Raw genomic sequence first — 54,998 nt, 5'->3', positions numbered from 1 at the left:
GCAGCCCCGCTCGCTCCCCCCCCCCCCCCGAAACCCCCCCCCCCCCCCCGCGGGGGGGGGCGGGGGGGCGGCGGCGCCCCCCGCCCGCCACGCCGCCGGTCCTGCTGGGCAACCCCGGCGCCACGTGGCACGATCTTGCAGGTGACCAGCAGAGACGCCGCCGAACAGCACCTACGCGACCTCGCCCGGCTGCGCCGCGTCCGCGACCGCATCGACCGCGAGTACGCCAAGCCGCTCGACGTCGAGGCGCTCGCCCGGGGCGCCAACATGTCGGCCGGACACCTCAGCCGCCAGTTCCGGCAGGCCTACGGCGAGTCGCCGTACGCCTATCTCATGACCCGGCGCATCGAGCGCGCCATGGCGCTGCTGCGCCGTGGCGACCTCAGCGTCACCGAAGTCTGCTTCGCGGTCGGCTGCTCCTCGCTGGGCACCTTCAGCACCCGCTTCACCGAACTGGTCGGCGTGCCGCCGAGCACCTACCGCGCCCGGACAGCCCAGGCGACGGCGGAGATGCCATCGTGCATCGCGAAACAGGTGACCCGACCGATCAGGAATCGAGAAGCACGCCGCACGCAGCCGCAACTAGCCTGACCGGCATGGACATCACCATTCACTACGCCTTCCTCCCGCACACCGACGCGGACGCCGCCCTGAGCTTCTACCGCGACACCCTCGGCTTCGAGGTCCGCAACGACGTCGGATACGACGGCATGCGCTGGCTCACCGTCGGCCCCGCCAACCAGCCCGGCACCTCCATCGTCCTGCACCCGCCGGCCGCCGAACCCGGCATCACCGACGACGAGCGCCGCACCATCCTCGAACTGATCGCCAAGGGCAGCTACGGCGCCATCACCCTGGCCACCGACGACCTCGACGGCCTCTTCGACCGGCTGCAGGCCAGCGGCGCCGACGTCGTCCAGGAGCCGACCGAGCAGCCGTACGGCGTGCGCGACTGCGCCTTCCGCGACCCCACGGGCAACCTCATCCGCATCAACGAGCTGCGCTGAGCCCTCCGGCGCACGCAGCCACCGACCAGGCAACACCTCGCGCCGGCCCCCGCGCCACAGACGATGGAGACACCGATGAGCACCGCCACGAGGACGGACACCCAGGCACCCGCGCACGTCGCCGACAGCCACGACCTGATCCGCGTGCAGGGCGCGCGCGTGAACAACCTCAAGGACGTCAGCGTCGAGATCCCCAAGCGCCGCCTGACGGTCTTCACCGGCGTCTCCGGCTCGGGCAAGAGCTCGCTGGTGTTCGGCACCATCGCCGCCGAGTCACAGCGGATGATCAACGAGACCTACAGCGCCTTCCTGCAGGGCTTCATGCCGTCGCTCACCCGACCGGAGGTCGACCTGCTGGAAGGGCTGACCACCGCGATCATCGTCGACCAGGAACGGATGGGCGCCAACCCCCGATCCACCGTCGGCACCGCCACCGACGCCAACGCCATGCTGCGCATCCTGTTCAGCCGCCTCGGCCAACCCCACATCGGCTCGCCCAACGCGTACTCCTTCAACATCCCCACCGTCCGGGCCAGCGGCGCGATCACCGTCGAGCGCGGCAACAAGACCAAGGCCGAGAAGGCGACGTTCCACCGCCTCGGCGGCATGTGCCCCCGCTGCGAGGGCATGGGCACCGTCAACGACATCGACCTGACCGCCCTCTACGACGCCAGCAAGTCACTCAACGAGGGCGCCCTCACCATCCCCGGCTACAGCATGGACGGCTGGTACGGGCGCATCTTCCGCGGCTGCGGCTACTTCGACCCCGACAAGCCGATCAGCAAGTTCACCAAGAAGGAACTGCACGACCTGCTCCACCGCGAACCCACCAAGATCAAAATCGACGGCATCAACCTGACCTACGTCGGAATCATCCCGCAGATCCAGAAGTCCTTCCTCGCCAAGGACGTCGACGCCCTCCAACCCCACATCCGCGCCTTCGTCGAGCGCGCCGTGACCTTCCAGACCTGCCCGGACTGCGACGGCACCCGACTCAGCCCGGAAGCCCGCTCGTCGAAGATCAACGGCAAGAGCATCGCCGACGTCTGCGCCATGCAGATCAGCGACCTCGCCGAATGGGTACGCGACCTCGACGAGCCCTCGGTGGCCCCCCTGCTCAAGGGCCTGCAACACCTTCTCGACTCGTTCACCCAGATCGGCCTGGGCTACCTCTCGCTCGACCGGCCCTCGGGCACCCTGTCCGGGGGAGAGGCACAACGCACCAAGATGATCCGCCACCTCGGCTCATCCCTCACCGACCTCACCTACGTCTTCGACGAGCCCACCATCGGCCTGCACCCCCACGACATCGAGCGGATGAACACCCTGCTGCTGCAACTACGCAACAAGGGCAACACCGTCCTCGTCGTCGAACACAAACCCGAGACCATCACCATCGCCGACCACGTCGTCGACCTCGGCCCCGGCGCCGGCACCCACGGCGGCACGGTCTGCTTCGAAGGCACCGTGGAAGAACTGCGGGGCAGCGACACCGTCACCGGCCGCCACCTCGACGACCGGGCCGCCGTCAAGAAGACCGTACGCACGCCCACCGCCGCACTCGAGATCCGCGGCGCGACCGAACACAACCTGCGCGACGTCGACGTCGACATCCCGCTCGGCGTACTCTGCGTCATCACCGGCGTCGCCGGCTCCGGCAAGAGCTCACTGATCCACGGCTCCGTCGCCGGCCGCGAAGGCGTCGTCGTCATCGACCAGGGCGCCATCCGCGGCTCACGACGGAGCAACCCCGCGACGTACACCGGCCTGCTCGACCCGATCCGCAAGGCGTTCGCGAAGGCCAACGGCGTCAAGCCCGCACTGTTCAGCGCCAACTCCGAAGGCGCCTGCCCCACCTGCAACGGCGCCGGCGTCATCTACACCGACCTCGGCGTCATGGCGACCGTCGAGACCATCTGCGAGGAATGCGGCGGCAAACGGTTCCAGGCGGCCGTCCTGGAGTACACGCTCGGCGGCCGCAACATCGCCGAGGTGCTCGCCATGTCCGTCGCCGAGGCCGAGGAGTTCTTCGGCACCGGCGACGCGCGCATCCCCGCCGCCCACACCATCCTGAACCGCCTCGCCGACGTCGGACTGGGCTACCTCACCCTCGGCCAGCCACTCACCACGCTCTCCGGCGGCGAACGGCAACGCCTCAAGCTCGCCACCCACATGGCCGAGAAGGGCGGCGTCTACGTCCTCGACGAACCGACCACCGGCCTGCACCTCGCCGACGTCGAACAACTGCTCGCCCTGCTCGACCGGCTCGTCGACTCCGGCAAGTCGGTCATCGTCATCGAGCACCACCAGGCGGTCATGGCGCACGCCGACTGGATCATCGACCTCGGCCCCGGCGCCGGCCACGACGGCGGCCGGATCGTCTTCGAGGGCACACCCGCCGACCTCGTCGCCGCCCGCTCCACCCTCACCGGCGAACACCTCGCGGCCTACATCGGCACCTGACCGGAGGCGGCCCGGTCGGTACCGTGCCGGATGGCTGGCGCCCGCCACGGTACCGACTCGGCCGCACGTTCCGGCGCGCCGCAGGAAGACAGGCCAGGGGAGTGCGCCGTCGTGACCAATTACGCGATGCGACGCAGCCATCGTCCGGAGTTGCCATCGACACAGATCGACTGGATTGATGTGTGCATGTGGCGACTACGCATTGTTCAACTGGAACGGCCACGGATCCGTCGTCAACAACCAGACTCCGGGCACGTGGGCCGACCTGCTGGACCAGAACCGCAACCCGATCCACGGCTTCGCCTACCACAGGGAGGCCCCGTACGTGGACTTCGATCCGTACTGGTACGCCCAGCCATGCTAGGGGAGAGCTGAGGCGCTCCGGCTGCTCCGTGTATGCCTGATTCAGGCGTGCACCAGCTTCGACCGCGACGCCCCGGACCGCCGCCCGCAGAGCTCACCGGCTCGGGCGGCGGTCTTGCGGTGGAGTCGACCGGAACGAGCCGAGTCCACTCAGGCATAACGAGCACTACGGGTTGGACCGCCATCACGACGCCGACCAGCGCGCGAGCCCGCCACCGCGGAGGCGCGCGTCGCCGATCGCCAGAGCCCCAGACTGCCGCCACGCGAGTCCGCCCCTCGGGGCCGCATCAAGGTGATTCCCTAGGTTCGATAATGTACATTATGTCAAGTAGACCGGATCGGGCACTCCCTCGGCCCGCTCGGACGGCAGGTCGGCAAGGCGTCGCAGGTGCGCCTCCACCAGCGCGACCCGCGCGCGTACCGGCGCGGGCGGCACCGCGATCAGACGATGGCCGTGCGCCCGGTAGACCTCCTCGTGCACGCGGGCGAACGCCAGCGACTCCGCGTAGCCGATTCGGCGGGCGCCGCTGGGCGTTACGAAGCCCAGCGGCTCGACCAGGAACACCTGCCGCTGGTAGGCGCCGTCGCGGAGCACCCGCCGCACCTCTTCGGTGAGCACGCGCCCCGGCGGACGCCCCAGATACCGCGCGAGGGCCAGCGTGCACAGGGGCGACCGGTCGTGGACCTGCACCGACCCGTGTGCCCCGGAGGCCTCGCGGCGCTCCCGCTGGAGCCCCGCCACCGCGTCGACGAAGCCCGCCTCCCGCCACGGTTCGGCCACTCCCCGCTCCTGATCCGCCGCGATGACGGCGGTGGCCGCCTCGGCAACGACGTCCCATCCGCGTCGGCGCAGCGCGTCGGCGAGTGTCGTCTTGCCCGCCCCCGGCGCACCCGTCAGTACGTACCGCCGCATGCTCTCCCCCTTCTTCCGCGGTTGTCGGCCAACCCGAAAATCATGCATAATATCCCTTATGCATGACAAACAGGACGAATCGGTACAGCGGCTGATCGAGGAGTTCCTGACGGCCCGCGCGACCCGCAAGCCCTCCCCCCACACGCTGGAGGCGTACCGGCGGGACCTGCGCGCCGTCGCCGCGCTGGCGGCCGAGGAGAGCACCCCTCCCCTCCCCCTCGACGCGCTGCCCGTCGCCTCCCTCACCGCCCGCGTCATGCGCGCGGCATTCGCCCGGTTCGCCGCTCCCCGCGCGGCCGCGTCGGTACACCGGGCGTGGTCCACCTGGAACAGTTTCTTCTCCTTCCTGGTCGCCGACGGGGTGGTCGCCGGCAACCCGATGCCGGCGGTCGGTCGCCCCCGGGCGCCTCTCCCCCAGCCCAAGCCGCTACGCGGCGCGGACACCCCCGAGCAGTTGCTCGCCTCGGTGGCCCGGCAGGAGGGCCGCCAGCGCGACCCGTGGCCGGAGCGCGACCTGGCGGTGCTGGCGTTGGCGCTCTGCGCGGGGTTGCGGCTGTCGGAGCTGCTGGCGCTGCGGGTGGGGTCGTTGACGGGTCGCGCGGGCGAGCGGCGGGTCGACGTGGCGGGCAAGGGCGGGCGGCCGCGGGTGGTGCCGATCGAGCCGGAACTCGACGGGGTGCTGGTGGGCTACCTGGACAGCCGGGTGCGCCGGTTCGGGTCGCGCACGGTGCGGCCGGACGCGCCGCTGCTGGTGGACCGGCAGGGTGAGCCGCTGCGTCGGGGTGGGCTGCAGTACCTGGTGGAGTCCTGCTACCGGCGGGCGGGCATCACCGACCGGGTGCCGCGTGGGGCGCGGTTGCACGCGCTGCGGCACACCTTCGCGACCCGGTTGGCGGAGGACGGGGCGAGTGCGGCGGAGATCATGCGGTTGCTGGGTCACGCGTCGTTGGCGTCGTCGCAGACGTACATCGAGGTGACGGCCGGGCAGCAGCGCGCGGCGGTGCGGTCCAACCGTACCAATCGGGCGTTGGCGGGGTTGGTGGCGGCGGAGGGCGACGCGCGGTCATGAGGCGGTACGCCGCGGGCGTCGCGGGGCGCGGCCGGCGGGCTCGTCGGACCGCGCGCCCATGGCCCGTGCGGGTGTCGGGCGTGGCCGCCGAGGGGCGGTCGGCCCGGCGTCGGGGTCCCCGACGCCGGGCCGGGGACGGTCAGGCGTGGCCGGTGGCGCGGCGGGCGGCGTCGAGGGCGTTGCGGAAGAGCATGGCGACGGTGGTGGGGCCGACCCCGCCCACGCGGGGGGTGATGGCGCCGGCGACGTCGGCGCAGGTTTCGGCGACGTCGGGTAGGAGGCGTCGGCCTTCGTAGCGGACGCCGCCGCCGATGACGACGGCGCCGGGGCGGACGTGTTCGGGTTGGATGATGCCGGGAACGCCGGCGGCGGCGATGAGGATGTCGGCGCGTCGGGTGTGGGTGGCCCAGTCGGGGACGCCGGTGTGCACGACGGTGACGGCGGCGTTGGCGGTGGGTCGTTTCTGGGTGAGCAGCAGGGCGAGGGGGCGGCCGAGGGTGGCGCCGCGGCCGAGGATGACGACGTCGCGGCCGGCGACGGGGATGTCGTGGAAGGCGAGCAGGGCTTCGATGCCGGCGGGTGTGCAGGGCAGGGGTCCGGGCAGGCCGAGGGCGAGGCGTCCCATGTTGAGCGGGTGCATGCCGTCGACGTCGAGGTCGGGGTCCATGGTCTGCAGGGCCCGGTCGTAGTCGAGGTGTGCGGGGATGGGGTGCTGGATGAGCAGGCCGTGCACGTCGGGTGCGGTGTTGAAGTCGGCGATGGCGTGGTGCAGGTCTGCCTGGGTGGCGGTGGCGGGCAGGTGTACGTGGGGTGAGGTGAAGCCGAGTTCGCTGGCCTGGCGTTGCTTGATGCGGATGTAGCCGGCGCTGGCGTCGTCGTCGCCGACGAGGATGGTGGCGAGGCCGGGGGTGGTGCCGGCGGCGCGTAGCGCGGTGACGCCGGCGGCGACGTCGGTGAGGATGTTCTCGGCGACGGGGGTGCCGGGCAGGAGTCGGGCGGTGGGCATGGTGCTCCTCTGCCGGCGGGGCCCAGGCGGTCGACCTCCGCGCGTGGAGCTCCCCGATGGTTTGGTGCCCATCCTCTGGCCGCCAGTCGCGTCTGGGTTCAGCTTGCCACAGGGGGTCGGGTGTGGTGTGTCCCGGTGCGGTCGGGATAGCGGGTCGGTGTACTGACTGTGGGTGTCCCGTTGGTCACTGGTTCGGGCTACCCTGTCGGCCTGTCCGAGTCGGGCGGTCGCCCGGGGTGTCGTGAGTGGAGGCCATGGTGCCGGTGCAGGTCGGCGGGGATGGTGTGGCGTCGGGTCCGCGGTTGGGGGTGGAGGAGGAGTTCCTGCTGGTCGATCCGGTGAGTCGGTGTGTGGTGCCGGGTGCGGGTGCGGTGGTGGATCGGGCGGTGGCGCGGTTGGGTGCGCGGGTGTCGGGTGAGATCACGACGCTGCACGTGGAGACGAGGACGGATCCGACGTCGTCGGTGCGGGGGTTGTTGGCGCAGTTGGTGGAGGCTCGTCGGGTGGTGGCGGAGTGTGCGGCGGTCGACGGATTGCGGATCGTGGCGACCGGTACGCCGGTGTTGCCGGGTGCGACGGCGCCGCCGGTGACGCGGGGGCCGCGGCAGGATCGGGGTACGGCGACGTTCCGGGGGTTGCACGACGAGTTGGCGATCTGTGCGTTGCACGTGCATGTGGAGTTGCCGGATCGGGAGCGGGCGTTGCTGGTGAGCAATCATCTGCGGGCGTATCTGCCGTTGTTGATCGCGTTGACGGCGAATTCGCCGTTCTGGGAGGGGCGGGATTCGGGTTATGCGAGTTGGCGGTCGATGATCTGGCCGCGGTGGCCGGTGGCGGGGCCGCCGCCGCGGTTCACGTCGCTGGCTCACTACGAGCGGGTGGTGGAGATGTTGTCGGCGGCGGGGGCGGTGGTGGATGCGGGGACGTTGTTCTGGGACATCCGGCCGTCGGTGACGCATCCGACGTTGGAGGTGCGGGTGTCGGACGTGCCGGTGTCGGCGCAGGAGTCGGCGTTGGTGGCGGCGTTGGTGCGGGCGTTGGTGGTGCGGGCGTTGGAGGCGGTGGATCGGGGTGATCACGGTCCGGAGGTTGCCGGGGAGTGGTTGCGGGCGGCGTACTGGCGGGCGGCGCGCGACGGGTTGGAGGGGTCGTTGCCGGAGGTCGGTTCGGGTCGGTTGCGTCCGGTGCGGGAGGTGTTGGGTGAGGTGGTGGGGTGGTTGGCGCCGGTGTTGCGGGCGTGTGGGGATGAGGCGCTGGTGCGGGGTTGGTCGGAGCGGTTGTTGGTGGTGGGTGGTGGTGCGGTGCGGCAGCGGGCGGCGGCGGGTCGTCGGGGTCGGTTGACGGATGTGGTGGATTTTCTGGTGGCGCAGACGGTGGTGGATGAGCGGCAGCCGGCGTAGGTGTGCGGGGTGGTCCGGTCACCGGTCGCGGTGTAGTTCGCGGGCGAAGTAGTCGCGCAGGGGTGTCACGTGGCGGTCGGGGCGGCGCCATTCGGCGAGCAGGTCTTCGAGCAGGTGGAGTTCGTCGACGAGGGTGTCGCCGTGGTAGCGGCGGATGACGGGGTGGATGAAGGCGCTTTCGGCGGCGCGGTCGGGTTGGGGGTGGCGTTCGATGGCGAAGACGTCGCCGTAGTCGTCGCGGCCCCAGCGCAGGCTGACGGTGTAGTAGTGCGGGTGGTCGTGGAAGCGGGCGCGGACGTGGTCTTCGGGCAGGTCGGTGTAGTGGCGTAGCTGCCCGTGGGGGTCGACGACGAGGGCGTCGCAGAGGAATTCGAACTGGGTCCACAGGGCGGAGCTCCAGTTGACCCGGTCGAGGACGAGGGTGGTGAGGGTGTCGGCGTCGCGGTCGACGAGGGTGTGTGGCAGGGGTACGCCGTCGTAGCGTTCGCGCAGCAGGGCGGTGAGGGTGCGCAGGTTGTAGCGGAATCCGTCGATGAAGGCGGAGGAGGCTTTCTTGAGGTCGCGGTCCTGGGCGAGGGTGCCGGCGAAGTAGAGGCCGTCGACGTTGGTGGACTGCCAGTCGCCGGTGGTGGTGGGCATGCGGCCGCTGGGGACCATGTCGGGTCGGCAGGTGGGGTCGAAGGGGGTGGTGTCCATGGTGAAGCCGGTGCAGCGGAGGACGGTTTCGTATTCCATGACGGCGGTTTCGCCGTCGGCGTGGGTGTAGGTGAGGTGTACCTGGTAGCGGTTGTCGAGGGGGCGGATCTCGTCGATGACGCAGTCGAGGACGGAGTGCAGGGTCTTGAACTGGTAGCTGTCGAGGACGGCGCCGTGGTGGCCGCGGACGTCTCCGGGGTGTTTGGTGTTCCAGGCGAGGCGCAGTGGGCGGGGGCTGGCGAGGTGGATCATGGCGGCGTGGCCGAGGATCGCGGAGGCCGTTTCGAACGCGGAGTTGCCCTTGCCGAGGATGAGGACGCGGTGGCCGGCGTAGGCGGCGGGGTCGGTGTGCATGTCCTCGTAGCCGGTGGCGTGTTCGATGCCGGGGATGTCGGGGATGTTGGGTCGGCCCCAGCCGGTGGCGACGATGAGGCAGCGGCAGTGCAGGACGCGGTCGGGGGTGTGGACGAGGAAGCCGTCGTCGAGGCGTTCGATCCGGTCGGCGGGGGTGTCGAAGCGTACGGCGAGTTGGTGGTAGCGCTGGAAGTCGGTGAGGTAGCGCACCATGTCGTCGGCGTGGGGGAAGTATTCGCTGCTGTATTTGGCGAAGGGCAGGTCGGCGGGTTCGTGCAGCAGGGAGTTCCAGTCCCAGCGCAGGCGGATCTCGGGGTCGGTGCTGGTGGTGTGGACCTTGTTGAGGGAGATGAGCCGGCGGTGCCGGGGGAAGTGGCGGAAGAACTCGGCGGGTGCGGGGGCGCGTTCGAGGGTGACGTAGTCGCAGCCGGCCTGTTGGAGGTAGTAGCTGAGTTGGAGGCCGGCTGGTCCGGCTCCGATGATGACGTACCGGTGGTGTTCGGTGGTGGCGTCGTGGTGGCTCGTCGGGCCTGGGGTGGGTGCCGTCACGCCAGAGACCTTCGCCGATGCGGCGGGGTGGTGTCAACGCTGGGTGGGGTGATGGTGACGCCACCGCTGGTGAGGGTGTCCTCTCCCCCGGCGTCGTGTCAGCCGAGGTCGACCAGGAGGGGGCGGTGGTCGGAGATGGTGGACACGGGGGTGTGTACGGCGGTGACGGGTGGCAGCTGGTCGAGGCCGTGGCGGTCGGCGAGGATGTGGTCGAGTTGGACGCGGGGTTGCCCGGCGGGGTAGGTGGGGCGGCGGCCGAGGGGGCGCCAGCCGGTGAGGAGTCGGGCGGGGCCGGCGGGCAGGTTGAGGTCGCCAAGGAGGATGCGCGGGGCGGGCAGGGTGCGTAGGGCGCGGACGGTCTGGCGGAGTTGGTGGGCGTTCCAGCCGGGGACGAAGGACAGGTGGGTGGCGGCGACGGTGAGGCGGCCGTGTGGGGTGTCGAGGACGGCGGCGAGGACGACGCGGGGTTCGTCGCGCAGGAGGATGAGTCCGCCGCGGGGGCCGGGGACGTAGACGGGTGAGCGTACGGGGGCGGGGCGCAGTCGGGTGACCTGCCAGGTGTGGACGCGGTGGCGGGTGACGAGGCCGACGCCGTAGCAGGGTTCGCCGTGCCCGTCGTCGTCGTGGGTGAGGGGGCGGAACTGTTCGCCGGGGGTGCCGACGACGGCGGCGGCGAAGCGGTGTTCGCCGGCGTCGAGGGCGCGGGCGGCGATGGCGGTGAGGTCGAGTTTGCCGCTGCGGCTCTGGTCGCGGTCGACCTCTTGCAGGGCGAGGACGTCGGCGTCGAGGGCGGTGACGGCGGCGGTGAGCCGGTCGGGGTCGACGAGTCCGTCGGCGAGGGACCGGCCGTGCAGCAGGTTGAAGGTGGCCAGGCGCACGCTTGCACCCTACGTGGCCGTGGGAGGGTTGCCCGGTGTTGAAGGTGTTGTTGTGTTCGGTGCTGTTGTTCGTGGCGTTGGCGGCGGTGGGGGTGTGGCTGCGTCGGGCGCGGGGTCGGTGACCGGCGGCGCCGGTGAGGCTGGCCACAGGGCGGGTCGTGGGGCGGGTGGTGGTGGGCAGAATGGCGGCCCGTGGATGTGGATCCCCTGTCGTTGACGACCCTGCTCGCCGCGGCCGCGATGGCCGGTTGGATCGACGCGGTGGTGGGTGGTGGTGGGCTGCTGTTGTTGCCGGCGTTGCTGGTGGCGGCGCCCGGGATGCCGGTGGCGTCGGCATTGGGCACGAACAAGTTGACGGCGATCGCGGGTACGGCGACGGCGGCGGTGACGTACGCGCGGCGTACGAAGATCGATTGGGCGGTGGCGGGGCCGGCGGCGGGGTTGGCGATGTGTTGCGCGGGGGTGGGTGCGGCGTTGGCGGGGGCGGTGCCGGCGTCGGCGTACCGGCCGGTGGTGCTGGTGGTGCTGGTGTCGGTGGCGGCGTTCGTGGTGTTGCGTCCGCGGTTGGGGGTGGTGGCGCAGCCGCATCGGCGTACGCGGGTGCGGGTGGGCGTGGCGGTCGCGGTGGCCGGGGTGGGCATCGCCCTGTACGACGGGCTGGTAGGTCCGGGTACGGGGACGTTTCTGGTGGTGGCGTTCACGGCGCTGGTGGGGGCGGACTTCGTGCACGGCTCGGCGATGGCGAAGGTCGTGAACGTGGGCACGAACCTGGGGGCGTTGGCGGTGTTCGCGGCGACGGGGCACGTGTGGTGGTTGCTGGGGGCGGCGATGGCGGTGTGCAACATCGCCGGGGCGGCGTTGGGGGCGCGGATGGCGTTGCGGCGCGGCTCGGGTTTCGTGCGGGTGGTGCTGTTGGTGGTGGTGCTGGCGTTGGTCGGCAAGTTGGGCTTCGACCAGTGGGTGGCGGCCTGACGGGTCGCCACCCACTGGTCGTGGGTGGGTCAGGCGTGCCGGACGACGTCGGTGTAGTCGAGGCGGGGCAGGCGGGGGAACCAGGCGTTCTCGCCGGGGCGGCCGATGTTGACCACGAGCAGGGTCTTCCAGGTGGTGTCGGCGAAGAACTCGCGGTCGATGGCGGCGGCGTCGAAGCCGGCCATGGGTCCGGCGGCGAGGCCGGCGGCGCGCACGGCGAGCAGGTAGTAGCCGATCTGGAGGGTGGCGTTGAAGCGGGCCATGCGCTCGCGTGCCTCCAGGTTGCCGGCGAGGCTGTCGCGCATCTGGGGTCGGATGGGGAAGACCCGCGGGATGAACTCGTGGAAGTCGGTGTCGGCGGCGAGCACGGCGACCATGGGGGCGGTGGCGGTCTTGGCCTGGTTGCCTTCGTTCATGTGGGCGACCAGGCGGGTGCGGGCCTCGCCGGGGCGTACGTAGAGGATGCGCAGGGGTTGGGTGTTGGCGGCGGTGGGCGGGAACTTGGCGAGTTCGAAGATCGCCTGGAGTTGTTCGTCGGTGACCGGCTCGTCGGTGAAGGTGTTGGCGGTGCGGGCGTCGGTGAACAGCAGCGCCTGGGCCTCGGGGTCGAGGTTGATCAGGGGCGAGTGGACGTCGGTCATCGGGGCGTCTCCATCGAATCGGCTGGTCTGCTTCGGTAACGGTAGCAGCTAGGTTTTTAGTAGTCCCTTGTTCGGGGGATGTCCCCCGTATCCTGGAATCATGACGGTCAGGCCGCAGGTGGGCGACACGCCCCGCACGTGTGACGGGGGCGTCGCCCGGGCCTTCGCGTTTCTCGGCAAGCGGTGGAACGGCATGCTTCTGAGCTCCCTCGCCGACGGGCCGGCCGGGTTCGCGGAGCTGACCCGCGCACTGCCCGGGATCAGCGAGTCGGTGCTGTCGGACCGGCTGGGCGAGCTCGTGCGGCTCGGGCTGGTCACCCGGACGGTCCGGCAGGGTCCCCCGGTGGGGGTGAGCTACGAGCTGACCGGGGCGGGCGCGGCACTGCTGCCGGTGCTCGACGCGTTGGGCCGGTGGGCGCACGAGAACCTTCCCGCCGAGCCGGAGACGGCCACGCCGCCGGGCTGCTGAGGGGCGCCGGCGCCGGGCGCAGCGTTCCGCGCCGGGGGCGGATGTGTGATCATCGGCGGATGCCGGTACGCGCCGAACACGACCGGAGCGTCCTGGCCGCGCTGCTCGGGCGGGACCCGGTGCTGCACGCGTACCAGCTGGGTGACCTGGACGACTTCTTCTGGCCGTACACCTCCTGGTTTCGCCGCGACGAGGAGGTCGCGTTGCTCTACCACGGCGCGGACCCGCCCACGCTGCTGGCGTTCGCGGCCCCGGCACGGGTGGAGCGGCTGGCGGCGCTGCTGCGTCAGCTCGCGCCGGTGCTGCCGGCCCGCCTGTGGGCGCACCTGTCCCCCGGCCTGGAGCCGGGGCTGGCCGGGGCGTTCCGGATGGACGCGGCCGGCCCGCACCACCGCATGGCGCTGACCGATCCGGCGCGGCTGGACACGGTGACCCCGGCGGGAACCGTGCTGGACGCCGCCGACCTGCCGGCGCTGCGCCGGCTGTACGACGTCGCCTACCCGGGCAACTGGTTCGACCCGCGGATGCTGGACACCGGCCAGTACGTGGGCGTGCGCGACGGCGGTGAGCTGGTGGCGGTCGCGGGGGTGCACGTGTTCTCCCCGGCGTACCGGGTGGCGGCGCTGGGCAACGTGACCACCCATCCCCGGTTGCGTGGGCGGGGGCTGGCCGGCGCGGTGGTGGCCGCGCTGTGCCGGCGGCTGCGCGAGCACGTCACGCACGTCACGCTCAACGTCAAGGCGGACAACGCGGCGGCGTTGCGGCTCTACGGGCGGCTGGGCTTCACCCGGGTGGCCGACTACGGCGAGTACGCGCTGAGCGCCCACGGTCGGTGACCGCCGGCGCCGAGCGGTGCCCATCCCGGCCGGCGGCCCGCGCGTGTGCGGTGCGATCAACTGCGGGTTGGCCGCGTCGGCGTCGACCGCCGGGACGACGTTGGCTCAGCCGCGGCGGCTGGGTGAGTCGAAGCGGCCGGCGCGGATCTCCCGCAGCGCCCTGCGGCGGGTGTCGCCGCGCAGGGTGTCGACGTAGAGCCGGCCGGCGAGGTGGTCGGTCTCGTGTTGCAGGGCGCGGGCGAGGAATCCGCTGCCCGAGACGGTCAGCGGCTCGCCGTGCTGGTCGAAGCCGTGGGCGGTGGCGTGCAGGGCGCGCGGCGTCGGGAAGTAGAGGCCAGGGATGGACAGGCAGCCCTCGTCGTCGTCCTGCAGTTCCTCCGACACCTCCAGCGTCGGGTTGACCAGGTGGCCGCGGTGCCCGTCGGCGTCGTAGACGAACACCTGGGCGTTGACGCCGATCTGGGGGGCGGCGACGCCGGCGCGGCCGGGGGCGCCGAGCAGGGTGTCCATCAGGTCGGTGACCAGGGCGCGAAGCTCGGCGTCGAAGCTGGTGACGGGCTCGCTGGGGGTGCGCAGCACGGGGTCACCGATGATCCTGATGGGGCGCATCGTCATGCCGGCAAGGTTATCGGTCGCCGGTGGTGGTGGCGGCGTCCGGGCGGGCGGCGACGAGGACCTCGATGCCGTCGAGGATGCGGGCCAGGCCGAACTCGAAGGCGCCGTGGGGGTCGGCGGCGGCCTGGTACTCCTGGCCGGCGGCGGTGCCGACGCGGGCGGCGAGGGGGTAGCGGCGCGGGTCGAGGGCCTTCTCCAGGTAGGGGGCGTGGGCCTGCCACCACTGCTGCTCGGTCATGCCGGTGCGCGCGGCGGCCTGGGCGGCCTCCACGGCGCTGCGTACGGCGCCGTGGACGTAGCCGGAGATGAGGGTGACGACGGCGTCCATCTCCAAGTCGGTCAGGCCGATGCCGTCGACGGCGCGCAGTTCGTACTCGTAGCGGGCGATGACGTTGGGGCCCAGCGGGGGGCGGGTGGTGGCGACCTGCAGCAGCCAGGGGTGGCGCAGGTAGAGCGCCCAGGTCTCGCGGGCGATGTGGGTGAGCCGGCCGCGCCAGCCGCCGGGCACGTCGTCGGGGCGGGCGGTCTCGCCGTAGACGGTGTCGAGCATGACGTCGAGCAGTTCGCCCTTGCCGGGGACGTAGGTGTAGAGGGACATGGTGCCCACGCCGAGCCGTTCGGCGACGCGGCGCATGGACAGGGCGGCGAGGCCCTCGGCGTCGGCCACGTCGATGGCGGCGCGCACGATGCGGTCCACGGACAGGTCGGGCCGGCCCTTGCGGCTGGTGCGTTCGCGGGTGCGCCAGAGCAGGGCGAGGCTGCGCGCGGGGTCGCCGGTGCCGCTGTACTCGGTCGTCATCCCGGCACTGTAGCGTGCGCCGTACCGTATGCTGTACGGTACGGCGTACGGCGCAAGTGGGACGGGGGCGCGGATGCACGACGACGGACCGGCCATCGAGGCCGAAGGGCTGCGCAAGCGCTACGGCGGCACCCAGGCCCTCGCCGGCCTCGACCTCACGGTGCCCGCCGGCACCGTGTGCGGCCTGCTCGGCCCGAACGGGGCGGGCAAGACCACGGCGGTACGGGTGCTGAGCACCCTGCTGCGGCCCGACGCCGGCACGGCCCGGGTGGCCGGCGCCGACGTGCTGCGCCACCCCGAGCGGGTCCGCGCCCGCATCGGCCTGGTCGGCCAGCACGCCGCGCTCGACGAGGTGCTCAGCGGCCGGCAGAACCTGGTGCTGTTCGGCCGGCTGCACCACCTCGGGAGCGCGCGGGCCCGCGCCCGGGCCGCCGACCTGCTCGCCCGCTTCGACCTGAGCGACGCCGCCGACCGGCCGGTCGGCACGTACTCCGGCGGGATGCGCCGGCGCCTCGACCTCGCGGCGAGCCTGATCCTCGACCCGCCGGTGCTCTTCCTCGACGAGCCCACCACCGGCCTCGACCCGCGTGCCCGCGCGCAGGTGTGGGACGCGGTGCGCCGGCTCGTCACCGACGGCACCACCGTGCTGCTGACCACGCAGTACCTGGAGGAGGCCGACCAGCTCGCCCACACCGTCCGGGTCGTCGACGCCGGCCGGGTGATCGCCGACGGCACCCCGGAGCAACTGAAGTCCGCGCTCGGCGGCGACCGCGTCGAGGTCGTGCTGACCCGCGCCGACGACCTGGAGAAGGCGGTACGCGTCGTCGGCGCCGCCGTCACCGCGACCCCGCTCGTCGACGCGGCGGGCCTGCGCCTGAGCGTCGCCGTCACCGGGCGGGTGACCGCGCTGGCCGCCGTGCTGCGGGCCCTGGACGACGCCGGGTTGACCGCCGCCGACGTCGCGGTGCGCCGCCCCACCCTCGACGAGGTGTTCCTGCGGCTCACCGGCAACGACTCCCCCACCACCCGCCCCGACCGGGACAGGGTGGGCGCATGAGCACGACGGGCGTACCCCCCGCGCCGCGCCGCCTGCGCTGGGCCGTCGCCGACGGCGTCACCCTCACCGGCCGGGCGCTGGCGCACTGGCGGCGCCAACCCGGGCAGTTCGTCGTCGGGCTGCTCTTCCCGGTGCTGATGGTGCTGATGTTCGGCTACCTGTTCGGCGGCGCGATGAGCGTGCCCGGCGGCGGCGACTACCGCGAGTTCCTGCTGCCCGGCATGTTCGCCATGACGGTGCTCTTCGGCATCGAGTCGACGTACGCGGCCGTGGCCACCGACACGGCGCGCGGCGTCACCGACCGGTTCCGGTCGCTGCCGATGACGCCCTCGGCGGTGCTCACCGGCCGCGCCGCCGCCGACCTGCTGCACTGCGCCGCCGGCCTGGCCGTCATGCTCGCCTGCGGCGTCGCCGTCGGCTGGCAGTGGCGGGCCGGGGCCCCGGCGGCGCTGGCCGCCGTCGGGCTGCTCCTGCTGCTGCGCTTCGCCCTGATCTGGGTCGGCATCCACCTGGCGCTGCTGCTGCGCAGACCCGAGTCGGTGGTGATGCTGCAGATCCTGGTCTGGCCGGTCGGGTTCACCTCCAACGCGTTCGTCTCCCCCGACACCATGCCCGGCTGGCTCGCCACGCTCGCCGGGTGGAACCCGCTGTCGGCGACCGTCGGGGCCTGCCGGCAACTGTTCGGCAACCCCGGCTGGGGCGGCGAGTCGTTCGCCGCGCAGCACGCCGTCGTGCTCGCCGTGGCGTGGCCGCTGCTGCTGATCGCCGTGTTCGGGCCCCTGGCGGTACGCCGGTACCGCGGGCTCGGCCGGTGACCGACGCTCTCCGCGCCCGCCAGGCGGGCGCGGGGCGGGGCCTGGCAGGGCGGCGGCAGGCCTGCGTTGGCGCAGCGGCCGCCGGCGCACCGCGGCGAGCACGTCGAAGACGTGCCGCAGCAGCGTCCCCAGTGCCTCCCGTTCCGGCGCGTCACTCACCCCGCTAACGTGACAGCGCTGTTGCGTTCGATGGGTGAGAGCAAGGAGTGGGCGATGGCCGAGCGATATCCCCTGGTCGAGCCGTACGCGCACGGGATGCTCGACGTGGGTGACGGCCAGCGCGTGTACTGGGAGACCTGCGGCAATCCCGACGGCAAGCCCGCCGTCGTGCTGCACGGCGGGCCCGGCTCCGGCTGCGCGCCCGGCTGGCGGACCCTGTTCGACCCGGCCCGCTACCGGGTGACGCTGTTCGACCAGCGCGGCTGCGGTCGCAGCACCCCGCACGCCGCCGACCCGGCCGTGGACCTGTCCACCAACACCACCGACCACCTGATCGCCGACATCGAACTGCTACGCGCACACCTCGGCGTGCAGCGCTGGCTGGTGCTCGGCGCCTCCTGGGGCGCCTCCCTCGCCCTGGCGTACGCGCAACGGCACCCGGAGCGGGTCAGTGAGCTGGTGCTGTTCAGCGTGACCGCCGGCACCCGCCGGGAGATCGAGTGGCTCACCCGGGACATGGGGCGGATCTTCCCGGCCGAGTGGGCCCGCTTCCGCGACGGCGTGCCGCCGGCCGAGCGCGACGGCGACCTGGCCGACGCGTACGCCCGGCTGCTGGCCGACCCGGACCCGGCGGTGCGCGAGCGGGCGGCACGACAGTGGTGCGACTGGGAGGACACCCACGTCGCCACCGCACCCGGCCACCGGCCCGACCCCCGCTACGCCGACCCGGTGTTCCGGATGCTGCAGGCCCGGCTGGTCACGCATTACTGGCGCAACGGGTGCTTCCTGCCGGAGGGGCAGCTGCTGCGCGAGGCGGGGCGGCTGGCCGGCATCCCCGGGGTGCTGCTGCACGGCAGGCTCGACATCAGCAGCCCGCCGGAGGTGGCGTGGCAGCTGGCGCAGGCCTGGCCCGACGCCCGGCTGGAGCTGCTGGAGGCCGCCGGGCACGGGTCGGGCAACGGCATGGCGCAGCGGGTGGTGGCGGCGCTGGACGACTTCGCCGAGCGCCGCTGACGAGTCGACGCCGCTACGCCACGGCCTCCTTGCCGTCGCGCACCACGAACTCGCCGGCGGCGCTGGCCCCGAATCCGCTCCGGCGCAGGGTGAGCGCGACGGCCCCCGCGCCGCCGCCGGCCACCGTCGAGTCGGTGATCCGGTAGGACGCCGGGGTCGCGCCGTCGGCGAACAGGCGCTTGCCGTCGCCGACGACGACGGGGAACTGCAGCAGCCGGTAGGTGTCGACGAGCCCCGCGTCGTGCAGGGCGCGCGCCAGCTGCCAGCTGCCGTGCACCTGCAGCTCGCCGCCCGGCTGCTCCCTGAGCCGCCGCACCTGCGCGACGATGTCGCCGCCGCGCAGCACGGTGGTCTGTCCCCAGGCCGCGTCGGCGTCGGAGAGGGTGTTGCTGACGACGTACTTCGGCCCCGTGTTGAGGGCGGTGGCCACCAGGTTGTCGGGGTCGGTGACCTGCGACCAGTAGCCGCGCATCATCTCGAAGGTGCGGCGTCCCAGCAGGAAGGCGTCGGCCTGCCGGAACCACCCGTCGACGACGTCGAGCTGGCCGTCGCCGCTGTGCGGCACGAGCCAGCCCCCGCGCGTGAAGCCGTTGCTGGTGTCCTCCTCGGGCCCGCCGGGGCCCTGCATGACGCCGTCGAGGCTGACGAAGGTGTGGACGCTGATCTGCATGCGATGCCTCCCTGGCAGGGGCCTGCGGGATGTGCAGGCTGGGGTTGCGGTGTGTTCCTCCGGCGGAGCGCCGCCCACCCGAAGCCTGCCGCCGACGACAGGAACTGTCAAGACAAAAAATATTGTCGGCGGCGGTGACAGGACTCCCGGGAGGGCAGCGGGGGCGGCCCGGGCTACGGCACCATCCAGGACAGCACGGGCGTCGCCTGCAACCCGACCAGCACACACATCAGGGCGAGCAGCAGCACGCTCGGGCCGAACATCCGCCGGAACAGGTCGCCCTCCCGGCCGGTGAGTCCGACCGCCGCGGCTGCGATCGTGAGGTTCTGCAGGCTGATCATCTTGCCGAGCGTGCCGCCGGAGGCGTTGGCCGCGGCCAACAGGACCGGATCGAGGCCGGCCCGCTGCGCCGCGGCCACCTGAAGCGCGCCGAACAGGGAGTTGGACGACGTGTCCGAGCCGGTAAGGGCGACACCGAGCCAGCCGAGGACCGGCGCCAGCACGGCGAAGAGGCCGCCCGCGCCGGCCATCCAGACGCCCAGCGTGGCGACCTGCCCGGCGGCGTTCATGGTGAACGACAGCGCCAGCAGCCCGACCACCGTCAGCACGGCCCACCGCAGCTCGAACAGGGTCCGCCCGTAGAGCCCGACGGCCTCGCGCGGTGCCACCCGCAGCAGCGCCACCGTGATCAGGCCGGCCACCAGCAGCAACGACCCGGGGGCCGCGAGCCAGGCGAAACGGAACGTCGTCAGGGGCGACGGGTCACCGGACGCGGTGACCACGTGCAGTCCGGGCCAGGAGACCGCGAGCGTGCCGGCGTCGAGCAGCCGCTTGACGACCGGCACCTGGGAGACGGCGAAGACCACCACGATCGTCAGGTACGGCGCGTACGCCCGCCACCGCGACCCCGCCGGCTCCGGCGCGTCGGGCTCCGGCGGCCCCCCGCCGACCGGCACGACAGCCGTGCGCCGCACCACCTTGCGGCGGACGACGAGCAGCAGGACGCCCATCCCCGCGAACGCGGCGGTGATGTCGGCCAGGGCGGCCGTCAGCCAGTTCGCCGTGACGAACTGGGCTACCGCGAACGCGCCGCCGCACGCCAGCGCCGGACGCCACAGTTCGCGTACGCCCCGCCGGCCGTCGGCGGCGGCGAGCACGACCAGCGGGACGACGACCGCGATCACCGGGACCTGCCGGCCGGCCATCATGCCCAGTTCGGTGGCGGGCAGCCCGGTCACGCCGGCCAGCGTGGTGATCGGCAGGCCGAGCGGTCCGAAGGCCGCCGGCACCGTGTTGCCGACCAACGCCACGGCGGCCGCGCGCAGCGGGGTGAAGCCGAGGGCCAGCAGCATGACCGTGGTGACGGCGACCGGCGTGCCCTGCCCGGCCAGGGCCTCGAGCAGCGAGCCGAAGCAGAACGCGATCACCATGGCCTGCACGCGGCGGTCGTCGCTGATCCGGGCGAAACCCTGCCGCAGCGTGTCGAAGTGCCCCGTGTGCACGGTCAGGCGGTGGATCCAGATCGCCGTGCCGAACGTCCAGGCGAGCGGGAAGAGGGCGAAGGTGGCGCCCTGGGCGGCGGCCAGCAGCGTCTGCGGCAGCGGCATCCGCCACAGCCCCCAGGCCAGCACGACCGCCACGGACAGCGCGCCGAACGCCGCCACCCAGGCCCGCGTACGCACGACTCCGAGCAGCACGAACAGGGTCAGCAACGGCAGCGCGGCGCAGGCTGCGCTGAGCGCGAGCGACCCGCCGACGGGTTGCAGGGGTTGCTGGTACATCGCGGACCGCCTCGGCTGCGGACGCCCTGGCCCGGGTGGCGGGCAGTACGGCTCATCTCACCCGACGCGGCCGGCGCGACGCCTCTTCCACCGTGCGCAGACCGGCGCGCCAGTGCGTGCGGGACCGGCCCGGTGATGGCCGGGGTCCCGTGAGCCACCGGCGAACGCGGTGGTGGCCGGATCCCGGCCCGCGCAGCTCAGCGGGCGGCGAGCGCGGCGCGCACCGGGGCGGCCTTCGCGGCGGCCTCGGCGACCTCGGCGTCGGGATCGCTGCCCCACGTGATACCCCCGCCGGCCCACACGTGCACCCGCTCGGCGTCCACGGCGGCGGTGCGGATGGTCAGGCCCAGGTCGATGCGTCCCGGGGCGACCCAGCCGAGCGCGCCCATGCTGGCGCCCCGGCCGACCGGCTCCAGCGCGGCGATGTGCTCCAGGGCGGCGAGCTTCGGGGCGCCGGTGACCGAGCCGCCGGGGCAGACCGCGCGCAGCAGGTCCGCCAGGCCGAGTCCGTCGGCGACCGCCGCGGACACCGTCGACTCCGCCTGCCACAGGTCGCACCACCGGCGTACGGCGAACAGCTCGTCGACGCGCACGCTGCCGGTGCGGGCGACGCGGGCCAGGTCGTTGCGTTCCAGGTCGACGATCATCACGTGCTCGGCGCGTTCCTTGGCCGAGGCGAGCAGCTCGGCGCGGCCGGCGGCGGTGGCCGGCCGGGTGCCCTTGATCGGCCTGGTGATCAACCGGCCGTCGGCCAGCTCCACCAGGGTCTCGGGGCTGGCGCAGCCGATCGCCCAGCCCGCCCCGGCGAGGGTGCCGCCGTAGCGGGCGCCGGGCAGCCCGGCGAGCCGGCGCAGGGCCGGCAGCGGGTCGCCGGTGTAGCGGGCGGCGGCGTGGCCGACGAGGTTGACCTGGTAGACGTCGCCGCGGCCGATCGCCGCGCGGACCGCCGTCACGGCGTCGGCGTGCTGTCGCGGCGTCCAGCTCTCGGCCCAGTGGCCGTGCCACCAGTGCGTGTCGGGTGCCGCGGTGGGTAGCGGTGCGGCCGGTGCGTGGCCGTAGACGACCACGGCGACCTCCGGCAGCGCGGGGACGGGGTTGGCCGCGCCGGCGGGCGCGCCGACGAGGGCCGCGCCGGCGGCGGCGGAGACGTAGAGGGCGGCCCCGCACACCCCGGCCGGGTCGTGGCGCCCGGCGGGGCGGGCCAGCTCGTGCAGCGGCAGGTCGTGCGCGGCGAGGAACTCCTCGGCCCGCGCCGCCGGGTCCCCGCCGTCGGCGGGCCGCCACTGCCACCGGGCCCGCTCGACGAGCGTACGGCGGCAGCGGGCCGGTGCCCCCGGTGTCTCGACCCCTAGCCCTGGGAGCGTTTCCACGCCGTCCGGCCCATCATGCCTCATCCGTTCAGTGGATTTCGAAGAAACCACGTCCATACGTGCTCGATGTTGGCCGGTTTCGCTTGGTACTGTGCGTCACTGGTCATGTGAACCATGACACAGTGCCCCCACAGTCCGGAGATCCCGATGTGCCAGCACCAACCCACCTGCCCCTCCGCCGAAGCGACCGACCGGGAAGCCGCCCGAGTCCTCGCCTGCTTCCCTGAGCAGGGCTGGAGCCTGCTCTGCAACGGTGTCATCGTCTTCGAGGACACCGGCGAACTCCTCCCCGACGGCAGCAGCATCGCCCCGCACCGCGGCCCGGCCCGACACGCCCTCGTCGCCTGACCCTGTCACGCTGCGTCACGCATTCCAGACACGTCGATCAAGGCTAGTCCCCCGGTCGGGACACCCCCCGCCCAGGTCGGCGCACCCGCCGGGGCGGCACCACGACCGCCCCGGCGTCACGCGTCGTCAGCTCTCGAACGCCTCCGGAGCCGGGCAGGAACACACCAGGTTCCGGTCGCCGTACGCGCCGTCGATGCGCCGCACCGGCGGCCAGTACTTCCCGGCCCGCTGCACCCCGGCCGGGTACGCGCCCACCGACCGCGGGTACGGGTGCGGCCACTCGTCCGCGGACACCATCGCCGCGGTGTGCGGGGCGTTGGCGAGAGGGTTGTCGCCGGCCGGCCACTCCCCCGACGCCACCCTGTCGATCTCCGCCCGGATGGCGATCATCGCGTCGCAGAACCGGTCCAGCTCGGCCAGATCCTCACTCTCGGTGGGCTCCACCATCAGCGTCCCCGCCACCGGGAACGACATCGTCGGCGCGTGGAACCCGTAGTCGATCAGCCGCTTCGCCACGTCGTCCACGCTCACCCCGGTCGCCTTCGTCAGCGGCCGCACATCCAGGATGCACTCGTGCGCCACCAGGCCCTTGTTGCCCGCGTACAGCACCGGGAAGTGCCCGCGCAGCCGCGCCGCCACGTAGTTCGCCGCCAGCACCGCCACGCCGGTGGCCCGCACCAGCCCCGCCGCGCCCATCATCCGCAGGTACGCCCACGGGATCGGTAGGATCCCCGCCGACCCGTGACGGGCCGCCGAGATCGCCGGCCGTCCGTCGACGTGCACGCCCAGCGGATCACCCGGCAGGAACGGCGCCAGGTGCGCCCGCACCGCCACCGGACCCACCCCCGGACCGCCGCCGCCGTGCGGGATGCAGAACGTCTTGTGCAGGTTCAGGTGCGACACGTCCGCCCCGAACTTCCCCGGCTTGGCGAACCCGACCAGCGCGTTGAGGTTCGCCCCGTCGACGTACACCTGACCGCCGGCGTCGTGGACCTTCGCGCACAACGACGCGATGCCCGTCTCGTACACCCCGTGCGTCGACGGATACGTCACCATGATCGCCGCGAGGGCGTCCCGATGCTTGTCGATCTTCGCGTCGAGGTCCACCAGGTCGATGTTGCCCCCGTCGTCGCAGCCCACCACGACGACCCGCATGCCGGCCATCACCGCGCTGGCGGCGTTGGTGCCGTGCGCCGACGACGGGATCAGACACACGTCCCGGTGCGCCTCGCCCCGCTGCCGGTGGTACGCCCGGATCGCCAGCAGACCCGCCAGCTCACCCTGCGAACCGGCGTTGGGCTGCACGCTGACCGCGTCGTAGCCGGTCACCTCCGCCAGCCACCCCTCCAACTGGGAGATCATCTCCCGGTAGCCGGCGGTCTGCGCGTCCGGCGCCAACGGGTGGATGTGGGCGAACTCCGGCCAACTCACCGGCTCCATCTCGGTGGTGGCGTTGAGCTTCATCGTGCACGACCCGAGCGGGATCATGCCCCGGTCCAGGGCGTAGTCGAAGTCCGACAGCCGCCGCAGGTAGCGCAGCATCGCCGTCTCCGAGTGGTGACTGCGGAACACCGCGTGGGTGAGGAAGTCCGACGTACGCGCCAGCGCCGCCGGCAACGCGCCCCCCACCGGCGCGTCCGCCACGGCCACCGCCCGCCCGGCGACGGTGGCCCCGAACGCGTCGCACACCTTCCGCAGGTGCGCGACGGTGGTCGTCTCGTCGCAGGACACCCCCACGTGGTCGGCGTCGACCAGCCGCAGGTTCACGCCCCGGGCGGCGGCGTCGGCGACGACCGCCTCGGCGCCGCCGGGCACCCGCACCAGGACGGTGTCGAAGAACGCCTCGTGCACCACCTCGACGCCGTCCACGCCCCGCAGCGCCGCCGCCAGCCGGGCCGCCATGTCGTGGGTACGGCGGGCGATCCCCCGCAGCCCGTCCGGACCGTGGTAGACGGCGTACATGCCGGCCATCACCGCCAGCAGCACCTGCGCGGTGCAGATGTTGCTGGTCGCCTTCTCCCGCCGGATGTGCTGCTCCCGGGTCTGCAACGCCAACCGGTACGCCGGGTTGCCGTCCGCGTCGCGCGACACCCCCACCAGCCGGCCGGGAAGCATCCGCTCCAGCCCCGCCCGTACCGCCAGGTAGCCGGCGTGCGGCCCACCGAAGCCCATCGGTACGCCGAAACGCTGGGTGGTGCCGGCGGCGATGTCGGCGCCGATCTCCCCCGGCGCACGCAGCAGCGTCAGGGCCAGCAGGTCCGCCGCCACGGTGACCAACGCCCCGACGGCGTGCGCCGCCTCGACCAAACCCGCCTGGTCACGCACCGCCCCGGACGCCCCCGGGTACTGCAGGTGCAGCCCGAAGAACTCCGCCGGCAACTCGTCGCGCTCGGTGTCGACGATCCGCACGTCGATGCCGAGGGGCTCGGCCCGGCTGGCGATGACCGCGATGGTCTGCGGCAGGGTGTCGGCGTCGACCACGTACACCGGGCTCCTGCTCTTCGACGCGCGGCGCGCGAGGGTCATCGCCTCGGCCGCGGCGGTGCTCTCGTCGAGCATCGACGCGTTCGCGGTGGCCAGCCCGGTCAGGTCGGTGACCATGGTCTGGAAGTTCAGCAGCGCCTCCAGCCGCCCCTGGCTGATCTCCGGCTGGTACGGCGTGTACGCGGTGTACCAGGCCGGGTCCTCCAGCACGTTGCGGCGGATCACCGCCGGGGTGTGCGTGCCGTGGTAGCCCAGACCGATCATCGACACCACGACCGTGTTGCGGGCCGCCAGGGCCCTCAGCTCGGCGAGGGCGTCGTGCTCGCTGGCCGGCTCCGGCAGGTCCAGGGTGCCGTGCCAGCGGATCACCTCGGGAATCGCCGCGTCCATCAGCTCTTCGACCGAGCCGTAACCGACGGCCTCCAACATCCGGCGCTCGTCGTCCGGATCAGGGCCGATGTGGCGGGCGGCGAACTGCTCTACGGTCATGGGCGGCACTCCCGGGGGCGAGGTCGACAGGTCGGCCTCCCCCTCTGTCGCGCCCCGCGAGGCGCTCCACAGTGCCTGCCCACGAGGTCCTTTTGCCTGAGAGGTTCCGGGGAGGATTTGCCCCTTCGGCGCCGCCCGAGGTGCTGCTGGGCGGTCTCTCCCACGTGGGTGCTGCCGGCATGGTCAACGCTACCAGCGCCGGATCACCCACCGGAGGTCGTACCCCCGCCGGGCGCGGGCGACGGTGGACCACCCACCAGCCCCCGTGACCCCGCCGGGACCGCTACCGGCCGACGCCCGTCAACCCCGTCGGCACCGTCGGCACCGCGGCGGCGGCGGCCGTCCGGTCGGCCAGCGCCGGCAGCAGCCGCCCCAGCGGCGCGTCGACGGTCAACGCCGCATACCCGTCGCCCCGCGTCGGCCCCTGGTTGACGATCACCACCGGAACGCCCAGCTTCGCCGCGCGCACCACGAACCGGCGACCCGACATCACCGTCAACGACGAGCCCAGCACCAGCAGCAGCCGCGCCCGCGCCACCAGCGCGAAACAGCGGGCCACCCGGGCCGCCGGCACCGTCTCCCCGAAGAACACCACGTCCGGCTTCAGCATGCCGCCACGGCAGAACGTGCAGTCGACCGTACGGAAGCCGGCCACCTCGTCGTCGGCGAGATCCACGTCACCGTCCGGATTGACCGCCGCGACCCGCGCGTCGAAGTCCGGGTTCGCCTCCCGCAGCCGCCGGTCCAACTCCTCCCGCGAGGTCTGGTTGCCGCAGCCCAGGCACACCACCTCGTCGAGGCGGCCGTGCAGCTCCACCACCTGCGAGCTGCCCGCGGCGGTGTGCAGCCCGTCCACGTTCTGCGTGATGATCCCCTCGATGAGCCCGCCACGTTGCAGCCGCGCCACCGCCCGGTGCCCCTCGTTCGGGGCCGCCCGCGCGATCGTGCGCCACCCCAGGTGGCTGCGCGCCCAGTAGCGCCGCCGCGCCTGCGCGTCGCGCGTGAACGCCTGGTACGTCATCGGGGTGTGCCGCCGCGCCGCGCCACTGGGCCCCCGGTAGTCCGGGATGCCCGACTCGGTGGACAGCCCCGCCCCGCTCAACACCACGACACCACCGCCGGCCACCAGGCCGGCCAGCGCGTCGACCGTCTCCGTCACCCGTCCATGCTGCCTCAGGCAACCACCCTCCCGCGAACACCCGGGCACCGACGTCGCCCCCGACACCGGCCCGGCCCCCGTCGACCGGCCACGCCGTGGTCCGACGGCGGCTAGGTTGGCGGTATGCGCGTCGTCATCGCCGGAGGACACGGCAAGATCGCCCAGCTGACCCACCGCGAACTCGCCGGACGCGGCGACACCGCCGTCGGCCTGATCCGCAACCCAGACCACGCCGCCGCGCTGCGTGCCGCCGGCGCCCAGCCCGTCGTGGCCGACCTCGAACACGTCGGCGTCGACGAACTCGCCGCGCACCTGCGGGGCGCCGACGCCGTCCTCTTCGCCGCCGGCGCCGGCCCCGGCAGCGGCGCCGAACGCAAGGACACCGTCGACCGGGCCGGCGCCGCCCTGCTCGCCGACGCCGCGCAACGCGCCGACGTGCGCCGCTACCTGCTGATCTCCTCGGTGGGCGTGGAAGGCGCACCACCCGCCGGCACCGACGAGGTGTTCGCGGCGTACCTGCGGGCCAAGAAGGCCGCCGAGGACGACCTGACCGGCCGCGACCTCGACTGGACGATCCTGCGACCCGGCCGGCTCACCGACGACGCGCCCACCGGGCGGATCACCCTCGCCCGACACGCCCCCTCGGGCGCCGTGACCCGCACCGACGTCGCCCGGGTGCTGGTCGCCCTGCTCTACCACCCGCGCAGCGCCGGCGCGATCCTGGAAGTCGTCGCCGGCGACACCCCCATCGCCGACGCCGTCGCCGCCGTCGACCGGCACTGACCCGACGTCGCTACTCTCCGACCACCGCACGCAACTGCGCGCTGAGGGCCCCAGCAGCCGCCGCGTCGGTACGCAACTGCTCCGACTGCTCCGACAGGTACGCCTGCCACCGGCTCAGGTGCTGCTGCGCCGCCGCCACCGCCGCCACCAACGCCATCTGTCGGCCCTCCAACTCCCGCACCTGCCGCGGCAACCCCTCGTTCCCCGCCAGGCCGGCAGCATCCCCGGCCAACACGTGCGCCTCCGCGATGATCTCCTCGGCCTGCCGCCGCGCGTCGGCGATGATCTCCGCGCCCTCCGCGCTGGCCTCACTGATCGTCCGGTTCGCCTCGTCCTGCGCCCGCACCGCCAACTCGATCACCATCGGGTCCGGGCCCTGCGGGGCGGTGCTGGGCAACGCGCCGTGGCGCAACATCTCCACCTGCCGCGCCAGAGCCTCGTTCTCCCGCCGCAGCCGGTCCACCTCACCACCCAGCAACGCCACCCGCTCGTCCACCGACCGGGCCAGGCCGGCGACCTCGTCGGCCGACAGCCACCGGCTGCCCCGGAACCGGCGCGCCTCCAGCGCGGCCACCGACCGGGTCAGCTCACCGTGCGGATCGGCGACCACCCGGTCACCGTGGTCGATGCTCATCGCGCACCTGTCCAACTCAAGTCGCGCGGTGCGGCGGGAGCCGCACCGGTCCAGATCACATCGGACGGCGCGGCGGCAGCCGCGCTCGCCAGAGGTGGGTAGAGGGAGTGATCGTAACTTTCGGTCAGGATCCGCTCCGGCGTCACCCCCGACGTGGCCAGGGCGCTGATCGTCTCCCGGGTCATCTCCGGGCTGCCGCACACGAGCACCTCGGTGTCCCGCCACGGACCCAACCGTGCCGCGGTGTGACCGGCCGTACCGATCGCACCCTGCCACTGCCAGCCGCTCTCGACCGTCGGCACGTACCGGAGCCACCCACCGACCTCACCGGACTGCCACGACCCCGCCGGCGGCATCGCCGCCAACTCCCGCAACGCCCGGTCGTCATACAGGTCGTCGGGCGTCTTGCCGCCCACCACCAGAGTCGTCGGACGTCCCGGTCCCCGCTGCAACGCCTCCACCACCGCCCGCAACGGCGCCAGCCCGGTGCCCCCGGCCACCAGCAGCAGCGGCAGATGCGGTGACCGGTCGTACGACGCCAACGCCTCACCCACCGGCAACCCCAACAGCAGCTGGTCGCCCTCGCGCACCTTGCGCACCAGATGGGTGGAGAACCGACCCGTGGCGCGGACGTGGAACTCGATCGTCCCGTCCGGGCGTGGCGCGTTCGCCGGCGACAGATAGCGCCACGTCCGCAACTGCGGCACCTGCACCGGCAACGACTGCCCCGGCAGGTACTCGCACAGATAGTTCGGGCGGACCGTGAACACACACACGTCGGACCGCCGCCGCTGCACCCTCAGCACCTCCGCCTCCCAGTACGGCGGCGACGACCGCACCGCCTCCGCCGCCCCGGTCAGCATCAACCGCGCCACCAACTCGTAGGCCGCGGCCCACTCCGCGCGCAGCGCCGGCGTCCACCGTGGCCCGAGGAACCGCTCCAACGTCAACAGCAACGCCTGCCCGACCTGGCTGTAGTGCCACTCCGCCATCGGCACCGGCCGACCCTGCCGGTCCTCCCCCCGGAACCGGCGGTGGTCAGCCCCCAACCGCTGCGCGAACGACGTCACCACCCGCTCGTCGTCGATGTGGGTGATGACGTGCCCCAACGCCGCCAGCAACTTGTCCTGCTGATACTCCATGTTGGTCGGGAACATCGTGCGGACCTCGGGCGCGATCACGAACAACGTCGCGTAGAAGTGCTTCGCCGCCTCCGGACCGGCCACGCAGAACTGGGCCCAACTCTGGCGTAACGCCGCGACATCCATGCCTCAGACCTCCTTCCGGCGAGCGACGTCATGACGCTGCCGCAGGGTCGACTGCAACACGCCCGACGGCCCGTACGCACGGTCCGCCTGCCACAGGTTCGGGTTCGGGATCCTCTCGTCGTAGTAGCGGTGGTGCACGGCATGCAACGCCGCCCACCCCACACTGCCGTTGAGCCACGACCAGTCACCATGCACCGGCCGACCCGCCCGCTCCTCGAACTCACAGAACCTCATGAACTGCTCCGACTCGGTGTGCGGATCCGACACCCGCACACCGGCCAGCCGGAACGAGTGCAACACCGCCTGGTTGATCACCAGCACGGCGTGCTCGCGCCACAAATTGTCCTCGCGGGAGGTGTCCAACCCCAGCCCCCGGGCCACCGGCAGCAACTGGTCGTAGCGGCTCCGGTCCCCCATGTTGCGGGTACCGATCTCGTCACTCAGATAGTGACCGTTGAAGGGAGCACAGCTGTAGTCCACCCCACCGATCCGCAAGCGCATGTTGCTGATCACCGGCAGGGCATGCCAACGCAGCCGCAAATCCTCGAACCACGGATACTCCGGATGCACCAGGGCGACCTCCCGGACGAGGTCCCGGGACACCTCCACCACCGTCGGGTCCTCATACGCTGTCTCGATCACCCATGGCAACAGGTCGAACCGGCCCGGTACCGCCGGCGGACGCCACCCCAGACGCCGCGCCGCATCGGTCATCGCCACCTGCGCCGGATCACCCCGCACCGACCCGTCGTCCGTCCGATGCCCGCAGTACCGGATCAACTGGTCGTTCCAGATCCGCGCCCGCGGCCCCACCCCCGGCCGGTCGGGCGCGAACACCGTCATCACCGACTGGATCCGCCCCCCGTTGTCCGCCACCGCCAGGTGCTGCGCCAACTCCTGCGAGATGCCCGCCACCGTTGTCACCCCGCGTCGGTCACGGACCTTCAGCCCTGCCCACCGGACCCGCCCCACGCAACGCACCGACTGCCGCCAGGCGACCTTCGCCCCGTACGCCAACTCCTCCGTGGTGTGCCGGTACGTGCCGGTCAGCGCGATCTCCTCCCGGACCTCCGCGATCCGTCCGATCAGGCCCGGCAGCCGTCGCTCCGCGTGATAGAGCTGCAAGAACTCGACGGCCTCCGCCGCCACGTCCTCCACCAGGGGATCCTGCGTCCGGGAGGCATGAGCCACCGGACAGCCCGACGCGTTGCCGTCCATGGCACGCTCACCGGCATCCAAGATCATTGCGTCGACGTGATAGTCAGTCTGCACTCTCGTTCAAATCCGATCGTCGGGCAGGCGTCGCCATCGCCTTCTGCGTCGTCCGTACAGCCTCCCCGAACCGCCACGGCATATCACCGAGGGTGATATGCACGCAGAAGATCGTGAACGCCGCACACAGGATTCACGGTGACGCAATGACTGTCAACAAGGCGACTCGTGCCCAAGGCGTCCACTGTGGGCATTTGCCTCCGAGCAGGCCAGATTGGACATCACCGCAGCGGCTCCTGGCCCCCAGGACACCAACGAAGGGCGCCGGAGAATCAACCCGCCCGACGACGCGCCCGACGCGCCGCCAACTCGTCACCCACCGGCTCCGCCGCCACCTGCGGCTCCACCGACGTCGCCGGCTCCGACGGCAGGTGCGACAGGGAACCCTGGATCTCCTTGAACGCCCCACCGATCGCGATGCCGAACACGCCCTGGCCACCCTGCAACAGGTCGACCACCTCCTCCGGCGACCGGCACTCGTACACGGTCGTGCCGTCGGAGATCAACGTGATGCCCGCCAGGTCCTCCACCCCACGGGAGCGCAGCGCCTCGATCGCCTTCCGGATGTTCTGCAACGACACCCCGGCGTCCAGCAGCCGCTTCACCACCTTCAGGACCACCAGGTCCCGGAACGAATACAACCGCTGCGTGCCCGAACCCGAAGCGTCGCGCACACTCGGCACCACCAACCCCGTACGGGCCCAGTAGTCCAACTGCCGGTAGCTGATCCCCACCGCGTGGCAGGCCGTCACGCCCCGGTACCCCACGGCACCGTCACCCTCGGTCGCCCACCCCGGCGGCGCCACACCCGGCTCGTCCAGCTCCGTACCCGGATCGGAATCTCGCGGCTCGTGCATCCGGACAACCTCCCCGCCAGTGCGGTGACACGTCGTTTCCGGGACGTGCACCCCTCGACACGGCAACCCTATAGCCGCCTTGAGGAATTGCCCCGCAGGAGCCGCCGCGACACGCCGCGACACGACAACGAAGATCACCCACAGCACCAGAGCATCACCGAGCGTGACACCCCGCAGAAGACCGGACTCAGCCGGCGAAATCCTCCGGACGCACCTGGTCCAGGAACTCGCGGAACTTCTCCACCTCGTCCTCCTGCTCGTCCGGGATCACGATCCCCGCCTCGCTGAGGACCTCCTCGGCACAACGAATCGGCGCACCGACCCGCAACGCCAACGCGATGGAATCACTCGGCCGGGCCGACACCCGCACCCCGTCCCCGAGCAACAGATCCGCGTAGAAGACGTTCTCCTTCAACTCGGTGATCTCCACCGCCCGCAACGGCGCCTTCAACGCCGCCAACACGTCCCGCAGAAGATCATGGGTCAGCGGCCGGGCCGGCTTGACCCCCTGCTGCTCGTAGGCGATAGCCGTCGCCTCGACCGCACCGATCCAGATCGGTAGATAGCGGTCCCCCTCGACCTCCCTGAGCAGGACGATCGGCTGGTTGCTGGGCAGCTCCACCCGAACTCCGACCACGCTCAGCTCGCGCACCGCCGCCTCCGTGTCGTTGTCACCTACGCCGCACCGCGCCCTTCCCTGCACGGTACACGGACCGCGACACGGCCGTCCCATGCGCTACCCGCACACGCCCGCGCCAGAAAGGGGTTACCCCGGCAAGCCTACGACACGCTTCCCGGGGAAGATCTTTCCGCACAGCCCCCGCCGGATCACCGACCCAACGTCGACCGCAACCCCACCCGCACCAACGCCGCATGCAACTGCTGCGACAGCGCCACCAACTCCCGCGCCGTCTCCGCCGCCCGCGCCCGCGCCGCCGGATCACTCTGCCGCGCCAACGGCGCCACCAACTGCGCGAACAGACCAACCTCCCGATCCGCCGCCGTCCGGAACGCCCGCAGATGCCGCGGCTCCAACCCGTACGCCGCCAGACCCGCCACCGCCCGCGCGATGATCAACGCATCGTCGTCGTACCAACCCGGCGGATCCGACACCACCACACCGAGGCGCTCCAACTCGCCCAGCGTCGACTCGTCGATCCCGCTACGCGCCACCAGATCCAACCGGCCGAGCCGCGCCTGCGGCGACCCGACCGGCTCCTCCGGCACCCGCCCCGGAACCTCACCGTCCGGACCCACCGCCACCAACGTCGGCCGCTGCCGACCCGGCGACTCCCCGGACGCGTCCCACTGCGCCAACTGGTCACGGATCACCCGCAAAGGCAGATACTGGTCCCGCTGCGCGGTCAGCACGAACCGCAACCGCGCCACATCGTCCCAGCTGTACTTCCGGTAACCCGCCGCCGTCCGCTGCGGCTCCACCAGGCCCTCGGCCTCGAGGAACCGCAACTTCGAAATGGTCACGTCCGGGAAATCGACCCGCAGCTGACCCAGCACCTCGCCGATGCTCATCAGCGGACGGGCGCGGGCCGCCTCGGGCGGCGTGGAGGCCGCAGGCTCGTTCACCCCCGGCCGGCCCCCTCCTCGGGACGCGGACCGGCGATGAACACCACCCGGAACTTGCCGATCTGCACCTCGTCACCATTGCTCAACGTGGCCGCCTCGACCCGCTCCCGGTTCACGTACGTGCCGTTCAGGCTTCCCACGTCCCGCACCGTGAACGTCCCACCGTCACGGTGGAACTCGGCGTGCCGCCGCGACACCGTCACGTCGTCGAGGAAGATGTCACTGTCCGGGTGACGACCGCTGGTCGTCACGTCGTGATCCAACAGGAACCGGGCACCCGCATTCGGACCCCGGCGAACCACCAGCAGCGCCATACCCGGCGGCAACGAACCGGACATCCGGCTCGGCACCACATCGGTGTCCGGCCCCTCCAGCACTTCGTCGAGCGAACCGAGATTGAGCGTCGAAGTGACGTCGAGTGGGGGGAACTCGTCGTCTGGGCGCGTCATGGGACCACCTCACGGATCTGTTCGGTCGGCGTCGGGTAATGGCGGGTCTGGCCGCCGGGCACTCCAACACCCGGCGGCTGGCTCCCCGTGCCCGGAAAGGCAATTCCGCAACGCTGAACTATTTGGTTCTCGGTCGACTGGGCGAGCCTAGCCAGCGCCGAAATGCAGGGCAACCGGACGCGCGGAACACCCGCCACGCCCGGAGGGGACGCACTCAGCTCTCGGTGAGCTCACGATACGCGTCCGCGGACAGCAGACCGTCGACCGCCGCCGGATCGTCCGGGGTGATCTCCAGCAACCAACCCGCACCGTACGGATCGGTGTTGATCACCTCAGGGGTGTCGCCGAGCGCCTCGTTGCGCGCCGCCACCGTACCGCTCAGCGGGGCGTAGATCTCCGACACGCTCTTCGTCGACTCGATCTCACCCAACGACTCACCGGCCGCCACCACCGCACCCGCATCGGGCAGCTGGACGTACACGATGTCACCCAGGGCGTCCTGCGCGAAGTGCGTGATGCCGACCCGGACAGTGCCGCCGCCGTCACCCGCCACCCACTCGTGCTCGGCGGTATACCGCAGATCCTCAGGAATCACCAGACGCGTCCTTCATCCATCGGCGCACCGGAAACCCGGTGCGAGCCGCGCCGGTCAGGAGACCGGACGGGCGTGTTCCAGCTTGATCGGCGCGTGCAGCGCCGAAACCTCGGCAGCCTCACGATCCTCAACGATCAACTTACCGCCGTCACCCGTCACCGACGCCACCACCCCGCCAGGAATGTTCAAGGCCGTACGCATCGTCGCCGGATCACCGATCACCGTGATCGTGAACGGACCCGTCAACCGACGCCCGTCCACCACCAACGACCCGCCCTCCCCGTCCAGGAAGAACGTCGACGCGATGATCCGCACCGTCGCCCGGTCACCACCCGAGATCTGCATCGCCTCCGCGCCAGCGCCCCGCAACTCCTGCACCGCGTCCAACACCCGCGACGCCGAGATCGGCTTCTCACCCGCCTCGAACCGCACCGACAACCCCGGCCCCGTCGCCGGCAGCGTCCCCGCCAGGATCCCCAACTCGTCGGCCCGCCGCGTCGCCTCCTCCAACGCCGCCTGCCGACCCTGCTGACCCGAACGCAACTGCCGCTGACTCTCCTCCAGCGTCGCGATGTCCTGCCGCAACCGGACCTCCCGCGAATTCAGGTCGTACAGGATCCGCACCAGGTCCTCCTGCCGCGTCGCCGCCACCGTCGGATCCGTCGACGTCGACTTGAACTGCACCACCAGGGTGAACCCCAGCAACGCCAGCAACGCCGCGATCATCACCCCGGCCGAACTCACCCGCCGCCGCGGCGCCCCACCACCCCCGGACACCGCCGGCGCGACCCCACCCGCCTCGGCGGCCCGGCTCAGATCCACCGTCGCGCCGTCGTCGGGCTCCACCACCGCAGGCTCCTGCACGGGCGGCTCCACCGGCGGCGCCGACCGCTCCGGCGCCAACGGGCTCAACTCGTCCGGATCCGGCGCGTCCGGCCGCGGATCGGGCTCCCCCGCCGGACCCGACGGCCGCCCCGGACCCGCCGGCTGCGGCCAACCCGTGCCCGTCTCGGTGTGCTCGTCGCTGCTCATCGCCACCAACCTACGCCCGGAACAGGTGCCGACGGATCGCCGCCACGTTCCCGAAGATCCGCACCCCGAGCACGACCACCACGCCGGTGGAGAGCTGACCGCCCACCCCCAACTGGTCACCCAGATACACGATCAGACCCGCCACCAGCACGTTCGAAATGAACGACACCACGAACTGCTTGTCGTCGAAGATCCGGTCGAGCTTCGCCCGCACCCCACCGAACACCGCGTCCAACGCGGCCACCACCGCGATCGGCAGGTACGGCTGCAACGCCGTGGGCACCGTGGGGTCGAGCCACACCCCGAGGACCACACCGGCGAGCAACGCCAGCACCGCGATCATCGACCACCTCCGGAGGGGCTGGGAGACGTCCTCGAACCGGTCGGCCCAGGACTGACGGAACGGTCGGCCCCCGACGGCGACGGCGTCGGGCTCACCGAGGGCTGCGCGTAGCGTAGCCGCGGGTCCGGAGCCGCCGGCAGGGTGAGGTCCTCCGCCTCGCGCACCCCGAACGACAACCCGGTGTCCTCAGCCACCTTCCGCATCGTCAACGCGCTGCGGCTGTCCTCGTACCGGTCCCGCATCGACCCCGGACCGATCGCCGACACCTCGTACGGCCCCGTCACCGGCCGGAAGTCCACCAGGATCGCCTGCCCCGCCGAACGGATCGTCGACATCGCCGTCAACCGCTGACCGTTGATCGCGATCGCCTCCGCCCCCGCCGCCCACAGGTCGTTGGCCACACCCTGCAGATCGCTGTAGATCACCCGGGACGGCCCCACGTCCGCGCCGGTCACCGCGTCCTGGTTCTGCGGCGCGTCCGCCAGGCGCACCACCACGCCGTCACCACGCACCCGCCCCAGGCCGGTGCCCGCCTCCAGGTTGTGCAACCGCGCCGCCTCCGAGCCACCCAGCGCCGCCGCCCGCTGCCGTGCCACCTCCGCCCGCAGCTCGTCGGCCCGCACCGACAACCGGTCCGTCTCCGTCTCCCGCTGCTTGATCTGCTCGACCAGGCCGGACCGGGCCTGGCTGCGCCCCGGCTCGGCCTCCAGCGTCTGCCGGTACGCCACCGCGAACAGGAAACCCAGCAGCAGCGCCACCACCAGGGTCACGGAGCGCGCCGACCAGCGCCGCCACCCCGGGTACGGCGTCTGCCGCTCCCGACGCCGGGCCGCCGCGTCGGCGTACCCGGGATCCAGCGGGTTGCGGAACAGCTCGGTGAGGAAGTCCGGGGCGTACACCCGATCGCCGCGTCCCCGACCCTCGCCCGGTGCGCCCGTCATGCCGGCGCTCCCCCGGCCCGAACCGCCCTGACCAGCCGGCCGGCCTGCACGACGTAGAGCGCGCCGGCCACCCAGTAGAGCACCAGGCCCCACCAGGCCAGGCCCCAGCCGATCGCCCCGGCCACGGTCGCGGCGCCCGGCACCGCCGCGGCGAGCAGCAGGACCGGGAAGGCGGCCAGCAACAGGAAGGTCGCGGTCTTGCCCACGTAGTGCACCGGCGGCGGGCCGTACCCGTGCCGACGCAGCACCGCCAGCGAACCGAGCAGGAGCAGCTCCCGGGCCAGCAGCGCCGCGGTGAACTGCCAGGGCACCACGTCGCGCGCGGTGAAGCCGAGCAGCGTGGCGAGGATGTAGAGCCGGTCGGCGAGCGGGTCGAGCAGCTCCCCCAGCCGGCTGACCTGGCGCATCCGGCGCGCGACCCAGCCGTCCACCCAGTCCGTGGTGCCACCGATGGCCAGCACCACGACCGCGGCCACGTCGGCGTGCGCGACGAGCAGCAGGTAGAGGAAGAGCGGCACGCCGAGCAACCGGACGAAGCTGATGACGTTCGGCACCGTGAGGATCCGGTCGCCCACGGCCGATCCGCCCGTGCCGGCGGTGGCCCCCGGGTGCTCTTCCCGAGCCGGCGGACGCGACACCGAACCTCCTCCGCGACACGCTCCGCCGCCCGGCCGAGGACCGGCGGCGCGGAGAACGTGGGCGCTGTCGGGCCGGCTGCCGCCGGCGTCCCCTGCGGCCCCCGTACGGGACCTTCGCCTGACATCGGCCCGCGATCGTGACGATCACGGGCCGGTTGCGCTGCCACTATATCGGGCCCTCGGCGCCTCCTTCGGCCTCAGGCGTCCGGCCTGCCGGCGGCGGTGTCGTCGGGTGTGGTGCGTCACTACCCGTAAAGCATCCTAGGACACTAGTGGAGCGGCGGAAGGCGCGTGCACGAGGGGGACGATCCGTCAGGCGGTGCGGGCCCGGGAGTCCGCCGGCGACTCGGTCGGGGCGGTGGTGGCCGCGCGCTCGAAGGCCATCAACGCCAGCAGCAGCTCGTGCTGCGCCCGACCGGGCATCCGGTCCAGCACGGCCTGCACCGCCCGGTGCCGGCGCTCCTGCAGCTCGCGCAGCAGCGTCTCGGCGGCGGCCGTCGGCATCAGCCGCACCTCCCGCCGGTCGCGGGGATCGGGCACCCGGCGCAGCAGCCCGGTGGCCTCCAACCGGTCGCAGAGCCGGCTCGCCGAGGACGGCACGACGTCCAACAACTCGGCCAGGCCGTTGACGTTGGTCTCCGGCCTGTTGCTGATCAGCGACAGCACGCGCAGCTGCGTCGGGGAGACGGCCATCTGGTGCCGGGAGACCGCCGAGTCGAGCACACCGACGAGCGCCTCGGCGGCGGCGTCGATCGCCGCGGCGAGATTCGGAGGTCGCTCCACCCGGTGTCCCCTGCGATCGTCCCGCTCGTGTCCTGCCGGTGCGACGACGGCTCTCACCCGTCGCCCCGCCCGGCGGAACCACGCCAGTCCAGGCAGACGACGACCGCGTCGTCGCGCAGGTCGGCGTCCGCGTGCCAGGCGTGCAGTTCGCGCATCACCGTACCAACCGCTTCCGCCGGCGGTTGCAGCCGCGTGGACCGCATCGCCCGCGCCATCGTCCGCTCGCCGTACGCCCCGCGGTCCCCGGGGTCGGCGGCCCACACCCCGTCGCTGACCACGAAGAGCCGGTCCCCCGGTTCCAGCTCGAACTCCTGGACGTCGTAGCGGGCCTCGGCGAACATGCCCAGCGGCAGCTGCTGCTCCAGCTGGATGGGCGTCACCGTGCCGCCGCGCACCCGCAGCAGGTGCGGGGAGCCGGCGTCCACCGCCCGCACCCGGCCCGTGACGGTGTCCAGTTCGAGCAGCAGCGTGGCCACGTACCGGCGGCCGCGGTGCTGGTAGAAGACCGTGTCGGAGGCCAACTCGGCCTGCTCCACGAGGCTGCCTCCGGAGCGCCGGGCGTTGCGCAGCGCGTTCACGGTGACGGCGGTCAGCAGCGCCGCCGCCAGCCCGATGCCGGCGCCGTTGAGCACCGTCACGGTGAGCCGGTCGTCGTCCACGGACCAGTCGAAGTGGTCCCCACCCACCGTGTACGCCGGCTCCAGCTGGCCGGCGAGCTCGAACGCCGCGTGGCTCACGCCGCGCCCCGGCAGCAGTTCCCACTGCATCTCGGCGGCCATGCTGAGCCGCTCCCGTCGGCGGACCCGGCGGTAGCGGTCGGTCTCCCGGTCCGCCGCGCGCAGCACGACCGCCAACTCGCCGGCGATGTCCGCGGCCCGCTCGACGACGTCCGGACCGGGCGGAGCGGGCAGCTCGACCAGGAGCACGCCCAGCCGCTCCCCCCACACCGACAGCGGCAGGTAGAGCCGGCACCGGCCCTCGTCGTCGGCATCGGTCACCGGCTGCTGGCTGCTGAAGCAGCGCTGCGCCGCGTCGTGACAGGCGAGGAAGCCGCCGTCGGAGAGGTCCGCGTCGAGCACCGGCCAGAGCCCGGTGATCCGGTAGTCCGCGATGAACACGTCCGTACGCGAGGCGCCCAGGACGGACCGGATGGCCCGGTCCGCCGCCTCCACCACCTGGTCGGGCGGGGCCGCACGAAGCGCACGCGAGACCTGGCCCGGTGCCTCCAACATGATCATCCTCCGGAAGCTTGCCGTAGGGCAAGCATCATACGGAGGCCCCTCCCCCGTCCTCCGGGCGGGCGGGCGCACGGCAGGGGGCCGGCCGCCACACCCCGGGCGCGGACGGACGCACGGCGCGGGGGCCAGGTCGGTTCGGGCGGCGCCGGCGCGGCGGCCGGGGGCTGCGGGGCCGAGGGGGCTGCGGCCGCAACCGGGTGCTCGGGAGGCGGCCGGTTGCCGCCACAGCGGCCGGGGCCTCGGGCGTCGGCCGGATCTGCGGTGGCGTCGGTCAGGCCGGCGAGCGGACGGCGAGCCCGCCGTGGAAGGCGTCTGGCAGCTGGGCCGGCGGGCCGTCCGGACGCCACCGGGCGATCGGGACGATGCCGTCCTCGGTGGGCGTCCAGCGGCCCAGCAGCGGCACGAACGCGGCCGGCGGGCGCATCCGGAACGCCGGGCCCATCATCGCGAGGGCCTCCGGGAAGCCGGCCAGTTCCTCCGTGTCGAAGTCGACGGCGAGCAGGCTGCCCGGCGCGGTGGCCGCGTAGAGCTCGTCGAGGGTGCGGGCCAGTGTCTCGTCGTCGAGGAACGCGGCCAGACCGAGGAAGACCACGCCGACCGGCCTCCTCCCCCACCCCGGCACGAACCGGTGCAGCTGGGCCCGGTCGACCGTGCCGATGTCGGTGGCGTCGCCGTAGCCGTAGCCGGCCCGGTCGCTGCCGGCCAGCAGGCGCTGGCCGAGGCGGATGGTGACCGGGTCGACGTCGGTGTAGAGAACGGTGGCCTCCGGGGCGACCTCGTGCACGTTGCCCATCGTGGGCACCCCGGCGCCGAAGACGAGGAAGCTGTCCACCCCCCGCGCGGCCATCGCCCGGACCGCCCGGCCGAGAAAGGCGCGCAGCTCGCGGAAGACCGGCGCGCACGCCCCGTACGCCCGCTCGAAGTCGCGGGCGGCCGCCACGTCGACCGGGTAGTGGTGCTCCCCGCCGAGCCAGAAGTCGATCATCCGCGCGGTGCTCGGCTGGTCCGGCTCAACCATCGACGACGCTCCCTCCCCGGTGGGCGTGGACAGCGTACCCACCGGTCGGGCTGCGCGGTATCGGCCCGCCGACAGGTTCCCGGCCGCGATACTGGCCGGGAACCGGCGGGAGGTGGGCGGTGAACTCGGCGAACGGCGCGGCGGTGGTCGTCGGCGTGGACGGCTCGGACTCGGCGCTGCGCGCCGTGCGGCTCGCCGCCGTCGAGGCCGCCCGCCGGCACCGGCCGCTGCGGATCGTGCACGCCTTCATCTGGCCCCTGCTGCGCGTGCCGGTCGACGCCCCCGCCGGCGGCCCGCCCGGTGCCGGCCTGCGGCACCAGGCGGAGCAGGTCGTCGCCGCCGCCACGGACGAGGCCGAGGCGGCGGTGCCCGGGCTGCGGATCTCCGGCGAGATCATCGACGGCGAGGCCGCCGCGGTGCTGCTCGGCGAGTCGCCGGCCGCCGCGATGATCGTGCTCGGCGACCGGGGGCTCGGCGGCTTCTCCGCACTGGTGGTCGGGTCCGTCGCGGTGCAGGTCGCCGCGTACGCCGACTGTCCCGTGCTGGTCGCCCGGGGCACCGACCACCCCGACGGGCCCGTGGTCGTCGGCGTGGACGGCTCCGAGACGGCCCGGCTCGCCGCGGAGTTCGCCGTGGAGGAGGCGTCGGTACGCGGCGCGGCGCTGGTCGCGGTGCACGCCTACCGGCATCCGACCTCCACCGGACCCGGGGACATGCGACCACTGGTGTACGACGACACCGAACTGCGTTCCGAGGAGGAGCGGGTGGTCGCCGAGTCGCTGGCGGGGCTCACCCAGCGGTGGCCGGACGTGCCGGTCAGCCGGGAGACCACCCGGGGCCGCCCCACCACCGTGCTCGCCGAGGCGTCCCGGCGGGCCCAACTGCTGGTGGTCGGCCGGCAGGGGCGCGGGGAGCTGACCGGGCTGCTGCTGGGCTCGGTGAGCCAGTCGCTGCTGCATCACGCCGACTGCCCGGTCGCGGTGATCCGCGCGCCAAGCTGAACGAGCGCCAATCTGGCACTAGCGCCGACAGGTTTGCTGTGGAAACCTATTGGCATGACTACTGAGCCGATATCCGCCGGCGGCGATCCCCGCCGGCTGCTGTCCGAGGTTCGCTCCCTGGCGCACCGGGTACGTCTCGACCAACGGATGACCTGGGTCGCGCTGCTTGTGCTGGCCGGAGTGACGTTCGTCGGGATCCCGTTCGACTGGCTCGGCATGACGGTGCACTGCCACCCCGACACCAGCTGCGAATTCGCCCGCCGGGGCGTGCTGTACTACTGGCCGCCGGCGCTCCTGCTCGCCTACGCGGCGATCGCCGTCTCCTATGTGCGGGCTGCCCGGGCACGCGGGCTGGGTGCCCGGGTGTTGCCGTACGTGATCGCCGGCGCCGCGACGACCGTCGTGTTCACCGCCGCGTGGGTAGCCGCGGCCCTGTATTTTCCGAGCCACCCGGAGCCGATGCAGCCACTCTCGTACTGGTGGCTGGTGCTGGACCGGCTGGTCTCACCCTGGAGCATGATCGGTATCGCGCTGGTGGTGCTGGCCCGGATCGAGCGCAACATCGGGCTGCTGCTGTTCACCCTCGCCTACCTGGCCCTGGTGCTGCTGGTGCTGCCGATGAACGAGGGCTGGGGACTGGCAGGCTGGGGACTTCAGGCCCGATTCGCGGTGCCGCAAGCCATCAGCGGCGCGGTGCTGCTGCTCGGCGCCGTCGGGTTCTTCAGGGCGGCCCGCAGGCGGCAGCGGTGACAGCCGCGCCCGGCACCCCGGACCCGGATGCCGGGCACCCGGTCACCGGGCTGGACGAGGTGGTGCACCAGCGGGCACGGCTGGGCATCCTGACCATCGCGCACGAGGCCCACCGGGTCGAGTTCGGCTACCTTCGCACCCACCTCGAGCTGACCGCCGGCAACCTCTCCAAGCACCTCAGCGTGCTGGAATCGGCCGGCCTGATCGAGGTCGAGAAGGGCTACGAGGGCCGGCGCGGTCGCACCTGGATCACCCTCACCGCCACCGGCACCACCGCGCTCGCCAACGAGATCGCGCGACTCAAGCAGCTCATCGCCCGCGTGGAGACCACCAACGGACAGTAGCGACAACGTCGGCCGACCAGCCATCCCCGCCACCCGGCGCACGGCGACCGTGCGGCGGACCGGTCGCGCGGTTGGTCCCCGCGCAGGCGGGTAGACGACCGCGGTACGCCAACGGCGACGACGACCGGAGGAGGCAGTGATGCCAGGACCACGGCCGGGCAGCAACGCGTACGACAAGCAGCGGGCACGCATCCGGAACGCGATCGACGATTCGGGACGGCGGGTGCCGGACGACAAGGCCAACGACGTGGCCAACCGGATCCTGCAGTCCGACCGCGGGCAGCGGGGGGTCGTCCGCGGCGAGCGGGTCTACGGCCCCAAGGGCGAACGCGAACCGGGCGACCCGAAGTGAGGGCGACGAACCTGGCCGACGGGGCGATCGCCGGCGCGGTCGGCAGCACCGCCCTGAACGTGGTCAGCTACCTCGACATGGTGCTCCGGGCGCGGCCGGCGAGCAGCACCCCGGAGGAGAGCGCCGGGCGGGTGGCCCAGGTGGCGCACGTGGATTTGGGGCCCGAGGACCGGGCGGCGAACCGCCGCTCGGGCCTCGGGCCCCTGCTCGGCTACGGAATCGGCGTCGCGGCGGGAGTCGGGTACGCCCTACTCGCCCGGGGCCACCGGATGCCGCTGCCGCTGGCCGCCGGGGTGCTCGGCGGTGCCGTGATGACGATGTCCGACGGGTCGATGACCGTGCTGGGGGTGACCGATCCGCGCACGTGGCGCCGGTCGGACTGGCTGGCCGACCTCGTGCCGCACCTCGCGTACGGCGTGGCGGCCGCAGCCACCTGGAACCGGCTGCGGCCGCCCGTCTCGGGCCGGGGCTGTTAGCCCCGGGCGCTCTCGTCGTCGGCGACCGGCTCGGTGGCCGGGCCGTACGGCGACACCTGCCCCCGGGGCACCGGGCGCCCCTCGTCGCCGTGGGACGAGCCGCGGTTGCGCGGGTGCCCCGCGGGGTTGGGGCCCTTGCTGTCCTGGCTGGTGGCGCCCTTGTTGTTGCGGCGGAATTCCTCCTGCTGCGGGTTCACCACGGGTTTCTCCTTCCGGGGTCCGACCGTGTCCCACGCCGGTTACCCGTCCGCCCCGGCGGCATACCCGCCGGGGCGGACGGTCGCAGGGGTGGCCGGGCGCAGGGCGGGTACACCCCGAGGATGGGCGACGACCGGAAGGTGGCGCGGGTCCTGCTGGACCGCCGGGGCCGCACGTACGCCGAGGAGGCGGGCATCACGCTCGCCGACCGGCCCGCCCCGCTCTACCAGCTGCTGGTGCTCGCCACGCTGCTGAGCGCCCGGATCCGGGCGGGGGTGGCCGTGGCCGCCGCGCGGGAACTCTTCGCCGCCGGCTACCGGACCCCGCAGGCGATGGAGGCGGCGAGCTGGCAGGACCGGGTCGACGCGCTGGGCCGGGGCCACTACCGCCGCTACGACGAGCGGACCTCGACGATGCTCGGCACCGGCGCCCGGCTGTGCCTGGACCGCTGGCGGGGCGACCTGCGCCGGCTGCACCGCGACGCCGGTGGTGAACCGGCCGGGCTGCGCCGGCTGCTGACGGAGTTCCCCGGCATCGGCCCCACCGGCGCCGACATCTTCCTGCGCGAGGCGCAGGTGGCCTGGCCCGACCTGCGCCCGTACGCCGACCGGCGGGCCCTGGCCGGCGCGAAACGCCTCGGCCTGCCCGGCTCGGCGGAGCGGCTGGCCGGGCTGGTCGAACCGGCCGACTTCGGCCGGCTCGCCTCGGCGTTGGTCCGGGTGGCCCTCGGCGAGGAGTCCGCCGGTGAGGTCACCCGCGCCGCCGCCACCTGACGCTGACCGCCCGGGAACGGGACGTGCTGCGGCTCGCGGCCTACTTGGCCGTCTTGTCGCCCGGCTTCGTCAGGTGCCACACCAGCAGCGCCGCCAGCAGCGCGAGCACGACGAGGCCGCCCGACACGCCGCGGCCGTCCTCCTCGCTGCGTCCGGTGGTGCCGAAGTAGATCACCGCGAGCCCGGCCAGCACGGTGACGAACGTCCGCATCCCTCGGTCTTTCACGTACCGGACCGTACGTCCGCCTCCGCGCCGTTCGTGGTGGTTCGGCCCGCCGTCACCCGACCGGGTCGGGGCCGGCGGGGAAGCCGCGCAGCCGGACCCGGCGGATCGTACGGCCGGACACCTCCACCACCTCGACGGTCAGCCCGGGCAGGTGCACGGTCTCCCCCGGTCCGGTCGGCAGGTGCCCCAGCCCGGCCAGGACCAGCCCGGCCACCGTCGTGTACTCCCGCGACGGCCGGAAGTGCAGGCGCACGCCGACGTCGGCCAGGTCGTGCAGCGGGAAGTCGCCGGGCACCAGCAGCGAGCCGTCCGGTTCCCGGGTCACCCCGGTCACGTCCCGGTCGGTCTCGTCGTACAGCTCCCCGACGACCTCCGCCAACAGGTCCTCCAAGGTGATCATGCCGTCGACCCCGCCGTGCTCGTCGACGACGAGGGCGAGCTGCTGGTGGCACAGCCGCAGCTCGCGCAGCGCGTCGGAGACGGGCAGGGTGCCGGGCAGCAGCAACGGCGGACGGGCCCGGTCGGCGACCGTCACCACGTCCGCCTCGACGAGTTCGCGGATGTGCACCACGCCCCGTACCTCGTCGAGCCCACCCGGCCCGACGACCGGGGCGCGGGAGCGGCCGGCGGCGGCGAGGCGGCGCAGCCCGTCGGCGGCAGGCAGCGTCGCGGGGAGCACCGTCACGTCCAGCCGGGGCACCAGGATGTCCCGCAGCGTCCGGCCGGCGATGTCGAACGCGCCGGTGAGGATCTCCCGCTGCTGCGCGGACAGGCCCCGCTGGCTGACCAGGATCTCCCGCAGCTCGTCCTCGGTCATCTCCGTCCGGCTGGCGCGCGGGTCCCCGCCGGCGAGCCGCACCACCACGTCGGTGGCCTTGCTGAGCAACCAGACCGCCGGCCGGGACAGCCGGGCCAGCAGGTCCAGCGGGCCGGCGCTGACCAGCCCCCAGCGTTCCGCGCGCTGCATCGCCAACCGTTTGGGGGCCAGTTCGCCGACGACCAGGGTGACGAACGTCAGCAGCACGGTGACCAGGACGACCGCGACGCCGCGCGCGGCCCCGCCCAGGAAGCCCAGCGGCCCCACCAGCGGCTCGGCCAGGGAGATCGCGGCGGCGGCGGAGGCGAGGAACCCGGCGAGGGTGATGCCGAGCTGGATGGTCGCCAGGTACCGGTTGGGGTCGCGGACCAGCCGGGCCAGCCGCTCCCCCGACCCGCTGCGCCGGCCCAACTGCCGCACCTGCCCCTCGCGCAGCGTCACCAACGCCATCTCGCTGCCCGACAGGGCCGCGTTGACCAGCACCAGCACCGCCACCAACGCCAGCTGACCGAGCTGCGCCCCCATGTCAGTCGACCTCCAGGTCGTCGAGGGAGATCTTGTGCGTCATCAGCCACCGTGCCAGCGCCGACATCCCGAACAGCCACAGCGGCGCGGACTCGGTGGTGCCGTTGGTCGCGAAGATCGCGAAACGCAGGTCCGGCGCCCGGTACGCCTCGATCCGCCATTTGTGCTGCCTGTCCCGCCAGACCGCGGAAGGGTCCATGGCGCCACGCTAGGCGACCGCCGGCCCCGCCGGGGCGGCTTCAGGACCCGGCCGTCACCACGACCCGCGCGTCGTCGGGCAGCCGCCGGGTGACGCCGCGGCGGTCCAGCAGCTCCAGCAGCGGCACCGCGACCCGGCGGGTGGTGTCCAACGCCCGCCGCGCGGCGCTGAGCGTGAACGGCTGGGGCAGCCCGGCCAGCACCCGCACGGCGTCGTCGGCCGCGCCGGGCAGCAGCACCACGTTCTCGGCGAGCCGCAGCAGCGCGCCCGCCCGTACGGCCGCGCCGATCTCCCGGGGACCCAGCCCCAGGTCGGCGAGGTGCTCGGCCTCGGGGGCGCGGAACGGGCGGTCGGCGTACTCGGCGCGCACCCGGGCCACGGCCCGGGCCACCGGCTCCGGCAGCGCGTCGACCGCCGACGCGCTGACCCGGCCGGCGCGCAGCCGCAGCGGCGGCCGGACCAGCGCCTCGACCAGCGCCCGCTCGGGCAGGCCGAGGCGCTGCCGCAGCAGCTCGACCGGGGCGCCCGGCTCCAGCGGGTGCTCCCGGGCGTGCCGGGCGACCTCTTCGACCAGCCGGGCGCCGAGGCTGCGCCAGTGCTCCGGGTCGGCCAGCCAGTCGCCGGCGACCGGCCGGCCGGTGACCTCGACGCCGGTGCGGATCAGGTCGGCGGCCCGCGCCAGTCGCCGCCGGCGCAGCTCCCCGGCCAGGTCGGGGCGGCCGTCCACCGTCGCCAGCACGGCCGCGCGGGCCACCGCCGCGCCCCGGCGGTTCAGCGGCGGCGGCGCCACGTCCAGCACGGTCACCCCGCCGGCGACGTGGTGCCGGCCCGGGTCACGCAGCAGCGCCCGGTCCCCGACCAGCAGCGGCAGTGGCCGGGCCAGCCGCAGCCGGGCCGTGTCCGGGCCGAGCGGCCGGACCCGCGCCGGCACCGCCGCCGCGCCGATGTGCAGGGTGAGGGTGGCCGGCAGGTCCCCGGTCGGGTCGCCGGCCAGCCGGACGTCCAGCAGGTCCGTGCGGTGGAACCGGCCGGGGGTCAGCAGCGCGTCGCCGCGCCCCAGGCGGTCCCGGGGCGTGCCGCGCAGGTTCACCGCCACCCGGGCGACCGGGTCGACCTCGGGCCGGGCCACGCCGAGGGAGTGCAGGCCGCGTACCCGCACCGCCTCCGCGCTGCCGGCCAGCTCCAGCTCGTCGCCCACCCGCAGCCGGCCGGCGCCGAGGGTGCCGGTCACCACGGTGCCGGCGCCGCGCACGGTGAAGGCGCGGTCCACCCACAGCCGTACCGGGGCGTCGGCCCGTGGGGCGGGCAGCCGGGCGGCGAGCCGGTCCAGCGCCGCACGCAGCTGCGGCAGGCCGGCGCCGGTCACCGCGCTGACGGCGACCGCGTCGACCGCGCCCAGGGAGGTGGCGGCCAGCTCCGCCCGGGCGCGGGCCGTCGCCGGCCCCGGATCCGCCAGGTCCGCGCGGGTCACCACCAGCAGGCCGTACGACACCCCGAGCGCGTCCAGCGCCGCCAGGTGCTCGGCCGACTGCGGCATCCAGCCCTCGTCGGCGGCGACGACGACCAGCGCGGCGGGCACCGGGCCGACGCCGGCGAGCATGTTCGGCACGAACCGCTCGTGCCCCGGCACGTCGACGAACGCGACCGTGGCGCCCGAGGGCAGCGTGCTCCAGGCGAAGCCGAGGTCGATGGTCATGCCCCGGCGGCGTTCCTCGGCCCACCGGTCGGGTTCCATCCCGGTCAGCGCCCGGACCAGGGTCGACTTGCCGTGGTCGACGTGCCCGGCGGTGGCCACCACGAACACGCCTCAGCCCTCCCCGGGCACCCGCAGCACGGCGGCGCGCAGCGCCGCGTCGGCGTCGGCGGGGACGCAGCGCAGGTCCAGCAGCAGCCGCCCGCGCAGCACCCGGCCCAGCACCGGCGGGTCGCCGACGCGCAGCGGAGACGCGTACCGCTCGGGCAGGCTGAGCGCCCACGAGGCCAGCTCGACGCCGGGGGCTCCACCGCCGCCGACAACCGCCCCGGCGGGCACCACCTGCGCCTCGCACCCGTCGGCGGCGAGCGCGTCGCGCAGCCGCTCGGTGCGCGCCCGCAGCGCGCCCGGGTCGGCGTGCAGCGCGGCCCGGGTGGGGGTGGCCGGATCGCCGAGGGTGGCGGCGAGCGCGGCGAGGGTCAGCTTGTCCACCCGCAACGCCCGGGCCAGGGGGTGCCGGCGCAGCCGTTCGACGAGGTCGGCGGCACCGAGCAGCAGCCCGGCCTGCGGGCCGCCGAGCAGCTTGTCGCCGCTGGCGGTGACCAGCGCCGCCCCGGCCCGCAAAGTGCTGGCGGCGTCCGGCTCGGCGGGCAGCAGCGGGTCGGGCGCGAGCAGCCCGGAGCCGATGTCGGCGACCACGGGGACGCCGAGGGTGGCCAGCCGCCGCACCGGCACGGCGGAGGTGAAGCCGGTGACCTGGAAGTTCGACGGGTGCACCTTGAGCACGAAGCCGGTACGGGGACCGATCGCGGCGGCGTAGTCGTCGAGGGTGCTGCGGTTGGTGGTGCCGACCTCGCGCAGCCGGGCGCCGGTGCTCTCCAGCAGGTCGGGCAGGCGGAACCCGTCGCCGATCTCCACCAGCTCGCCCCGGCTGACGACGATCTCGGCGTCGGCGGCCAGCGCGGTGGCGGCGAGCACCAGCGCGGCGGCGCCGTTGTTGACCACGTGCACCGCGCCGGCGTCGGGCACCGCCGCCGCGAGGGCGTCGAGGGCGTCGCGTCCGCGCCGGGCCCGCCGCCCGGTGCGCAGGTCCAGCTCGACGTCGGTGTGCCCGGTGGCGGCGACGACCGCCGCGACGGCGGCGGGCGACAGCGCGGCGCGACCCAGGTTGGTGTGCAGCACCACCCCGGTGGCGTTGAGCACCGCCCGGGGCGCCGGCGCGGGCAGGGCGGCCAGCGCGGCGTCGCGTACCGCCTCGGGGGTGATCTCGCCCCGGCGGGCGCGCTCCTGGGCGCGGTGGACGGCGGCCTTGACCCGCTCCCGTCCCAGGGCGCCCGCCGCGGCGGTCAGCCGGGGGTCGGCGAGCAGCGCGTCGGTGCGCGGCACCCGCCGGCGCGGATCGGCCGCGACGTCCCCCATGGTCCTCACTTCCGCAGCGTGGCGGAGACGGACGGGAATCGAACCCGCCTGGCCCGGATCCCGGACCACACCGGTTTTGAAGACCGGGAGGGGCACCAGCCGCCTGAACGCCTCCACGCAGCAGTGAACCACAGGCCCGGCGGGCGTGCGCGGGAGGGCGTCAGCCCTCGGCGGCGCGGCGCCGCTCGAGGCGCTCCCGCTGCGGCACCACCGTGTACTTCGGATCCTTCGCCGAGGCCACGCCGCCCTCGAAGATGCCGAACCGGGTCGCCACCGAGGCGCCCAGCAGAGCCACCCCGGACAGCGCGGAGAGCGTCCGGCTGCGCCGGCCCAGCAGCGCTCCGGCCACCCCGAGCGCCGTCAGGGCCCGCCCGGCACGCAGCAGTCGACCGGCCCGACCGGTGCGGTAGGGCTCACTGAGCAGCCCGAGGCGGGTCTCCACCCGGTGCGCGCCGTACAGCTCCAGGGCCGCGCCCGCCACCGCCATCCGGCGGGCGGGCCCGGCCTGCGCGGCGGGCGCGGCGATCAGTCCCACTCCCGCGCCGCTGGCCAGGGCGCTGCCCGCGAAGATGACCGGCAGCTCCGGGTACGCCTCGTGCCAGGACGGCACCGCCGTGTCGGCCAGCAGCACCCCGGTGTACGTGGCCAGCGCCGGCGCGGTCGCCGCGGCGGCCAGCCCGGCGGCGTGCCCGACCGGCGGCAGCGCCCGGCGGACGAGCCCCGGCAGGCCCCGCCCGGGCAGCCACGACGCGCCCTCGGCGACCGCCGCGATCCCCGCGGCCGGACCGAAGACGCTGAGGATCCAGGTGCCCACGGACATGGGCGAGGTGGGCTTGGCCACCCGCAGCATGTGGTGGAACCGGGCGGGCCGCCCCAGATCCTTGATCAGGAAGACGGTGCTGGCGGTGACCGCCGCCAGCGAGGCGACCCGGCCGGCGCGGCGCAACGCGGGCCGGCCGGTGAGCTGCCCGCCCGCCGCGAGCAGCGACGAGCCGGCCGCCAGCCCGCCGGTGAACAGGTACGCGGCGATGTCCCACTTCCAGACCGGCGCCTTGAGGATGGGACGGCCGTAGTAGGAGGTGAACTCGGCCTCCGGGACGGCCAGCTCCTCGCCGCCACGCCGGCCCCGCCGCCGCCCGCGCCTGGCGGGCGTCCCGGGCACGGGCGCGTCGCCCCGCGGCGCGACCGCCCCGGGCGCGTCGCCCCCGGCCGGGCGGCCCACGCCCGGCGCGTCCGTCCCATCGCCGGCCAGCCGCGCGCCACCCGCCCCCGTGCCGCCGTCGAGGCGGTCGAGGAATCGGCGGAACAGGTCGCCGACCGGGCGATCCGCGGTCACGAGGAACCTCCCACGAACGCGGCCACGGCCGCCGCCGCCATCGCGAGCGCGGCCAGGCCCGCCCGCTTCCACATCTTCGGCAGGTCCCGGGTGGTGACCACCGGGTCCGGCGGCAGCCCGTACACCTCGGGCTCGTCGAGCAGCAGGAAGAACGCGCCGTCGCCGCCGACCCCGTCGCCCGGGTCGTGCCCGTAGAGCCGCGCCTCGGGCACGCCCCGCTCGTGCAGGGTTGCCACCCGGGCCGCGGCCCGCTCCCGCAGCTCGTCGAGGGGGCCGTACTGGATGGACTCGGTGGGACACGCCTGCGCGCAGGCGGGAGTCCCGCCCGCGCCGATCCGGTCGTAGCACAGCGTGCACTTCCACGCCCGGCCGTCGCCCTTGCGCTGGTCGATGACGCCGTACGGGCAAGCGGAGATGCAGTAGCCGCAGCCGTTGCAGATGTCCTCCTGCACCACCACCGTGCCGAACTCGGTGCGGAACAACGAGCCGGTCGGGCAGACGTCGAGGCAGGCCGCGTGGGTGCAGTGCTTGCAGACGTCGGACATCATCAGCCAGCGGAAGTCGGTGCGCCCCTCCGCGCCCCCCGCGCGCCCCGGCGGTTGTGCCCCGGGCATCCCCAGGAACTCCGGCCCGCCGGTCCGGTCGGCCGTGCCCGTGCCGGCGGGGCCCGTGTCCGTGCTGGTGCTGGCGGGGCCCGTGCCCCTGCCGGTGCTGCTCGCGCCGCCGGTGCCGGTCCCCGAGCCGGTGCCGCCGGCCATGCGTGCGGCCGCGTCCGCCGCGCCCGGCGGCACCCCCGGCTCGGTGCCGGTCGGATTGCCCACGCCGGCGGCCACCGCCGCCGACGAGGCGCTGACCGAGCCGCCCGTCGGCGTGCCGGCGAACGGCGGGCTGCGGTGCCCGGCCGGGCGGGGCTGCTCGACGAACGCGACGTGCCGCCACGAGTTCGCTGTCAGCGCGCCGGTGTTGTCGTACGACATGCCGAGCAGGTCCAGCCCCGAGCCGGGGACGTCGTTCCACTCCTTGCAGGCCACCTCGCACGCCTTGCAGCCGATGCAGACGCTGGTGTCGGTGAAGAAGCCCATCCGGGGCGGGGCGTCGGTCCAGCCGGCCTCCGGGGCGGGATCCAGCGGCCCGGACAGGCTGTGCGGGTCAGGAAGCATCGCGGCCCTCCCCGGCGCCGTCGGCGGGAGCCGGCGGGGGAACCGCCCCCGGGGTGAGCGTCGGGGCCGGGCGGCCGGGAACGATGCCCGCCCGCCGCTGGTAGTCCGCCACCAGGTCCAGCAGGGCCGGGCCGGTGGGCCGCCGACCGGGCCGCACGTCACAGGTACCGATCTTGCTCTCCTGGATCAGCACGTTCGGGTCCAGGGTGATCCCGAACAGGTCGTTGGCCGAGTCGCCGGTCACCAGGCCCTCGAACCCGAAGTGGTACGGCAGCCACACCTGGTGGATCACCCGACCGTCCACGCGCAGCGGGCTGAGCCGGTCGGTGACCAGCACCTTCGCCTCGATGACCGCCCGCCCGCTGACCAGGTGCGCCCAGCCCAGGTGCGCCAGGCCCGCCTCCGCGGCCAACTCCGGGGACACCTCGACGAACATCTCCGGTTGCAGCTCCGCCAGGGGCCGCACCGTGCGGCTCATCCCGCCCGCCGTGTGGTGCTCGGTGAGCCGGCTGACCGTGAACACGTACGGGAAGACCTGACTGTGCTCCTGCGGCGGGCTCGGGTTCACCGAGTTCACCGGGTGCGCGTACACCTTGCGGGTCGGATTGGCCTGCTGCCGGTAGAACGGGTTGCGCACCGGCGACTCGGCCGGCTCGTAGTGCGTCGGCAGCGGGCCGTCCAACACGCCGCTGGGCGCGTACAGCCAGCCCTTGCCGTCGCCCTGCATGACGAACGGGTCGTCGCCGGCGATCCCCTCCGGGCCGGACGCGCCCTGCGGCGGCCGGTACGTTGGCGGCTTGGTCCGCTCGAAGTCCGGCACGTCGTAGCCGGTCCACTCCCCGGCGTCCGGGTCCCACCACACATAGCGCTTGCGTTCGCTCCACGGCCGGCCCTGCGGGTCCGCCGAGGCCCGGTTGTAGAGGGTGCGCCGGTTCGCCGGCCACGCCCAGCCCCACTCGGCGGCCACCCAGTCCTGCTCGTGGCGCGACCGGCGCCGCGCCGCCTGGTTGACGCCGTCGGCGTACACCCCGGAGTAGATCCAACAGCCGACGGCGGTGGAGCCGTCGTCGCGGGCCTCGGCGAACGCGGACAGCGGGCGGCCGGTCGCCACCTCGTAGCCGTTGATCTCGCGCAGCACCGCCTCGGCGTTCGGCTCGGCGTGCGGGCCGTGCGTGGGATAGTCCCAGGCCAGGTCGAGCAGCGCCCGGTCGCGCGGCAGGTCGGAGCCGGCCAGCTTCTCCCGCAGCCGGCGCCCCAGATGGTAGAAGAACCACAGCTCGGAGCGGGCGTCGCCCGGCGGGTCGACGGCCTTCTCCCGCCACTGCAGCAGCCGCTGGGTCTGGGTGAAGGTGCCCTCCTTCTCCACGTGCGAGGCGGCCGGCAGGAAGAACACCTCCGTCTTGCACTGCTCCGGCACGATCTCGCCGGTGGCGACCTCGGGACTGTTGCGCCAGAACGTGGCGCTCTCGATCATGAACAGGTCGCGGACCACCAGCCAGTCCAGGTTGGCCATGCCCAGGCGCTGCGCCCGGCCGTGCGCCGAGCCGACCGCCGGGTTCTGGCCGAGCAGGAAGTAGCCCCGCACCTTCCCGTCGATCATGTTCAGCACCTGCTGGTACGTCCCGTGGTCGCCGGTCATCCGGGGCATGTACCCGTAGCAGAAGTCGTTCTCGGGGGCCGCCGCGTCCCCCCAGTACGCCTTGAGCAGGCTCGCCGCGTAGGCGCGGGCGTTGCCCCAGAAGCCCTTCTGGCCCGGGTGGCGGATGCTGTCCACCCACTCGTCGAAGGTGGGATGGTCGGCGTGGTGCGGCATCGGCAGATAGCCGGGGAGCAGGTTGAACAGCGTCGGGATGTCGGTGGAGCCCTGGATGCTGGCGTGCCCGCGCAGCGCCAGGATGCCCCCGCCGGGGCGGCCCATGTTGCCCAGCAGCAGCTGGATGATCGCGCCGGTGCGGATGTACTGCACGCCGACGCTGTGCTGCGTCCACCCCACGGAGTAGATCAGCACGCCGGTGCGCTCCCGGCCCGAGTTGGCCGTCCATGCCTCGGCCAGCTCCAGGAACTTCTCCCGGGGGATGCCGCAGACCCGCTCCACCATCTCCGGGGTGTAGCGGGCGAAGTGCCGCCTGAGGATCTGGTAGACGCAGCGTGGATGCTGCAACGTCTCGTCCCGCTCGACCTGCCCGCCCACCTCGGCGCCGTGCGACTCGTGGCGCAGCCCGGCGGCGGTGTCCCGCTCCTTCGCGGTGTGCCCGCTGCCGGAGTCCGACTCGTGGCCCGCGTACTGCCAGGAGTCCTGGACGTAGCTGCCCGTCTCCGGGTCGAACCCCGAGAAGAAGCCGTCGCCGTCCTCGGTGTCGACGAAGCGCTCGCTGACGATCGTCGCGGCGTTGGTGTACGCCAGCACGTACTCCCGGAAGTCCAGCTCGTTCTCCAGGATGTAGCGCACCACGCCACCGAGCAGCGCGATGTCGGAGCCCGCACGGATCGGCAGGTACGTGTCGGCCACCGCACTGGTGCGGGTGAACCGCGGATCGACGTGGAACACCTTGGCGCCGCGCCGCTTGGCCTCCATCACCCACTGGAAGCCCACCGGGTGGGCCTCGGCCATGTTCGAGCCCTGGATGACGATGACGTCAGCGTTGGCGACGTCCTGCTGGAAGTCCGTCGCGCCACCGCGACCGAAGCTGGCCCCCAGACCGGGGACGGTGGCGGAGTGTCAAATGCGCGCCTGGTTCTCGATCTGGAGCGCCCCCATCGCCGTGAACAGCTTCTTGATGAGGTAGTTCTCCTCGTTGTCCAGCGTCGCCCCGCCCAGGCTGGAGATGCCCAGCGTGCGGTTGAGCGGCCGGCCCTGCGCGTCGACGTCCTCCCAGGTCTCCGCGCGCGCGGCGAGGATCCGGTCGGCGATCATGTCGAGCGCGACGTCGAGCTCCAGATCCTCCCACTCGGTGGCGTAGGGCCGCCGGTAGCGGACCTTCGTCTGCCGCAGAGGGCTGGTGACGAGGCTCTTGCTGGCCGATCCCTTCGGGCACAGCCGGCCCCGGGAGATCGGGCTGTCCGGGTCGCCCTCGATCTGGGTGACCTCGTTGTCCTTGACGAAGACGCGCTGACCGCAGCCGACCGCGCAGTAGGGGCACACCGAACGCGCCACGCTGTCGGCGGTCTCGGTGCGGGCGGTCAACTCCGCCGAGCGGCCGGACTGCGCCGCGGCGCCCCGGCCCAGCGGGTCGGTGCCGGTGAGTTGCCGGTAGACCGGCCAGCCCTGGATGAAGGTCCGCAGGCCCACGCGCGGCACCCCCCTCTCCCGGCCCGTCCGACGCCGCCAACATGAACATAGGCCAGGCCGCGCGGGACCGCGACCCGTGCCGCGGATCGCCACCCGGCGGTCGCCCACTCCCCCGCGCTGCGGGGGTTGCTGCTCGACACCATGAGCGGCACCGGCGGGGGCGAAGACAGCGCCGCCCCCGGGCCCGGAGGCTCGGGGGCGGCGCCGGTGTCGGTGTGCAGGTCGCCTCTCGGCGAGTGGCGCGACGCGGCTCCAGCCGGACGGTATTCCGCGAAGGCAATTTAGGTGAGGCCCGGGGACACTGGACACACCGACACCTCATTCAACCAGCCGACGGCCCGCGATGTTCCACCGGCGCGGATGTGCCGCCGGCCGGCACCGAGTCAACGGTGCCGGCCGGCGATCCCCCTTGTGGTGGAAAGTCTGTGTCAGGTTGTTGTCGGGTCAGCTGTTCTGTGTCAGCTGTTCCAGTGTTCGGCGACGAGGTCGGCGGCCTGCTGCTCCCACTGGGCGTAGTGGTCCGGGTACGCCGACACCTGCACCGTCTGCGCCGCCTTCGTCAGGGGCATGTCCTGCCAGCCGTCGACCTGCTTGAGGCCCTTCAGGAACGCCGTCGTCGAGTACTCCGG

The 54,998-nt window shown here is 73.3% G+C and carries 56 protein-coding genes, 1 tRNA gene and 1 riboswitch; of the genes, 20 read left to right on the top strand and 37 right to left on the bottom strand.

All coding sequences use genetic code 11. The features are described from left to right. Positions 1-141 precede the first annotated feature (141 nt). The 4 genes from ACLQ22_RS21105 (at position 142) to ACLQ22_RS21090 (ending at position 3,834) form a co-directional block, all read left to right on the top strand. Complete coding sequence (locus ACLQ22_RS21105) at positions 142-591, top strand: helix-turn-helix transcriptional regulator (protein WP_425693811.1); 450 nt, start codon at positions 142-144, stop codon at positions 589-591. A gap of 5 nt (positions 592-596) precedes the next feature. Next, positions 597-1,007 (top strand): VOC family protein, encoded by a 411-nt coding sequence (locus ACLQ22_RS21100; protein WP_311413295.1) that lies wholly within the window; start codon positions 597-599, stop codon positions 1,005-1,007. Between the two features lie 75 nt (positions 1,008-1,082). Next, a complete protein-coding gene (locus ACLQ22_RS21095) occupies positions 1,083-3,470 on the top strand; it encodes an ATP-binding cassette domain-containing protein (RefSeq protein WP_425693810.1) in 2,388 nt (795 codons plus the stop codon). Between the two features lie 178 nt (positions 3,471-3,648). Next, positions 3,649-3,834 (top strand): hypothetical protein, encoded by a 186-nt coding sequence (locus ACLQ22_RS21090; protein ID WP_425693809.1) that lies wholly within the window; start codon positions 3,649-3,651, stop codon positions 3,832-3,834. Positions 3,835-4,152: 318 nt separating this feature from the next. Here the strand turns inward: ACLQ22_RS21090 and ACLQ22_RS21085 are convergent, their stop codons facing one another. Continuing rightward, positions 4,153-4,746 carry an AAA family ATPase gene (locus ACLQ22_RS21085; protein WP_425693808.1) on the bottom strand — a complete coding sequence of 198 codons (594 nt, stop codon included), beginning with the start codon at positions 4,744-4,746 and terminating at the stop codon, positions 4,153-4,155. 58 nt (positions 4,747-4,804) lie between these two features. On the opposite strand from ACLQ22_RS21085, the gene ACLQ22_RS21080 reads away from it, so the two are divergent. Continuing rightward, positions 4,805-5,815, top strand: coding sequence for a tyrosine-type recombinase/integrase (locus tag ACLQ22_RS21080; RefSeq protein ID WP_425693807.1), 1,011 nt, complete (start codon positions 4,805-4,807; stop codon positions 5,813-5,815). Between the two features lie 139 nt (positions 5,816-5,954). Here the strand turns inward: ACLQ22_RS21080 and ACLQ22_RS21075 are convergent, their stop codons facing one another. After that, positions 5,955-6,821: a bifunctional 5,10-methylenetetrahydrofolate dehydrogenase/5,10-methenyltetrahydrofolate cyclohydrolase gene (locus ACLQ22_RS21075; protein ID WP_425693806.1), complete on the bottom strand. Its 867-nt coding sequence runs from the start codon at positions 6,819-6,821 to the stop codon at positions 5,955-5,957. 254 nt (positions 6,822-7,075) lie between these two features. Here ACLQ22_RS21075 and ACLQ22_RS21070 point away from each other — a divergent pair, with 254 nt between their 5' ends. Next, positions 7,076-8,221 (top strand): carboxylate-amine ligase, encoded by a 1,146-nt coding sequence (locus ACLQ22_RS21070; RefSeq protein WP_425693954.1) that lies wholly within the window; start codon positions 7,076-7,078, stop codon positions 8,219-8,221. Positions 8,222-8,239: 18 nt separating this feature from the next. Here ACLQ22_RS21070 and ACLQ22_RS21065 read toward each other — a convergent pair whose 3' ends face one another. Next, the gene (locus ACLQ22_RS21065; protein ID WP_425693805.1) at positions 8,240-9,820 is read right to left on the bottom strand and encodes an NAD(P)-binding domain-containing protein; all 1,581 of its coding nucleotides are present in this window, start codon (positions 9,818-9,820) and stop codon (positions 8,240-8,242) included. Between the two features lie 98 nt (positions 9,821-9,918). Further along, a complete protein-coding gene (locus ACLQ22_RS21060) occupies positions 9,919-10,698 on the bottom strand; it encodes an endonuclease/exonuclease/phosphatase family protein (protein ID WP_416609670.1) in 780 nt (259 codons plus the stop codon). 198 nt (positions 10,699-10,896) lie between these two features. Between ACLQ22_RS21060 and ACLQ22_RS21055 the strand changes: the two genes are divergently transcribed. Continuing rightward, entirely contained in the window at positions 10,897-11,670 is a 774-nt protein-coding gene (locus tag ACLQ22_RS21055; protein WP_370040308.1) for a sulfite exporter TauE/SafE family protein, read from the top strand. 29 nt (positions 11,671-11,699) lie between these two features. Here the strand turns inward: ACLQ22_RS21055 and ACLQ22_RS21050 are convergent, their stop codons facing one another. Further along, positions 11,700-12,311, bottom strand: coding sequence for a malonic semialdehyde reductase (locus ACLQ22_RS21050; RefSeq protein WP_425693804.1), 612 nt, complete (start codon positions 12,309-12,311; stop codon positions 11,700-11,702). 100 nt (positions 12,312-12,411) lie between these two features. Here ACLQ22_RS21050 and ACLQ22_RS21045 point away from each other — a divergent pair, with 100 nt between their 5' ends. Together ACLQ22_RS21045 and ACLQ22_RS21040 are read left to right on the top strand one after the other, a co-directional pair. Further along, on the top strand, positions 12,412-12,780 hold the full coding sequence (locus tag ACLQ22_RS21045; RefSeq protein ID WP_425693803.1) for a winged helix-turn-helix transcriptional regulator: 369 nt from the start codon (positions 12,412-12,414) through the stop codon (positions 12,778-12,780). Positions 12,781-12,839: 59 nt separating this feature from the next. Next, positions 12,840-13,616, top strand: a complete 777-nt coding sequence (locus tag ACLQ22_RS21040) for a GNAT family N-acetyltransferase (RefSeq protein ID WP_425693802.1) — start codon at positions 12,840-12,842, stop codon at positions 13,614-13,616. A gap of 105 nt (positions 13,617-13,721) precedes the next feature. On the opposite strand, the gene def is transcribed toward ACLQ22_RS21040, so the two are convergent. After that, entirely contained in the window at positions 13,722-14,231 is a 510-nt protein-coding gene (gene def, locus ACLQ22_RS21035) for a peptide deformylase (RefSeq protein ID WP_425693801.1), read from the bottom strand. 10 nt (positions 14,232-14,241) lie between these two features. Beyond that, a complete protein-coding gene (locus ACLQ22_RS21030; protein WP_425693800.1) occupies positions 14,242-15,030 on the bottom strand; it encodes a TetR/AcrR family transcriptional regulator in 789 nt (262 codons plus the stop codon). Between the two features lie 73 nt (positions 15,031-15,103). Between ACLQ22_RS21030 and ACLQ22_RS21025 the strand changes: the two genes are divergently transcribed. The 3 genes from ACLQ22_RS21025 to pip all read left to right on the top strand — a co-directional run bounded on the left by ACLQ22_RS21025 (position 15,104) and on the right by pip (position 18,075). Continuing rightward, positions 15,104-16,087 (top strand): ATP-binding cassette domain-containing protein, encoded by a 984-nt coding sequence (locus tag ACLQ22_RS21025; protein WP_425693799.1) that lies wholly within the window; start codon positions 15,104-15,106, stop codon positions 16,085-16,087. Further along, the gene (locus ACLQ22_RS21020; RefSeq protein ID WP_425693798.1) at positions 16,084-16,902 is read left to right on the top strand and encodes an ABC transporter permease; all 819 of its coding nucleotides are present in this window, start codon (positions 16,084-16,086) and stop codon (positions 16,900-16,902) included. Before ACLQ22_RS21025 ends, ACLQ22_RS21020 begins: the two co-directional genes overlap by 4 nt. A 213-nt stretch (positions 16,903-17,115) precedes the next feature. After that, entirely contained in the window at positions 17,116-18,075 is a 960-nt protein-coding gene (gene pip / locus ACLQ22_RS21015) for a prolyl aminopeptidase (RefSeq protein ID WP_425693953.1), read from the top strand. Positions 18,076-18,088: 13 nt separating this feature from the next. Here pip and ACLQ22_RS21010 read toward each other — a convergent pair whose 3' ends face one another. From ACLQ22_RS21010 to ACLQ22_RS21000, 3 genes are all read right to left on the bottom strand, one after another. Then, positions 18,089-18,745 carry a dihydrofolate reductase family protein gene (locus tag ACLQ22_RS21010; RefSeq protein WP_425693797.1) on the bottom strand — a complete coding sequence of 219 codons (657 nt, stop codon included), beginning with the start codon at positions 18,743-18,745 and terminating at the stop codon, positions 18,089-18,091. Between the two features lie 173 nt (positions 18,746-18,918). After that, entirely contained in the window at positions 18,919-20,526 is a 1,608-nt protein-coding gene (locus tag ACLQ22_RS21005) for an L-lactate permease (protein WP_425693796.1), read from the bottom strand. A gap of 197 nt (positions 20,527-20,723) precedes the next feature. Further along, complete coding sequence (locus ACLQ22_RS21000; RefSeq protein ID WP_425693795.1) at positions 20,724-21,947, bottom strand: chorismate-binding protein; 1,224 nt, start codon at positions 21,945-21,947, stop codon at positions 20,724-20,726. Between the two features lie 96 nt (positions 21,948-22,043). Here ACLQ22_RS21000 and ACLQ22_RS20995 point away from each other — a divergent pair, with 96 nt between their 5' ends. Further along, entirely contained in the window at positions 22,044-22,244 is a 201-nt protein-coding gene (locus tag ACLQ22_RS20995) for a DUF5999 family protein (protein ID WP_089000314.1), read from the top strand. Between the two features lie 126 nt (positions 22,245-22,370). On the opposite strand, the gene gcvP is transcribed toward ACLQ22_RS20995, so the two are convergent. Then, positions 22,371-25,217: an aminomethyl-transferring glycine dehydrogenase gene (gcvP, locus tag ACLQ22_RS20990; RefSeq protein WP_425693794.1), complete on the bottom strand. Its 2,847-nt coding sequence runs from the start codon at positions 25,215-25,217 to the stop codon at positions 22,371-22,373. A gap of 74 nt (positions 25,218-25,291) precedes the next feature. Further along, positions 25,292-25,390: riboswitch (glycine riboswitch) on the bottom strand. Between the two features lie 110 nt (positions 25,391-25,500). Next, complete coding sequence (locus tag ACLQ22_RS20985; RefSeq protein WP_425693793.1) at positions 25,501-26,376, bottom strand: NAD-dependent protein deacetylase; 876 nt, start codon at positions 26,374-26,376, stop codon at positions 25,501-25,503. A 123-nt stretch (positions 26,377-26,499) separates the two neighbouring features. Between ACLQ22_RS20985 and ACLQ22_RS20980 the strand changes: the two genes are divergently transcribed. Next, positions 26,500-27,159 carry an NAD(P)H-binding protein gene (locus ACLQ22_RS20980; protein WP_425693792.1) on the top strand — a complete coding sequence of 220 codons (660 nt, stop codon included), beginning with the start codon at positions 26,500-26,502 and terminating at the stop codon, positions 27,157-27,159. Between the two features lie 10 nt (positions 27,160-27,169). Here ACLQ22_RS20980 and ACLQ22_RS20975 read toward each other — a convergent pair whose 3' ends face one another. From ACLQ22_RS20975 to ACLQ22_RS20905, 15 genes are all read right to left on the bottom strand, one after another. Further along, the gene (locus ACLQ22_RS20975) at positions 27,170-27,793 is read right to left on the bottom strand and encodes a DivIVA domain-containing protein (RefSeq protein WP_425693791.1); all 624 of its coding nucleotides are present in this window, start codon (positions 27,791-27,793) and stop codon (positions 27,170-27,172) included. Next, a complete protein-coding gene (locus tag ACLQ22_RS20970) occupies positions 27,790-29,061 on the bottom strand; it encodes a globin domain-containing protein (protein WP_425693790.1) in 1,272 nt (423 codons plus the stop codon). Before ACLQ22_RS20970 ends, ACLQ22_RS20975 begins: the two co-directional genes overlap by 4 nt. Positions 29,062-29,064: 3 nt before the next feature. After that, positions 29,065-30,279 carry a nitric oxide synthase oxygenase gene (locus ACLQ22_RS20965; RefSeq protein ID WP_425693952.1) on the bottom strand — a complete coding sequence of 405 codons (1,215 nt, stop codon included), beginning with the start codon at positions 30,277-30,279 and terminating at the stop codon, positions 29,065-29,067. A gap of 326 nt (positions 30,280-30,605) precedes the next feature. Then, a complete protein-coding gene (locus tag ACLQ22_RS20960) occupies positions 30,606-31,190 on the bottom strand; it encodes a MerR family transcriptional regulator (protein WP_121398360.1) in 585 nt (194 codons plus the stop codon). A gap of 187 nt (positions 31,191-31,377) precedes the next feature. Then, the gene (locus tag ACLQ22_RS20955) at positions 31,378-31,842 is read right to left on the bottom strand and encodes a bifunctional nuclease family protein (protein WP_101409915.1); all 465 of its coding nucleotides are present in this window, start codon (positions 31,840-31,842) and stop codon (positions 31,378-31,380) included. Between the two features lie 176 nt (positions 31,843-32,018). After that, positions 32,019-32,720, bottom strand: coding sequence for a MerR family transcriptional regulator (locus tag ACLQ22_RS20950; RefSeq protein ID WP_425693951.1), 702 nt, complete (start codon positions 32,718-32,720; stop codon positions 32,019-32,021). A gap of 50 nt (positions 32,721-32,770) precedes the next feature. Further along, complete coding sequence (gene odhI, locus ACLQ22_RS20945; RefSeq protein ID WP_089000305.1) at positions 32,771-33,223, bottom strand: oxoglutarate dehydrogenase inhibitor Odhl; 453 nt, start codon at positions 33,221-33,223, stop codon at positions 32,771-32,773. Between the two features lie 214 nt (positions 33,224-33,437). Beyond that, positions 33,438-33,818 carry a glycine cleavage system protein GcvH gene (gcvH, locus tag ACLQ22_RS20940; protein WP_425693789.1) on the bottom strand — a complete coding sequence of 127 codons (381 nt, stop codon included), beginning with the start codon at positions 33,816-33,818 and terminating at the stop codon, positions 33,438-33,440. A gap of 54 nt (positions 33,819-33,872) precedes the next feature. Beyond that, positions 33,873-34,850 carry a DUF881 domain-containing protein gene (locus ACLQ22_RS20935; RefSeq protein ID WP_425693788.1) on the bottom strand — a complete coding sequence of 326 codons (978 nt, stop codon included), beginning with the start codon at positions 34,848-34,850 and terminating at the stop codon, positions 33,873-33,875. A gap of 10 nt (positions 34,851-34,860) precedes the next feature. Beyond that, complete coding sequence (locus ACLQ22_RS20930; RefSeq protein WP_089000302.1) at positions 34,861-35,193, bottom strand: small basic family protein; 333 nt, start codon at positions 35,191-35,193, stop codon at positions 34,861-34,863. Beyond that, positions 35,190-36,134 (bottom strand): DUF881 domain-containing protein, encoded by a 945-nt coding sequence (locus tag ACLQ22_RS20925; protein ID WP_425693787.1) that lies wholly within the window; start codon positions 36,132-36,134, stop codon positions 35,190-35,192. The genes ACLQ22_RS20930 and ACLQ22_RS20925 overlap by 4 nt, the downstream gene beginning before the upstream one ends. Beyond that, the gene (locus ACLQ22_RS20920; protein WP_425693786.1) at positions 36,131-36,772 is read right to left on the bottom strand and encodes a CDP-alcohol phosphatidyltransferase family protein; all 642 of its coding nucleotides are present in this window, start codon (positions 36,770-36,772) and stop codon (positions 36,131-36,133) included. Before ACLQ22_RS20920 ends, ACLQ22_RS20925 begins: the two co-directional genes overlap by 4 nt. 312 nt (positions 36,773-37,084) lie before the next feature. After that, a complete protein-coding gene (locus ACLQ22_RS20915; RefSeq protein ID WP_425693785.1) occupies positions 37,085-37,555 on the bottom strand; it encodes a MarR family transcriptional regulator in 471 nt (156 codons plus the stop codon). A 53-nt stretch (positions 37,556-37,608) separates the two neighbouring features. Next, positions 37,609-38,787, bottom strand: coding sequence for a PP2C family protein-serine/threonine phosphatase (locus ACLQ22_RS20910; protein ID WP_425693784.1), 1,179 nt, complete (start codon positions 38,785-38,787; stop codon positions 37,609-37,611). A gap of 277 nt (positions 38,788-39,064) precedes the next feature. Beyond that, positions 39,065-39,811, bottom strand: coding sequence for an SAM-dependent methyltransferase (locus tag ACLQ22_RS20905; RefSeq protein WP_425693783.1), 747 nt, complete (start codon positions 39,809-39,811; stop codon positions 39,065-39,067). A 119-nt stretch (positions 39,812-39,930) separates the two neighbouring features. Here ACLQ22_RS20905 and ACLQ22_RS20900 point away from each other — a divergent pair, with 119 nt between their 5' ends. The 5 genes from ACLQ22_RS20900 (at position 39,931) to ACLQ22_RS20880 (ending at position 42,734) form a co-directional block, all read left to right on the top strand. Then, positions 39,931-40,812 (top strand): universal stress protein, encoded by an 882-nt coding sequence (locus ACLQ22_RS20900; protein ID WP_425693782.1) that lies wholly within the window; start codon positions 39,931-39,933, stop codon positions 40,810-40,812. Between the two features lie 54 nt (positions 40,813-40,866). Then, positions 40,867-41,562 carry a hypothetical protein gene (locus ACLQ22_RS20895; protein WP_425693781.1) on the top strand — a complete coding sequence of 232 codons (696 nt, stop codon included), beginning with the start codon at positions 40,867-40,869 and terminating at the stop codon, positions 41,560-41,562. Beyond that, positions 41,559-41,906, top strand: a complete 348-nt coding sequence (locus tag ACLQ22_RS20890; RefSeq protein ID WP_425693780.1) for a transcriptional regulator — start codon at positions 41,559-41,561, stop codon at positions 41,904-41,906. Before ACLQ22_RS20895 ends, ACLQ22_RS20890 begins: the two co-directional genes overlap by 4 nt. A gap of 139 nt (positions 41,907-42,045) precedes the next feature. Beyond that, positions 42,046-42,258 (top strand): phosphatidylethanolamine-binding protein, encoded by a 213-nt coding sequence (locus ACLQ22_RS20885; protein ID WP_101409922.1) that lies wholly within the window; start codon positions 42,046-42,048, stop codon positions 42,256-42,258. Beyond that, on the top strand, positions 42,255-42,734 hold the full coding sequence (locus ACLQ22_RS20880; protein ID WP_425693779.1) for a hypothetical protein: 480 nt from the start codon (positions 42,255-42,257) through the stop codon (positions 42,732-42,734). The genes ACLQ22_RS20885 and ACLQ22_RS20880 overlap by 4 nt, the downstream gene beginning before the upstream one ends. Here the strand turns inward: ACLQ22_RS20880 and ACLQ22_RS20875 are convergent. Beyond that, positions 42,731-42,934, bottom strand: coding sequence for a hypothetical protein (locus ACLQ22_RS20875; RefSeq protein WP_132237737.1), 204 nt, complete (start codon positions 42,932-42,934; stop codon positions 42,731-42,733). The two genes, ACLQ22_RS20880 and ACLQ22_RS20875, sit on opposite strands and share 4 nt — an antisense overlap. Before the next feature lie 120 nt (positions 42,935-43,054). On the opposite strand from ACLQ22_RS20875, the gene ACLQ22_RS20870 reads away from it, so the two are divergent. Further along, a complete protein-coding gene (locus tag ACLQ22_RS20870; protein ID WP_425693778.1) occupies positions 43,055-43,705 on the top strand; it encodes a hypothetical protein in 651 nt (216 codons plus the stop codon). A gap of 40 nt (positions 43,706-43,745) precedes the next feature. Here the strand turns inward: ACLQ22_RS20870 and ACLQ22_RS20865 are convergent, their stop codons facing one another. The 9 genes from ACLQ22_RS20865 to fdh all read right to left on the bottom strand — a co-directional run bounded on the left by ACLQ22_RS20865 (position 43,746) and on the right by fdh (position 54,369). Then, a complete protein-coding gene (locus ACLQ22_RS20865; RefSeq protein WP_148710079.1) occupies positions 43,746-43,931 on the bottom strand; it encodes a hypothetical protein in 186 nt (61 codons plus the stop codon). A 52-nt stretch (positions 43,932-43,983) separates the two neighbouring features. Further along, positions 43,984-45,273 (bottom strand): hemolysin family protein, encoded by a 1,290-nt coding sequence (locus ACLQ22_RS20860; RefSeq protein WP_425693777.1) that lies wholly within the window; start codon positions 45,271-45,273, stop codon positions 43,984-43,986. A gap of 1 nt (position 45,274) precedes the next feature. Next, on the bottom strand, positions 45,275-45,472 hold the full coding sequence (locus tag ACLQ22_RS20855) for a hypothetical protein (RefSeq protein ID WP_089000292.1): 198 nt from the start codon (positions 45,470-45,472) through the stop codon (positions 45,275-45,277). A gap of 40 nt (positions 45,473-45,512) precedes the next feature. Further along, entirely contained in the window at positions 45,513-47,276 is a 1,764-nt protein-coding gene (gene selB / locus ACLQ22_RS20850; protein ID WP_425693776.1) for a selenocysteine-specific translation elongation factor, read from the bottom strand. A 3-nt stretch (positions 47,277-47,279) separates the two neighbouring features. After that, positions 47,280-48,584 (bottom strand): L-seryl-tRNA(Sec) selenium transferase, encoded by a 1,305-nt coding sequence (gene selA / locus ACLQ22_RS20845; protein ID WP_425693950.1) that lies wholly within the window; start codon positions 48,582-48,584, stop codon positions 47,280-47,282. Between the two features lie 19 nt (positions 48,585-48,603). Next, positions 48,604-48,699 (bottom strand) — tRNA-Sec (locus tag ACLQ22_RS20840). A gap of 45 nt (positions 48,700-48,744) precedes the next feature. Next, a complete protein-coding gene (gene nrfD, locus ACLQ22_RS20835; protein ID WP_425693775.1) occupies positions 48,745-49,920 on the bottom strand; it encodes an NrfD/PsrC family molybdoenzyme membrane anchor subunit in 1,176 nt (391 codons plus the stop codon). Further along, positions 49,917-51,080 carry a 4Fe-4S dicluster domain-containing protein gene (locus ACLQ22_RS20830; RefSeq protein ID WP_425693774.1) on the bottom strand — a complete coding sequence of 388 codons (1,164 nt, stop codon included), beginning with the start codon at positions 51,078-51,080 and terminating at the stop codon, positions 49,917-49,919. The genes nrfD and ACLQ22_RS20830 overlap by 4 nt, the downstream gene beginning before the upstream one ends. Beyond that, positions 51,070-54,369 (bottom strand): formate dehydrogenase, encoded by a 3,300-nt coding sequence (fdh, locus tag ACLQ22_RS20825; RefSeq protein ID WP_425693773.1) that lies wholly within the window; start codon positions 54,367-54,369, stop codon positions 51,070-51,072. The genes ACLQ22_RS20830 and fdh overlap by 11 nt, the downstream gene beginning before the upstream one ends. Between the last annotated feature and the right edge of the window lie 629 nt (positions 54,370-54,998).

It is taken from the genome of Micromonospora sp. DT178 (assembly GCF_049841695.1).
Taxonomy (GTDB): domain Bacteria; phylum Actinomycetota; class Actinomycetes; order Mycobacteriales; family Micromonosporaceae; genus Micromonospora.
The sequence above is the reverse complement of the archived record's forward strand: the minus strand, read 5'-3'. Positions and strand labels throughout refer to the sequence as shown.

Bases quoted from the DNA above. Each gene is read 5' to 3' on its own strand.
- ACLQ22_RS21100 (WP_311413295.1), top strand. From the start codon at position 597: ATGGACATCACCATTCACTACGCCTTCCTCCCGCACACCGACGCGGAC.
- ACLQ22_RS21095 (WP_425693810.1), top strand. From the start codon at position 1,083: ATGAGCACCGCCACGAGGACGGACACCCAGGCACCCGCGCACGTCGCC.
- ACLQ22_RS21090 (WP_425693809.1), top strand. From the start codon at position 3,649: ATGTGTGCATGTGGCGACTACGCATTGTTCAACTGGAACGGCCACGGA.
- ACLQ22_RS21085 (WP_425693808.1), bottom strand. From the start codon at position 4,746: ATGCGGCGGTACGTACTGACGGGTGCGCCGGGGGCGGGCAAGACGACA.
- ACLQ22_RS21080 (WP_425693807.1), top strand. From the start codon at position 4,805: ATGCATGACAAACAGGACGAATCGGTACAGCGGCTGATCGAGGAGTTC.
- ACLQ22_RS21075 (WP_425693806.1), bottom strand. From the start codon at position 6,821: ATGCCCACCGCCCGACTCCTGCCCGGCACCCCCGTCGCCGAGAACATC.
- ACLQ22_RS21070 (WP_425693954.1), top strand. From the start codon at position 7,076: ATGGTGCCGGTGCAGGTCGGCGGGGATGGTGTGGCGTCGGGTCCGCGG.
- ACLQ22_RS21050 (WP_425693804.1), bottom strand. From the start codon at position 12,311: ATGACCGACGTCCACTCGCCCCTGATCAACCTCGACCCCGAGGCCCAG.
- ACLQ22_RS21045 (WP_425693803.1), top strand. From the start codon at position 12,412: ATGACGGTCAGGCCGCAGGTGGGCGACACGCCCCGCACGTGTGACGGG.
- ACLQ22_RS21040 (WP_425693802.1), top strand. From the start codon at position 12,840: ATGCCGGTACGCGCCGAACACGACCGGAGCGTCCTGGCCGCGCTGCTC.
- def (WP_425693801.1), bottom strand. From the start codon at position 14,231: ATGACGATGCGCCCCATCAGGATCATCGGTGACCCCGTGCTGCGCACC.
- ACLQ22_RS21030 (WP_425693800.1), bottom strand. From the start codon at position 15,030: ATGACGACCGAGTACAGCGGCACCGGCGACCCCGCGCGCAGCCTCGCC.
- ACLQ22_RS21025 (WP_425693799.1), top strand. From the start codon at position 15,104: ATGCACGACGACGGACCGGCCATCGAGGCCGAAGGGCTGCGCAAGCGC.
- ACLQ22_RS21020 (WP_425693798.1), top strand. From the start codon at position 16,084: ATGAGCACGACGGGCGTACCCCCCGCGCCGCGCCGCCTGCGCTGGGCC.
- pip (WP_425693953.1), top strand. From the start codon at position 17,116: ATGGCCGAGCGATATCCCCTGGTCGAGCCGTACGCGCACGGGATGCTC.
- ACLQ22_RS21010 (WP_425693797.1), bottom strand. From the start codon at position 18,745: ATGCAGATCAGCGTCCACACCTTCGTCAGCCTCGACGGCGTCATGCAG.
- ACLQ22_RS21005 (WP_425693796.1), bottom strand. From the start codon at position 20,526: ATGTACCAGCAACCCCTGCAACCCGTCGGCGGGTCGCTCGCGCTCAGC.
- ACLQ22_RS20995 (WP_089000314.1), top strand. From the start codon at position 22,044: ATGTGCCAGCACCAACCCACCTGCCCCTCCGCCGAAGCGACCGACCGG.
- gcvP (WP_425693794.1), bottom strand. From the start codon at position 25,217: ATGACCGTAGAGCAGTTCGCCGCCCGCCACATCGGCCCTGATCCGGAC.
- ACLQ22_RS20980 (WP_425693792.1), top strand. From the start codon at position 26,500: ATGCGCGTCGTCATCGCCGGAGGACACGGCAAGATCGCCCAGCTGACC.
- ACLQ22_RS20975 (WP_425693791.1), bottom strand. From the start codon at position 27,793: ATGAGCATCGACCACGGTGACCGGGTGGTCGCCGATCCGCACGGTGAG.
- ACLQ22_RS20970 (WP_425693790.1), bottom strand. From the start codon at position 29,061: ATGGATGTCGCGGCGTTACGCCAGAGTTGGGCCCAGTTCTGCGTGGCC.
- ACLQ22_RS20965 (WP_425693952.1), bottom strand. From the start codon at position 30,279: ATGGACGGCAACGCGTCGGGCTGTCCGGTGGCTCATGCCTCCCGGACG.
- ACLQ22_RS20960 (WP_121398360.1), bottom strand. From the start codon at position 31,190: ATGCACGAGCCGCGAGATTCCGATCCGGGTACGGAGCTGGACGAGCCG.
- ACLQ22_RS20950 (WP_425693951.1), bottom strand. From the start codon at position 32,720: ATGAGCATCGGCGAGGTGCTGGGTCAGCTGCGGGTCGATTTCCCGGAC.
- odhI (WP_089000305.1), bottom strand. From the start codon at position 33,223: ATGACGCGCCCAGACGACGAGTTCCCCCCACTCGACGTCACTTCGACG.
- ACLQ22_RS20935 (WP_425693788.1), bottom strand. From the start codon at position 34,850: ATGAGCAGCGACGAGCACACCGAGACGGGCACGGGTTGGCCGCAGCCG.
- ACLQ22_RS20930 (WP_089000302.1), bottom strand. From the start codon at position 35,193: ATGATCGCGGTGCTGGCGTTGCTCGCCGGTGTGGTCCTCGGGGTGTGG.
- ACLQ22_RS20925 (WP_425693787.1), bottom strand. From the start codon at position 36,134: ATGACGGGCGCACCGGGCGAGGGTCGGGGACGCGGCGATCGGGTGTAC.
- ACLQ22_RS20910 (WP_425693784.1), bottom strand. From the start codon at position 38,787: ATGTTGGAGGCACCGGGCCAGGTCTCGCGTGCGCTTCGTGCGGCCCCG.
- ACLQ22_RS20905 (WP_425693783.1), bottom strand. From the start codon at position 39,811: ATGGTTGAGCCGGACCAGCCGAGCACCGCGCGGATGATCGACTTCTGG.
- ACLQ22_RS20895 (WP_425693781.1), top strand. From the start codon at position 40,867: ATGACTACTGAGCCGATATCCGCCGGCGGCGATCCCCGCCGGCTGCTG.
- ACLQ22_RS20885 (WP_101409922.1), top strand. From the start codon at position 42,046: ATGCCAGGACCACGGCCGGGCAGCAACGCGTACGACAAGCAGCGGGCA.
- ACLQ22_RS20870 (WP_425693778.1), top strand. From the start codon at position 43,055: ATGGGCGACGACCGGAAGGTGGCGCGGGTCCTGCTGGACCGCCGGGGC.
- ACLQ22_RS20860 (WP_425693777.1), bottom strand. From the start codon at position 45,273: ATGGGGGCGCAGCTCGGTCAGCTGGCGTTGGTGGCGGTGCTGGTGCTG.
- ACLQ22_RS20855 (WP_089000292.1), bottom strand. From the start codon at position 45,472: ATGGACCCTTCCGCGGTCTGGCGGGACAGGCAGCACAAATGGCGGATC.
- selA (WP_425693950.1), bottom strand. From the start codon at position 48,584: ATGGGGGACGTCGCGGCCGATCCGCGCCGGCGGGTGCCGCGCACCGAC.
- ACLQ22_RS20830 (WP_425693774.1), bottom strand. From the start codon at position 51,080: ATGCTTCCTGACCCGCACAGCCTGTCCGGGCCGCTGGATCCCGCCCCG.